The sequence below is a fragment of the Myxococcus llanfairpwllgwyngyllgogerychwyrndrobwllllantysiliogogogochensis genome, assembly GCF_006636215.1.
GTDB lineage: Bacteria > Myxococcota > Myxococcia > Myxococcales > Myxococcaceae > Myxococcus > Myxococcus llanfairpwllgwyngyllgogerychwyrndrobwllllantysiliogogogochensis.
Window position 1 is genome coordinate 1 of record NZ_VIFM01000033.1, and the last position, 57,198, is coordinate 57,198.

Annotated in this window: 49 protein-coding genes and 2 tRNA genes (1 of these 51 only partly in view); 17 read left to right on the plus strand and 34 right to left on the minus strand. The window is 68.9% G+C overall.

All coding sequences use genetic code 11. The annotated features are described in order from the left end of the window. The coding region (locus FJV41_RS10950; RefSeq protein WP_141642393.1) for a tRNA (cytidine(34)-2'-O)-methyltransferase at positions 1–360 on the minus strand (360 nt) is incomplete at its 3' end. A 17-nt stretch (positions 361–377) separates the two neighbouring features. Between FJV41_RS10950 and FJV41_RS10955 the strand changes: the two genes are divergently transcribed. Both FJV41_RS10955 and FJV41_RS10960 read left to right on the plus strand, forming a co-directional pair. After that, positions 378–755, plus strand: coding sequence for a DUF192 domain-containing protein (locus FJV41_RS10955; RefSeq protein ID WP_141642394.1), 378 nt, complete (start codon positions 378–380; stop codon positions 753–755). 90 nt (positions 756–845) lie between these two features. Further along, positions 846–1,610, plus strand: coding sequence for a Stp1/IreP family PP2C-type Ser/Thr phosphatase (locus tag FJV41_RS10960; RefSeq protein ID WP_141642395.1), 765 nt, complete (start codon positions 846–848; stop codon positions 1,608–1,610). A gap of 7 nt (positions 1,611–1,617) precedes the next feature. Here the strand turns inward: FJV41_RS10960 and FJV41_RS10965 are convergent, their stop codons facing one another. From FJV41_RS10965 to FJV41_RS10980, 4 genes are all read right to left on the minus strand, one after another. Then, the gene (locus FJV41_RS10965) at positions 1,618–3,636 is read right to left on the minus strand and encodes an amylo-alpha-1,6-glucosidase (RefSeq protein WP_141642396.1); all 2,019 of its coding nucleotides are present in this window, start codon (positions 3,634–3,636) and stop codon (positions 1,618–1,620) included. Beyond that, entirely contained in the window at positions 3,633–5,537 is a 1,905-nt protein-coding gene (treZ, locus tag FJV41_RS10970) for a malto-oligosyltrehalose trehalohydrolase (RefSeq protein WP_141642397.1), read from the minus strand. The genes FJV41_RS10965 and treZ overlap by 4 nt, the downstream gene beginning before the upstream one ends. Positions 5,538–5,840: 303 nt before the next feature. Continuing rightward, a complete protein-coding gene (locus FJV41_RS10975) occupies positions 5,841–6,872 on the minus strand; it encodes a nucleotidyltransferase family protein (RefSeq protein WP_141642398.1) in 1,032 nt (343 codons plus the stop codon). Positions 6,873–6,900: 28 nt separating this feature from the next. Beyond that, the gene (locus FJV41_RS10980) at positions 6,901–7,941 is read right to left on the minus strand and encodes an aminoglycoside phosphotransferase family protein (RefSeq protein ID WP_141642399.1); all 1,041 of its coding nucleotides are present in this window, start codon (positions 7,939–7,941) and stop codon (positions 6,901–6,903) included. A 373-nt stretch (positions 7,942–8,314) separates the two neighbouring features. On the opposite strand from FJV41_RS10980, the gene FJV41_RS10985 reads away from it, so the two are divergent. From FJV41_RS10985 to FJV41_RS11000, 4 genes are all read left to right on the plus strand, one after another. Continuing rightward, positions 8,315–9,682 carry a pyridoxal-phosphate dependent enzyme gene (locus FJV41_RS10985; RefSeq protein WP_141642400.1) on the plus strand — a complete coding sequence of 456 codons (1,368 nt, stop codon included), beginning with the start codon at positions 8,315–8,317 and terminating at the stop codon, positions 9,680–9,682. Between the two features lie 135 nt (positions 9,683–9,817). Next, positions 9,818–11,326 carry an AlkA N-terminal domain-containing protein gene (locus FJV41_RS10990; RefSeq protein WP_141642401.1) on the plus strand — a complete coding sequence of 503 codons (1,509 nt, stop codon included), beginning with the start codon at positions 9,818–9,820 and terminating at the stop codon, positions 11,324–11,326. Then, positions 11,319–11,855 carry a methylated-DNA--[protein]-cysteine S-methyltransferase gene (ogt, locus tag FJV41_RS10995; protein ID WP_181790550.1) on the plus strand — a complete coding sequence of 179 codons (537 nt, stop codon included), beginning with the start codon at positions 11,319–11,321 and terminating at the stop codon, positions 11,853–11,855. The genes FJV41_RS10990 and ogt overlap by 8 nt, the downstream gene beginning before the upstream one ends. Before the next feature lie 59 nt (positions 11,856–11,914). Next, entirely contained in the window at positions 11,915–12,730 is an 816-nt protein-coding gene (locus tag FJV41_RS11000; protein WP_141642402.1) for an isocitrate lyase/PEP mutase family protein, read from the plus strand. A gap of 162 nt (positions 12,731–12,892) precedes the next feature. Here the strand turns inward: FJV41_RS11000 and FJV41_RS11005 are convergent, their stop codons facing one another. Further along, on the minus strand, positions 12,893–13,351 hold the full coding sequence (locus tag FJV41_RS11005) for a MaoC family dehydratase (RefSeq protein ID WP_141642403.1): 459 nt from the start codon (positions 13,349–13,351) through the stop codon (positions 12,893–12,895). Between the two features lie 187 nt (positions 13,352–13,538). Here FJV41_RS11005 and FJV41_RS11010 point away from each other — a divergent pair, with 187 nt between their 5' ends. After that, entirely contained in the window at positions 13,539–13,802 is a 264-nt protein-coding gene (locus FJV41_RS11010) for a hypothetical protein (protein ID WP_141642404.1), read from the plus strand. Positions 13,803–14,024: 222 nt separating this feature from the next. Here the strand turns inward: FJV41_RS11010 and FJV41_RS11015 are convergent, their stop codons facing one another. The 4 genes from FJV41_RS11015 to FJV41_RS11030 form a co-directional block, all read right to left on the minus strand. Continuing rightward, positions 14,025–15,023, minus strand: a complete 999-nt coding sequence (locus FJV41_RS11015; RefSeq protein ID WP_141642405.1) for a hypothetical protein — start codon at positions 15,021–15,023, stop codon at positions 14,025–14,027. Positions 15,024–15,187: 164 nt separating this feature from the next. Continuing rightward, the gene (locus FJV41_RS11020; protein WP_141642406.1) at positions 15,188–16,783 is read right to left on the minus strand and encodes a caspase family protein; all 1,596 of its coding nucleotides are present in this window, start codon (positions 16,781–16,783) and stop codon (positions 15,188–15,190) included. Beyond that, positions 16,780–17,550 carry a hypothetical protein gene (locus tag FJV41_RS11025; protein WP_141642407.1) on the minus strand — a complete coding sequence of 257 codons (771 nt, stop codon included), beginning with the start codon at positions 17,548–17,550 and terminating at the stop codon, positions 16,780–16,782. The genes FJV41_RS11020 and FJV41_RS11025 overlap by 4 nt, the downstream gene beginning before the upstream one ends. Continuing rightward, positions 17,547–18,098: an RNA polymerase sigma factor gene (locus FJV41_RS11030; protein ID WP_181790552.1), complete on the minus strand. Its 552-nt coding sequence runs from the start codon at positions 18,096–18,098 to the stop codon at positions 17,547–17,549. Before FJV41_RS11030 ends, FJV41_RS11025 begins: the two co-directional genes overlap by 4 nt. Before the next feature lie 205 nt (positions 18,099–18,303). Between FJV41_RS11030 and FJV41_RS11035 the strand changes: the two genes are divergently transcribed. After that, the gene (locus FJV41_RS11035; RefSeq protein ID WP_141642408.1) at positions 18,304–19,311 is read left to right on the plus strand and encodes a hypothetical protein; all 1,008 of its coding nucleotides are present in this window, start codon (positions 18,304–18,306) and stop codon (positions 19,309–19,311) included. A 10-nt stretch (positions 19,312–19,321) separates the two neighbouring features. Here FJV41_RS11035 and FJV41_RS11040 read toward each other — a convergent pair whose 3' ends face one another. Then, complete coding sequence (locus tag FJV41_RS11040) at positions 19,322–19,975, minus strand: TetR/AcrR family transcriptional regulator (RefSeq protein ID WP_141642409.1); 654 nt, start codon at positions 19,973–19,975, stop codon at positions 19,322–19,324. 55 nt (positions 19,976–20,030) lie between these two features. On the opposite strand from FJV41_RS11040, the gene FJV41_RS11045 reads away from it, so the two are divergent. From FJV41_RS11045 to FJV41_RS11055, 3 genes are all read left to right on the plus strand, one after another. After that, positions 20,031–20,762 carry a nitroreductase family protein gene (locus tag FJV41_RS11045; RefSeq protein WP_141642410.1) on the plus strand — a complete coding sequence of 244 codons (732 nt, stop codon included), beginning with the start codon at positions 20,031–20,033 and terminating at the stop codon, positions 20,760–20,762. Positions 20,763–20,855: 93 nt separating this feature from the next. Beyond that, the gene (locus tag FJV41_RS11050; protein WP_141642411.1) at positions 20,856–22,046 is read left to right on the plus strand and encodes a hypothetical protein; all 1,191 of its coding nucleotides are present in this window, start codon (positions 20,856–20,858) and stop codon (positions 22,044–22,046) included. Between the two features lie 74 nt (positions 22,047–22,120). After that, positions 22,121–23,620: a tail fiber domain-containing protein gene (locus FJV41_RS11055; protein ID WP_141642412.1), complete on the plus strand. Its 1,500-nt coding sequence runs from the start codon at positions 22,121–22,123 to the stop codon at positions 23,618–23,620. 149 nt (positions 23,621–23,769) lie between these two features. On the opposite strand, the gene FJV41_RS11060 is transcribed toward FJV41_RS11055, so the two are convergent. The 3 genes from FJV41_RS11060 to FJV41_RS11070 form a co-directional block, all read right to left on the minus strand. Next, the gene (locus FJV41_RS11060; protein ID WP_141642413.1) at positions 23,770–25,647 is read right to left on the minus strand and encodes a metallophosphoesterase; all 1,878 of its coding nucleotides are present in this window, start codon (positions 25,645–25,647) and stop codon (positions 23,770–23,772) included. A 191-nt stretch (positions 25,648–25,838) separates the two neighbouring features. Then, positions 25,839–26,984: a cystathionine gamma-synthase gene (locus FJV41_RS11065; RefSeq protein WP_141642414.1), complete on the minus strand. Its 1,146-nt coding sequence runs from the start codon at positions 26,982–26,984 to the stop codon at positions 25,839–25,841. A 49-nt stretch (positions 26,985–27,033) separates the two neighbouring features. Then, positions 27,034–27,795, minus strand: coding sequence for a crotonase/enoyl-CoA hydratase family protein (locus FJV41_RS11070; protein ID WP_141642415.1), 762 nt, complete (start codon positions 27,793–27,795; stop codon positions 27,034–27,036). Between the two features lie 133 nt (positions 27,796–27,928). On the opposite strand from FJV41_RS11070, the gene FJV41_RS11075 reads away from it, so the two are divergent. Next, positions 27,929–28,930, plus strand: a complete 1,002-nt coding sequence (locus FJV41_RS11075; RefSeq protein ID WP_141642416.1) for a class I SAM-dependent methyltransferase — start codon at positions 27,929–27,931, stop codon at positions 28,928–28,930. A 34-nt stretch (positions 28,931–28,964) separates the two neighbouring features. Here the strand turns inward: FJV41_RS11075 and FJV41_RS11080 are convergent, their stop codons facing one another. After that, a complete protein-coding gene (locus tag FJV41_RS11080) occupies positions 28,965–30,155 on the minus strand; it encodes a DUF7107 domain-containing protein (RefSeq protein WP_141642417.1) in 1,191 nt (396 codons plus the stop codon). 235 nt (positions 30,156–30,390) lie between these two features. On the opposite strand from FJV41_RS11080, the gene FJV41_RS11085 reads away from it, so the two are divergent. Together FJV41_RS11085 and FJV41_RS11090 are read left to right on the plus strand one after the other, a co-directional pair. Continuing rightward, entirely contained in the window at positions 30,391–31,056 is a 666-nt protein-coding gene (locus FJV41_RS11085; protein WP_174458571.1) for an RNA polymerase sigma factor, read from the plus strand. After that, on the plus strand, positions 31,043–32,875 hold the full coding sequence (locus FJV41_RS11090; protein ID WP_141642418.1) for a FecR domain-containing protein: 1,833 nt from the start codon (positions 31,043–31,045) through the stop codon (positions 32,873–32,875). Before FJV41_RS11085 ends, FJV41_RS11090 begins: the two co-directional genes overlap by 14 nt. Positions 32,876–32,904: 29 nt before the next feature. Here FJV41_RS11090 and FJV41_RS11095 read toward each other — a convergent pair whose 3' ends face one another. Further along, positions 32,905–34,098, minus strand: coding sequence for a DTW domain-containing protein (locus FJV41_RS11095; protein WP_141642419.1), 1,194 nt, complete (start codon positions 34,096–34,098; stop codon positions 32,905–32,907). A gap of 146 nt (positions 34,099–34,244) precedes the next feature. Between FJV41_RS11095 and FJV41_RS11100 the strand changes: the two genes are divergently transcribed. Together FJV41_RS11100 and FJV41_RS11105 are read left to right on the plus strand one after the other, a co-directional pair. Further along, positions 34,245–35,009, plus strand: a complete 765-nt coding sequence (locus FJV41_RS11100) for a 16S rRNA (uracil(1498)-N(3))-methyltransferase (protein WP_141642420.1) — start codon at positions 34,245–34,247, stop codon at positions 35,007–35,009. A gap of 33 nt (positions 35,010–35,042) precedes the next feature. Further along, entirely contained in the window at positions 35,043–36,665 is a 1,623-nt protein-coding gene (locus FJV41_RS11105) for an aminopeptidase P family protein (RefSeq protein WP_141642421.1), read from the plus strand. A 114-nt stretch (positions 36,666–36,779) separates the two neighbouring features. On the opposite strand, the gene FJV41_RS11110 is transcribed toward FJV41_RS11105, so the two are convergent. From FJV41_RS11110 to FJV41_RS11195, 18 genes are all read right to left on the minus strand, one after another. Further along, on the minus strand, positions 36,780–37,949 hold the full coding sequence (locus FJV41_RS11110; protein ID WP_246137146.1) for a winged helix DNA-binding domain-containing protein: 1,170 nt from the start codon (positions 37,947–37,949) through the stop codon (positions 36,780–36,782). A 274-nt stretch (positions 37,950–38,223) separates the two neighbouring features. Continuing rightward, a complete protein-coding gene (locus tag FJV41_RS11115) occupies positions 38,224–38,781 on the minus strand; it encodes a DUF4123 domain-containing protein (protein WP_141642423.1) in 558 nt (185 codons plus the stop codon). Positions 38,782–38,795: 14 nt separating this feature from the next. Then, on the minus strand, positions 38,796–39,326 hold the full coding sequence (locus FJV41_RS11120; RefSeq protein WP_141642424.1) for a hypothetical protein: 531 nt from the start codon (positions 39,324–39,326) through the stop codon (positions 38,796–38,798). Positions 39,327–39,377: 51 nt separating this feature from the next. After that, on the minus strand, positions 39,378–40,808 hold the full coding sequence (locus tag FJV41_RS11125) for a DUF2914 domain-containing protein (protein ID WP_141642425.1): 1,431 nt from the start codon (positions 40,806–40,808) through the stop codon (positions 39,378–39,380). A gap of 78 nt (positions 40,809–40,886) precedes the next feature. Next, positions 40,887–41,207 (minus strand): Grx4 family monothiol glutaredoxin, encoded by a 321-nt coding sequence (gene grxD / locus FJV41_RS11130; RefSeq protein WP_141642426.1) that lies wholly within the window; start codon positions 41,205–41,207, stop codon positions 40,887–40,889. 16 nt (positions 41,208–41,223) lie between these two features. Then, on the minus strand, positions 41,224–41,481 hold the full coding sequence (locus tag FJV41_RS11135; protein WP_141642427.1) for a BolA family protein: 258 nt from the start codon (positions 41,479–41,481) through the stop codon (positions 41,224–41,226). Further along, positions 41,481–42,026: a YqgE/AlgH family protein gene (locus tag FJV41_RS11140; protein WP_141642428.1), complete on the minus strand. Its 546-nt coding sequence runs from the start codon at positions 42,024–42,026 to the stop codon at positions 41,481–41,483. Before FJV41_RS11140 ends, FJV41_RS11135 begins: the two co-directional genes overlap by 1 nt. 86 nt (positions 42,027–42,112) lie before the next feature. Next, the gene (locus FJV41_RS11145; protein WP_141642429.1) at positions 42,113–42,574 is read right to left on the minus strand and encodes a response regulator; all 462 of its coding nucleotides are present in this window, start codon (positions 42,572–42,574) and stop codon (positions 42,113–42,115) included. Between the two features lie 93 nt (positions 42,575–42,667). Beyond that, positions 42,668–43,480 (minus strand): ABC transporter permease subunit, encoded by an 813-nt coding sequence (locus FJV41_RS11150; protein ID WP_141642430.1) that lies wholly within the window; start codon positions 43,478–43,480, stop codon positions 42,668–42,670. Positions 43,481–43,673: 193 nt separating this feature from the next. Next, a complete protein-coding gene (locus tag FJV41_RS11155) occupies positions 43,674–44,558 on the minus strand; it encodes an ABC transporter permease subunit (protein WP_141642431.1) in 885 nt (294 codons plus the stop codon). A 572-nt stretch (positions 44,559–45,130) separates the two neighbouring features. Next, entirely contained in the window at positions 45,131–46,717 is a 1,587-nt protein-coding gene (locus FJV41_RS11160; RefSeq protein ID WP_246137147.1) for a peptide ABC transporter substrate-binding protein, read from the minus strand. A gap of 242 nt (positions 46,718–46,959) precedes the next feature. After that, the gene (gene lon / locus FJV41_RS11165) at positions 46,960–49,410 is read right to left on the minus strand and encodes an endopeptidase La (RefSeq protein ID WP_141642433.1); all 2,451 of its coding nucleotides are present in this window, start codon (positions 49,408–49,410) and stop codon (positions 46,960–46,962) included. 198 nt (positions 49,411–49,608) lie between these two features. After that, positions 49,609–51,678, minus strand: coding sequence for a prolyl oligopeptidase family serine peptidase (locus tag FJV41_RS11170; protein ID WP_141642434.1), 2,070 nt, complete (start codon positions 51,676–51,678; stop codon positions 49,609–49,611). 288 nt (positions 51,679–51,966) lie between these two features. Further along, a complete protein-coding gene (gene clpX / locus FJV41_RS11175) occupies positions 51,967–53,250 on the minus strand; it encodes an ATP-dependent Clp protease ATP-binding subunit ClpX (RefSeq protein ID WP_141642435.1) in 1,284 nt (427 codons plus the stop codon). 215 nt (positions 53,251–53,465) lie between these two features. Next, complete coding sequence (gene clpP, locus FJV41_RS11180) at positions 53,466–54,086, minus strand: ATP-dependent Clp endopeptidase proteolytic subunit ClpP (protein WP_141642436.1); 621 nt, start codon at positions 54,084–54,086, stop codon at positions 53,466–53,468. 51 nt (positions 54,087–54,137) lie between these two features. Beyond that, on the minus strand, positions 54,138–55,415 hold the full coding sequence (gene tig, locus FJV41_RS11185; RefSeq protein ID WP_141642437.1) for a trigger factor: 1,278 nt from the start codon (positions 55,413–55,415) through the stop codon (positions 54,138–54,140). 101 nt (positions 55,416–55,516) lie between these two features. Next, positions 55,517–55,598, minus strand: a tRNA-Leu gene (locus FJV41_RS11190). 115 nt (positions 55,599–55,713) lie between these two features. Next, a tRNA-Lys gene (locus FJV41_RS11195) sits at positions 55,714–55,786 on the minus strand. Positions 55,787–56,178: 392 nt separating this feature from the next. On the opposite strand from FJV41_RS11195, the gene bet reads away from it, so the two are divergent. Further along, positions 56,179–57,198 carry the 5' portion of a phage recombination protein Bet gene (bet, locus tag FJV41_RS11200; RefSeq protein ID WP_141642450.1) on the plus strand. The gene runs 72 nt beyond the window's last position, so only the first 1,020 of its 1,092 coding nucleotides appear in the window; it begins with the start codon at positions 56,179–56,181; its stop codon lies off the right edge, out of view.

Sequence of the window (57,198 nt, forward strand, 5' to 3'; positions counted from 1 at the left end):
CCCCTCCATCACCTCCGGCAACAGCCCCGTCACCTCCGAGCCGAACACCAGGTGGTCCCCCTCCTCGAACCGCGCCTCGTACAAGGTCTGCTCCGCCCGCGCCGAGAACAACCACCGCCGCGCGTCCGGATACGCCGCCACGTAGGCCTCATAAGTCGGGTACAGCCGTAGAAATACCTTGTCCCAGTAGTCCAACCCGGCCCGCTTGAGGTTCCGGTCATCGATGGAGAAGCCCAGGGGCTCCACCAGGATGAGCCGGCAGCCCGTCACCGCGCAGAGGCGGGCCACGTTGCCGGTGTTGGGGGGAATCTGGGGGGAGACCAGAACCAGATGCAGAGGACGCGCCAGGGGCTCGAGCATGGGGTAGAACGCGCTACATGCGCTGGAAGGTGACCAACGAGACGCGGCAGAAGCCGCTGGCGGACCGGGCGGAGAAGGCCACCTCCTTCGCCCAGCGCTTCAAGGGACTGATGGGGCGCCAGGAGCTCGCCATGGGCGACGGCCTCCACATCCAGCCCTGCAACTCCATCCACACGTTCTTCATGCGCATCCCCATTGACGTCGCCTTCCTGGACGCCCAGGGCCGCATCGTCAAGCAGATGATGGCGCTGCCGCCCTGGAGGGCCACCTCCGTGTACTTCCAGGCCCGTTCCGTGCTGGAACTGCCCGCGGGCGTCCTGGCCGCGAGCGGCACCCAGGAAGGGGACAGCTTGAGCTTCGAGCCTGCCTCCCCTGCCCCGGTGTCCCCTGTCTGACCGCACCAAGAGCACGTCTTTTGACCGTTTTCCGAGCGCTTTGTTAACGTGCGCCGCCAGTTTCTCGTCCCCTTAGAAGAGTCCCCGCGCATGCGCATCGAGGTAGCCGGCAGCACCCACGTCGGGATGAAGCGGAACCACAACGAGGACAACTTCCTCATGTTGCCCGATGAGCACCTCTTCATCGTCGCGGACGGGATGGGCGGGCACTCCTCTGGAGAGATCGCCAGTCGCATCGCCGTGGACGAGTTGGGTGAGTTCTACAAGATGACCTCCAAGGACCAGGACAGCACCTGGCCCTTCAAGATGGACAAACAGCGCAACTATGACGAGAACCGGTTGGCCACCGGCATCAAGCTCGCCAACGCGCGCATCTTCGAGAAGGCCAGCAGCGAGTCGAAGTACAAGGGCATGGGGACGACCATCGTCAGCGTGCACTTCGCCAGCGACGTCGCGTACGTCGGGCACGTGGGCGACAGCCGCGTGTACTGCTTCCGCGCTGGAGCCCTCAAGCAGATCACCGAGGACCACTCCCTGCTCAACGACTACCTCAAGGCGAAGAAGCTCTCGCCCGAGGAAGTCGAAAACTTCCCGCACAAGAACGTCATCGTCCGCGCCCTGGGCATGAAGGAGAACGTCCAGGTGGACGTCTCCCGCGTGGACCCCCAGCCCGGCGACGTCTTCCTGCTGTGCTCGGACGGCCTGAGCGGCATGGTGACCGACCCCCAGATGCAGGAAATCCTCGGCCGCACGCCCGAGTTGGACAAGGCGTGCTCGCAGCTCATCGACATGGCCAACGCCGCGGGCGGCAACGACAACGTCACCTGCGTGCTCGCCCGCTACCACCCCGCCTGACCCGACGTCAGGCGGTGCGCAGGAAGACCCGCAGCGCCTCGGCCACTCCCCAGGCCTGGGCGATGCACCCCCTGGGCCTGAAGGGGGGCGTGGCGTCGAAGATTTCGCTGACCTGACCGACGCCCGCCTGTCTCAGGTGGGTCTCCAGGCCCTCCATGACGTCACGCACGTGCGCGCGGGCCGGCTGAACCCTGAGCGCGGCGTCCACGTAGTGGCCAATCAGCCAGCTCCACACCGTGCCCTGGTGGTACGCCGCGTCACGCGCGCGCAGGTCTCCGTCATACGTGGCCTTGTAGTCGTCGTGGTCCGAGGCCAGCGAGCGCAGCCCCACCGGGGTGAGCAGCTCCGTCTCCACCTTGCGCAGCACGTCCGACCAGTGGTCCGGGTTCAACACCGGGTACTTGAGAGACAGGGCGAAAATCTGGTTGGGCCGCACGGCGGCGTCATTGCCGCCCCCTTGCGCGTCCACCACGTCGAACAGGCACCCCTCGGCCGGGTTCCAGAAGCGCCGGTTGAAGGAGTCCTGCGCCTGTTGCGCGGCCATCGCGTAGGGCGTCCCGTCCAGTCCCTGGAGCGCGGCCCACTCCGCCATCAGCCGCATGGCGTTGAACCACAGGGCGTTGAGCTCCACGGCCTTGCCGCGTCGGGGCGTCACCACCCAGCCGTCCACCTTCGCGTCCATCCAGGTGAGCTGGTAGCCCTCTTCGCCCTGCGTCAGCAGCCCATCCGTGGGGTCGATGCGGATGTTGTGGCGGGTGCCCTGCTGGTGCCTGCGGACGATGTCCTCGAACGTCGGGTAGAACTCCCGCAGCAGCTCCAGGTCCCCGGAGGCCGTCACGTAGCGGTCCACCGCGTGGAAGAACCAGAGCGTCGCGTCGGCCGTGTGGTAGAGCCCGTCGGCCTCTCCCTCCGGGAAGAGGTTGGGCAACAGCCCGTCCTTCACGTGGTGACGGAACGTGCGCAGAATCGCCGCCGCCTCACGGAAGCGCCCCGTGGACACCGTCAGGCCCTCCAGCGAAATCATCGTGTCGCGGCCCCAGTCGGTGAACCAGGGGTAGCCCGCGATGACGCTGCGGGCATCCTCGCCAATGGCCCGGGCCCACGCATCGTCGCGCGGACGCATGGGGTCGACGATGAACTGGTCGCCCGCGAGGACCAGGCGCGCCGCCGTGCCCGTCCTCGCCGCCACGGGCGCGCGCTCCAGCAGGCGCCACTCGCGCTCGCGCTCCATGTCGAAGCTCATGGACGGGTCCCGGTCCAACAGCGCCCAGTCATCCACCGTGGCACCGAGCGACAGGCGACCGCCTGGCCTCACCGTGCACTCGAAGTAGCCAGGGCTCGCCTGCGTCTCGATGTGGGGCATCCCCCGGGAGCGCTCCGTCCGGTAGAGCAGGGGTGAGGAAATCTCAGGCATCGCCACGAAGGGCACGGTGCCATCGCCGTACAGCCGCAGCCGCAGCGAAGGCGCGTCCTTCGCCGCCTGCATCTCGATGCGCTCTCCCTGGAGAATGACCTTCGGCTGGCAGTAGTCGTGCGGGAAGTCGTGCTCGTGCACTCGAAACACCGGGAAGGGCCGCAGCCGGAGCTTCACCGGAGGGCCGGACAGGTGCGCCCACTCGATGAAGAGCGTGTTCTCCCCGTGCACCAGCACCAGCCTGCGACGCAGACGGGAGGCGCCCAGGACGTAGTCCCATTCGGGAATGAGGCCGTCGAGCCGGAAGGAGCGCAGCAGCGAGGCGTCCCCCATCAGCGCGCCGTCCGCCCGCACCTCGCCGTCCAGGCGGCACGTCTGCCCCTCCACCCGGGCCGTCTCCACCAGGCGGGACAGCATGACGGTGCGGCCCCGCTCGGGCAGGGTGGGGATGAAGAGGCCGTGGTAGCGGCGCGCGTTCACCCCCGCCAGGGTGCCGGACGCATAGCCCCCCAGGCCGTTCGTCATCAGCCACTCCCGTCCGAGTACCTCGATGGCCGGCGCTCCCATCGGCCATGCGAACTTCAGCTCCGGCAGCCCGCGCACCCGGCTCATCCGACCTTCCGTGGGCCGAGCCCCTGGCCGCTCCTCCCGGTGCTCGTCATCCACAGGGCGGTCATCCCCGGTACGCGCCACGACGTCTCGACCCTCAGTGACTCCAGTGAGCAAGACCCTGCACCTCCGAATCGAACCTCTTCACTCGACAGTCCAAGACGCCACCCTTCATCCCGAGGTGGTGCGAGTAATGGTTCGGGGCACGGAGAGAGCTCCAGCTCGCCCCCCAGGTTGACGAGCAGCAGCCGGTCGCCTTCCTGTTCGCCGCCCGAGTAGCGCAGCACGAGCGCGAGCGGGGAGAGGACCGCGCCGGTGAGCTGGCCGCTGTCCTGCCGGGCAAGCACGGGGTCCTCGCGGCGCAGTCGGAGCAACTCCCGGTGCAGGGTGAGCGGCCCGGTGTGGCGCTCGCGCTCGCTCCAATCGAGCCGGGAGAGGGTGAACGCCTTCTCGTCCACGTGCTCCACGTAGCCCTCGTGCTCCAGCGCGTGACGGGCGCTCTCGAACTGGCCGAGGAACTGGTCCCGGCCCTTGCGCACCAGCGGCTGCAGCTCCGGCTTGTGGTCCACGAAGTAGAAGAAGGGGGAGTTCGCGAACCACTCCTGGCCCATGAAGAGCAGCGGCGTCTGGGGCAGCAGCAGCCACAGCGTGGTGAGCGCGCGCGCCAGTCGCTCGCCGCAGATGCGGTGCAGCCGCTGGCCCTGGAGCATGTTGGCGAGCTGGTCGTGGTTCTGGAGGTAGAAGACGCACGCGCTCGCGGGCACGCGCAGCAGCGGACTGCCTCGGGCCTTCTTCTGCCAGCGGTAGTACTGCCCCTGATAGAGCGAGTTGCGCAGCGCGCACGACAACAGCTCCTGCGCGGTGCCGCGATAGTCCTGGAGGTAGGCCTCCGCGCGTCCCGTGGCGGCGACACGGGCGGAGTGGTGGAAGTCATCCACCCAGAGGGCGTCCGTGCCCCAGCCGCCCCTCTCCACCGACCTCACGCACAGTTCGTCCTGGGGCTCGTTCTCGGCGATGACGAGCACACCGCGGCCGGCCGCGGCCTCGCGCACGGCGCGGGTCAGCTCCTGGACGATGTGGCACGGCCCGTCGTCGTACAGGGCCTGTGTCGCGTCCAGGCGGAGCCCGTCGAAGTGATACTCGGCGACCCAGGCGCAGGCGTTCTGGATGAAGAAGTCGCGGCTGGGGCCCGCGGCGGCGCCGTCGTCGAAGTTCGTCGGCTCGCCCCACTCGTTCTCATACTTGCGGGTGAAGTAGTCCGGTGAGTACTGGGCCAGGTAGTTCCCGTCGGGCCCCAGGTGGTTGTAGACGACGTCCACCAGCACGCCGAGCCCCAGCGCGTGCGCGGCCTCCACGAAGGCGCGCAGGTCCTCCGGCCGGCCGTACTGCCCGCTGGGCGCGAAGAGCTGCGCGCCGTCATAGCCCCAGTTGAAGCGCCCGGGGAACGTGTGCAGCGGCATCAACTCCAGGCAGGTGACGCCCAGCTCCTTGAGCAGCGGCAGCTTGGCGATGGCCGCCTTGTACGTCCCCTCGGGTGTGAAGGTGCCCAGGTGCAGCTCGTAGAGCACCTGCCCCCGGATGGAGGACACGCCCTTCCAGTCGCCGTCCGTCCACGAGTGCGAGTGCGCGTCGACGACCTCGCTGAAGCCATGCGGGCCCTCGGGCTGGAAGCGCGAGGCGGGGTCGGGGAACTCCTCGCTCGAATCCAGGCGGTACTTGTACAGCGCCCCCACGGCCACCGGATGCACGGCCTCGAAATAGCCCTGGGCATCCCCCACGAGCGGGAGCGGGCGGGAGCCGCCCTTCACCACGACCTCCACACTGCGCCTGCGTGGCGCCCACACGCGGAAGTGAGTGCTGTCTCCCCCCGCCGGCCTGGCCCCCAGAGAACCTCGCCACTTCATGCCCCGGACCTCCCCTTGTTCCCCGCCGGAAACCCCCAGCGCAGGCAGGCTGTCCGTGGCGAAAGGTAGGGCCCATTGTCCGAAACGGCGACCTTCGTGCGGACGACAGAGCTCGCTCGCACGCCGTGCGGTAACAGACCCTTCCCGCTCGGGGTTCGTGCGCGCGCGGACAGGAGTCGACAGGCCACACCGTGCGGCCCGCCCCACGCGCTCGTGGCGAGGGCACGCGCGAGCGGGCGGCGCACGGCACCCGCTGGCCGCGCACACGGTCAGCTCATCCGAGGGCCTTGAGGCTCGTGCGAGTCAGCGCCCCGAAAGCGGCGCGGGAATCCGATGCTCCCGCCACGCGAGCAACTCCGTGAGCGACTCACCCGCCGTAATCACGGTCTGCTCGAAGACGGCGGCGTTCTGGAGGCGAGCCCCCGCGTCCACCTTCACTCCAGCGCCCAGCGACACGGACTCGCCGACGACGGCGCCCTCCGCCACCGTGACGCCCCGGCCAAAGTACGCGGGGCCCTCCACCTTCGCGCCACACACCTGCGCGTCGGGATGCGCCCACGAGGACCCCGGCCCTCGCACCGTGCCAGCGAGCGGCGAGTCCGCCCCCAGCCACTCCAACCGCACGCGGCCGGCGAGCACGTCCCGCACCGTGGCCAGATACCGCGACGGCGTGCCCAAATCGGACCAGTAGCCATCCACGCGCACGCCTCGCACCACCTGCCCCTGGGACATGGCGCGCGCGTAGACCTCGCGGTTGATGTCCTCGGGTCCTTGCGCGCTCATGAAGTCGAAGACGCGCGGGGACATGACGTGCACGCCCGTGAAGTGCCACGGCGTCAGGCCCTCGCCTCCAGGCCCATGCCCCGCGATTCTCCGCACGCGCCCCGACGCATCCAGCTCCACCGACGCGTACTTCTCTCCCTCCGGCATGGGCAGCAACACCATCGTCGCCAGCGCACCGGACGCCTGGTGCACGGCCACCACCGGCCGCAGGTCCACCGGGTAGAGGATGTCGCCGTTGTAGACGATGAAGTCTCCGTCGGAGAGGAAGTCGCGCAGGCCCCGGATGCCGCCGCCGGTGCCCTGGATGACGGGCTCGCGCACCACGTGCAGCGCCAGCTTCGCGCGCGCGCACTCCTCGCGAGCCACCTCCTCCATCGTGTCCGGCAGGTGGTGGGTGTTGATGCCCACCGCCGTGACACCCGCGGCCTTCAGCACCGCCAGGTGGTAGCGCAGGAGCGGCTGACCCAGGAACGGGAGCGCCGGCTTGGGCCAGCGCTCCGTCAACGGACGCAGGCGGGTTCCCAGACCCGCGCAGAGCACCATCGCCTTCATTGTCGACTCCCCTCCCCCGCCAATGGGCTCAGGCCGCCAGCTCCGGGACGTACTTCGCCACCAGCTCCTGCAGCCCTCGCAGCTCCGGCCGCTGACGGAACGCCTCGCGCACGTAGCGCAGCGACGCGGGGATGGAGACGAGGAAGCCCGGGTTGCCCTTCACGCGGTTGATGTACTCGAAGCGGCCCGCGTCCTTCAGCTTGCGCTGCACGGTGAGCAGGTCGAAGAACGCCTTGAACTCCACCGCGTTGATGCGCTCGCCGCTCGCCTCCTGGAACGTGGCGATGTAGCGGTCCAGCATCGCGTCCACGAAGGCCCGGTCCAGCTCCACGTAGCTGTCGCGCAGGAGCGCCACCAGGTCGTACTGCCTGGGACCCTGGAGCGCGTCCTGGAAGTCGATGACCACCAGCTCGCCCTCCTTCACCATGATGTTGCGGCTCTGGTAGTCGCGGTGCGTGAAGCCCCGGGGCGCGGCGGCCAGCTGCTTCGCGATGTCCCGGAACGTCGCGTCCAACTGCGCGCGCTCGGCGTCCGTGGGCAGCTTGCCGCTCCACGCCTCCAGGCCCCACTCGCGGAAGTGGTGCAGCTCCCAGTCGTACAGGTCCTCGTCGAACGAGCGCGTGAAGGCCAGGCAGTCCGGGTCCTGGTGCTTCTCCGCCTGCACCCGCAGCCGCGCCAGCAGGTCCACCGCGCGCGTGTAGAGCGCCTCGTTGTGCTTGCCACCTTCCAGCGCGGACTCGAAGGTGATGTCGCTCAGGTCTTCAATCACCATCATCCCCGCCGGCTCGTCGTAGCGGAGGATGGCGGGCACGCGCACACCGAGCTTGTTCAGGTAGCGGTGCACGTTGACGAAGGGCAGCTCCTTCGGAGGCTCACCCTTGGTGGCCTCCTCGCTCTTCTTCGTCGCGTCCAGCGGCATCACCATCACCACCCAGCTCTCCGGGGGCGCGCCGACGCGGTAGTACGAGCGATTGCTCGCGTCTCCCTTCAACTTCTTGATGGGAGCATGGGGCACGGGACGGCCAGTGGCCTGTCCCACCTGGTCGCGCAGGGCGGCCTCGAGTTCCATATCGACGGGGTTCTCCAAGGGGGTTGGGAGAAGAGGCTTGCGAGTATGGGAGGGGCGACTTTCCGCGTCAAAGGCCCGGCGCGGCGATTGCCCCCTGGCCCCTCGGGCTGTCACGTAAGCGACGGCGAAACCTTGAGCCCCCAATTCCCGTCGCGACGCGTCGCGCGCCCGGCCGCCCCCTGACGAAGCAGGCCCGTCCCTGCTGGCAGGTCGCCAGGAGACACCCCGGGTCCTGCTGCTCCAGGGGTGCGGGGAAGTGCCCGGGATGGGGCACTGTTACTTCTCGACCGGGGAGATGGACTCCCGCTGTCGACCGGGCCCCTCCGGCGGCATATAAGACGCGCCGCGAACCCCCTTTTTTCTGGAAGCCCCGATGGACATCCACGACACCATTCTCTCCGCCATTGGCAACACGCCCCTGGTCAAGCTCAACAAGCTCGTCGGACCGAACGATGCGACTGTTCTGGTCAAGTGCGAGTTCATGAACCCGGGCGCGTCCATCAAGGACCGCATGGCGCTGTACATCATCGAGAAGGCCGAGCGGGAGGGGAAGCTCAAGCCCGGCGGGACCATCGTGGAGAACACGTCCGGCAACACCGGCATGGGCGTGGCGCTGGCGGCCGCGGTGAAGGGCTACAAGTGCATCTTCACGATGCCGGACAAGATGTCGCTGGAGAAGATCAACCGCCTGAAGGCGCTGGGCGCGCAGGTGGTGGTGACGCCGACGAACGTCGCGGCCGAGGACCCCCGCAGCTATTACGAGACGGCCAAGCGGCTGCACCGTGAGACGCCGGGCGCGTTCATGCTGAACCAGTACCACAACCCCGACAACATCGAGGCGCACTACCAGCTCACCGGTCCGGAGATCTTCGAGCAGACCGGCGGCAAGATGGACTACTTCATCTCGGGCCTGGGCACCGGCGGGACGATGAGCGGCGCGGGCAAGTTCCTCAAGGAGAAGATCCCCGGCCTGAAGAACGTGGGCGTGGACCCCGAGGGCTCCGTCTACGAGGGCTACTTCAAGACGGGCAAGCTGACCGAGCCGCACGTCTACAAGGTGGAAGGTATCGGCGAGGACATGCTGTGCGGCGCCATGGACTTCAAGGTCGTGGACGACGTGCGCCAGGTGGATGACCGCCAGTGCTTCGCGGCGGCGCGGCGGCTGGCGCGCGAGGAGGGCATCTTCGCGGGTGGCTCCTCCGGCGCGGCCGTGCACGTGGCCGTGCAGCTGGCGAAGGAAGTGGGCAAGGGCAAGACGATTGTCGTCGTGCTCCCCGACTCCGGCAGCAGCTACATCAGCAAGTTCCACTCCGATGAGTGGATGCGCGACAACGGCTTCGCCGAGGACAAGAGCACCGGCACCGTGCGCGACATCATCGGGAGCAAGCAGCGCGACGTGAAGACGGCGCGCAAGGGCGACCGGGTGGACCAGGTCGTGGAGACGATGCGCGGTCACGGCATCAGCCAGATGCCCGTGGTGTCCGAGGACGGCCGCGCGGTGGGCATGGTGCACGAGTACGACCTGCTCAACGCGCTGGTCGCCGGGAAGGCGAAGTTCGCCGACACCATCGACGCCATCGTCTCGCCGCTGCAGGGCGCGCTGTCGCCGGACACGAGCATCGCCCGCCTGCGGGAAATCTTCGCGCAGGACAACGTGGCCGTCGTGAAGGAGGGCGAGAAGGTCATCGCCATCGTCACGAAGATCGACCTCATCGACTTCCTGCACCGCACGGCGGCCTAGTCGGCCCCCAGGCAGTCGCGTCTTGAAGAGGGCCTCTCACCGGTGGTGGGAGGCCCTTTTCGCGTCTGGAGGGTGCGTGCCATCGATGTCCGAAAACCGCGAGCGCGCACGACGCCCCGATGACACTGTCTGGGCATGGACCTGCTCGATTCCGACGCCTGCTACCGCGTGATCCAGACGCGGGATGCCCGCTTCGACGGCCGCCTCTTCGTCGCGGTGACGTCGACCGGCATCTACTGCCGGCCCATCTGCCCCGCGCGCACGCCGAAGCGGGAGAACTGCCGCTTCTTCGCCTCCGCCGCCGCGTCCCAGGAAGAGGGCTTCCGGCCGTGTCTGCGCTGCCGGCCGGAGACGGCCCCGGACCTCGCCTCCTGGCGGGGCACCTCCAACACCGTGTCGCGCGCGCTGGCCCTCATCGCGGAGGGCGCGCTGGACGGAGGCGAAGCGGGCGTGGACGCGCTGGCGGAGCGGCTGGGCGTGGGCGGACGACAGCTCCGCCGCCTCTTCAAGCAACACCTGGGCGCCACGCCGGTGGCCGTCGCGCAGACGCGGCGCGTGCTCTTCGCCAAGCAGCTCATCCAGGAGACGCGGATGCCGCTGGCCGAGGTCGCGCTCGCCGCGGGCTTCGGCAGCATCCGGCGCTTCAACGAGACGTTCCAGGACCTCTACCAGCGGCCCCCCAGCGCCCTGCGCCGCAAGCAGGCGGTGGAGACGACCTCCAGCGCGGCGGCGGAAGCGGGCGTCACGCTGCGGCTGCGCTACCGGCCGCCGTACGACTGGGCTGCGATGCTCGCCTATCTGTCCGCGCGAGCCATCCAGGGCGTCGAGCAGGTGTCCGACTCGCGCTACCTGCGCACGGTGTCCCAGGACGGCGCGGTGGGCACGGTGGAGGTGTCCCACGAGCCCGCGAGGAACAACCTCGTGGCGAGGATTCGCTTCCCGCGCGTCCAGTCGCTCCCCGCCATCGTCGCGCGCGTGCGCAGGGTGTTCGACGTGGGCGCGGACATCGAGGTGATTGGCGCGCACCTCTCCAGGGACCCCTTCCTGGCGCCCCTCGTGGCGCTGCGCCCCGGGCTGCGGGCCCCTGGCGCATGGGACGGGTTCGAGCTGGCGGTCCGCGCGATTCTGGGCCAGCAGGTGACGGTGGTGGCCGCGCGCAGGCTCGCGGGCCAGTTGGTGGGACTGTGCGCTGACGCCCCCGTGGACGGACTTGCTCCGGGGCTGTCGCGGGCCTTCCCTTCACCGGAGCGCGTCGTGGCGACGGACCTGGGAGCGCTGGGGATGCCCTCCGCGCGCAAGGCGTCGCTGAAGGCCCTGGCGGAAGCGGCGCTTGCGGACCCGCTGTTGTTCCAGCCGTTCGGCACGGTGGAGGAAGGCGTCGCCCGGCTGCGCTCCATCCGGGGCGTGGGCGAGTGGACCGCGCAGTACATCGCCCTGCGCGCGCTGCGCGAGACGGACGCGTTCCCCGCCAGCGACGTGGCGCTCTTGCGGAGCGCGGCGACGGACGCGGGCGCGCGTCCCACACCCGAGGACCTGCTTCAACGCGCGGAACCCTGGAGGCCCTGGCGGGCCTATGCCGCGCAACACCTGTGGGCCGCGGACCCGGGCCTGCTTCCACGACTCCAAGAGGTGCGTCATGGCTGAGACTCTCCGCTTCCTCATCGACAAGACGGATACACCCATCGGCGAGCTGGTCATCATCGCGGACCGCGACGGACACCTGCGCGCCGTCGACTGGACGGAACACGAAGGCCGCATGCGCCAGTTGCTGCGCCTGCACTACGGCGCCGGAGGCTTCGAGCTGGACCCCGCGCGAAATCCGGGCGGACTCACGGAGACGATGCGGACGTATTTCTCCGGGCGACTCGACGCCATCGACGCACTGTCCGTCCGCACCGAAGGCACGCCCTTCCAGCGCGACGTGTGGGCGGCGCTGCGCGACATTCCCTGCGGCGCGACGGTGTCCTATTCGGAGGTCGCGAAGCGCATCGGCCGTCCCGCGGCCGTACGCGCCGTGGGCATGGCGAACGGCGCCAATCCGGTGGGCATTGTCGTGCCGTGTCATCGCGTGGTGGGTGCCAACGGCTCCCTCACCGGCTACGGAGGTGGCATCGAGCGCAAGCGCTGGTTACTCGACCACGAGTCGCGAGTGCGACGGGCCTCCACGGCCTGAAGCGCCCTGCGTATCATCCGGCCCCGCTCCACACCCCTGTCGAAAGAGGACCTCTGCCCATGCCTGTCGCTCCGCCGAACTCCGCCCGGGACTTCCGTCAGTTGCACGAAGCGGGCTTGTTGCTGCTGGTCAATGCGTGGGACGCCGGAAGCGCCCGCGTCATGGAGAGCCTGGGGGCCAAGGCCCTCGCCACGACGAGCGCGGGCGTGGCCTGGGCCCAGGGATACCCGGACGGGGACCTGCTGCCGGTGAGTCGACTCCTGGACACCGTCGCCGCCATCACCCGCATCGTGAAGGTGCCGCTGACGGTGGACATCGAAGGGGGCTACTCGGAGGACCCGAACGCGGTGGGCGAAGTGGCCGCGGGGGTGCTGGAAGCGGGCGGCGTCGGCATCAACCTGGAGGATGGCTCGGGCTCGGTGGACCTGCTGTGCGCCAAGATTGAAGCCGTGAAGCGCGCCGCCGCTCGGAAGGGCGCGGACCTGTTCGTGAACGCGCGCACGGATGTGTTCCTGCGAGGCATTGGCCCGGCGGAGCGTCGCGTCGAGGAGACGCTGGCCCGGGCCCGTCGCTATCGCGCCGCGGGCGCGGATGGACTCTTCGTTCCGGGCCTGAAGACGCCGGTGGACATCAAGGCCATCGTCACGGAGGCGGGCCTGCCCTTGAACCTGATGGCGATTGGGGGCCTGCCTCCCGCGTCGGAGCTCGCCTCGCTCGGCGTGCGTCGCGTCAGCGCGGGCGCGGGCATGGCCCAGTCCATCTTCGGCCGCATCGCGGCGCTCAGCGCGGACTTCCTGCGGGACGGCTCCTCCGCGCCTCCGCCCGAGGCGGGCATCACCTATCCCGCGCTCAACGCCCTGATGGCCCAGCGCTGAGCCGACGTCGCGCGGGCGGACAACAAGACGACGCGGTGTCGCTCGCCCACGCGGAGGGGCACACCGACGTCGGGTCCAGCCAGCACCTGGCAGGTGAAGCGTGGCCGCGCCGATGAATGGCGCGGCCCGTGCCGTCGGTGGTTGCCGAAAGATGGCTCGCGGCTACTTCGCCGCGCCGCCCTCCGGCCGTCGGGCGAACAGCGCGTTGGCGACCTCCGTCATCACCACTTCGCCATTCTGGTTGCGGACCTCGAAGCGGAACTTGATGGCGCCCCGGTCCGGCTTGCTGCGCGACGGCGTGGTGGAGAGGACCTCGAAGCGCGCGGTGAGCGCGTCCCCGGGGCGCACCGGCCGCAGCCAGCGCAGCTCGTCGAGCCCCGGTGAGCCCAGACTCGCGGACTTGCCCAGCAGGCTCTCCACCGCGAGCTTGTGGCAGATCGAGGCCGTGTGCCATCCACTGGCGATGATGCCGCCGAAGATGCCCTCCCGGCCTCCCTCGTCACTCAGGTGGAAGGGCTGCGGGTCGAACTGCTTCGCGAAGGCGATGATCTCCTCCCGGGAGACCACGTAGGGCCCGGCCTCAATCGCCTCACCAGGTTGGAAGTCGTCGAAGTAACGCATGGGACTCCTCGGATATGGGTGACTCGTGCTGCGTGGCCCCCTGGCACATTGCATAGGCCGCTCGCCGGGTCAGGGCAACGCATTGCAGCGCCCATCCGCCCCCGAACCATCTATCCTCGACTTTCTGGACTGGTTGTTTTCATGACAGACTGACGTGGCCTCGTCAGGCACTGCCAAGGAGACACGCATGTTCGCGAAGCTGCTCAAGAGCCAGTGGTCCATGGTGCTGTGCATGTTGCTCGTGGTGGGACTCGCCGCCCTGTCCATGGGTGAGCCTCAGGCCGCGCTCGTCGAAGGGGAAGGAGACGCGACGTGTGACATGGAAGTGAGCACGCCGCCGGAGGGCATGCTGCTCGCCGACAGCGAGCACGCCAACGCGGCCTGTCGCCCCGGCTGCGTGGGCCCGTGCTGGTTCTGCCTGCTGGGTGTCTGTGAAAACCGCTGTATGTAGACAGTCCTCGAAGCGTTGAGCCACCCAGCATGGATGGACGCGGCCAATCTCTGCTCAGAAGTGCCCCATGAATCCGTCGCCTGGGATTCATGGGCTCGCGGAGTCAGGGGTCGCGGTCCTCGTCACCAAAGGCTGTGACACTCGGAAGTCTTCCGTGCCGCCATCGGGTGACTCGTCGCGAAGGGGGCAGCGCACTCGGCCTGCCCCCTCGCGGTCCTCACGTCAGGGTGCGGTCACCGGGCAGGGCCACCACGCGGGCGGAGATGCCCGGTCATCCCAGGCGCCATCCCAGTAGTCTCGCAGCGTGTACGCCACCGTGTTCGCGGCGGTGCAGAAGCGCTCCGGATGGGGGTTCACGAGCAGCACCTGTTCGAGGCGCGACACGGGACGGATGTACGTGCCGCAGCGCTGGGTGCTCCCCGGCGGCGGCGGCCCCATGGTGGAGGCGCGCACCGAGTCCACGAGGACGCTCGCGTTGGGCAGCTCACAGGCCATCTGCTGGAGGGCCTGGCTCGCCTTCAGGACGACGTTCACGTCCACCTTGCGCGTCGTCACGAAGCACTCCTCGGAGGTAGGCGTGTAGCGCATCGTCACCACGGAGTACCCCTGGGGAATCTCCGGGCAGTTCGGGAAGTCCAGGTGGAAGAGCGGGTGGAGCGCGCCCTCGCGAAACATGATGAAGGAGCTCTCCGTCTGTTCTCCGTCGAAGCCCTCCTGAAACCCGACGACGATGTCAGGGCTGGAAAGAGCCTCGGTCGGGACTCGGTCCAGCTTGCCGTTGCCGTTGCCGTCCACGTAGGCCATCACATAGGCCATGCCCAGCCGGGAGCCTTCCTCCCCCATCAGGGCTCCAGGCTCCGGCAGGCGATTGAGGGGCATGCTGAAGGAGTTGGGGAACCGGCCGTTCACCTTCACGTCCACCCCGGGATGGTGGAACGACGACCTGGGGCTCAGCCGCGCGCACTTGGAGATGCCCTCCGGGTACGTTTGCTGGACCAGGCAGTCCACGACGACCTTGGGCCAGGTGTTCCAGAGCAGCGCCGCTCGCAGCCGGTCGGAGTTGGAGTTGCCCAGATCGAATGAAGCGCTGGATTGAAGCGTCCCCTCCAGCGTGAGCAGCGGCTCATCCCCCGCCTCGTCCCCCAGGACACCGCCGCACCCCGCCAATGCCAGTGAAAGCAGGCCCCACTTCCAGAAACCGCGCTCCAGCCTCGTCGTCATATGGCCTTCCTCTCGGTGCATGGGAGCAATCCCATGTCGCGTGACAGACACCGGCCAGGAGACACGCGCGCCTTGCTTCGAATGCGCTCGGGCCACCTGAACGATGCGAGAAAGGAGACGCGCGGACAGCGAGGCGTGGGACATCCCTTCCACGCGCTTCCGTGTCACAGCCCCCAGGTGCAACCCAGTAGCAGGTGTGGCGCGAGTTGCGTGCGGAGCTTTTCATCCTCGCGCATCAACGCGACATGGCCGCCCAGCCGGGCGAAGAGGCCCGTGCGCGCCCCCACCGGCACCTCCGCGGAGAGCGAGGCGAACGCGGCTGCTCCCGCGCCCGTGCGTGTCCGCCGCGCGGGCAGCCCCAGCTCCCGGCGTCGCTCCGCATCCGGGCTCGTCGCGCGTTGAACCAGGCCCAGCACGCCGAGGCCCGCATGGGCTCCGGCCCAGACACGTCCCACGGAGCCCGCCACGCCCAGGCCACTCCACAGCCCCAACTCCAACTGCTCCAAGTCCTGCGCGGTAGTTGAGCCCCGGGTGGCTCCCAGCGTGAGTCCGCCAAGGAAGGACACGCCCAGGCCTCCCGTGCCCTCGCGCGCGAGCAGCACGCCCACCTGCGGCCCCCATCCACCCAACTGCGTCGAGGAGCGGCCCGCGCCCAGCGCCGCTTGAAGTCGCCAGGAGCTGGCCTCCAGGAGTTCGCCCTTGCGCTGGTGCAGGGCCAGGGTGCGCACCTCCAGGGACTCGGGATTCAAGCGCTGCCTCTCGCCCCAGGGCAGGTACACCTTGCCGTAGAGCACCTGTGAGCCACGCCGCACCTGCACGCGGTAGCGCCCCGAAGGCAGGGCGATGCTCACCGGGTCCTCCGCCCGCGGCTCCACCTCCGCCATCACCTGCAACGTGCGCTCGTCCACGAGCACGACGCTGTCCCCCACCAAGGGAGGAAGTTCGAGGTGCGCGTGGGCTCGCGAGAGCGTGGTGAGGAACAGGTCCCCTTCTCCCGCGAGCTGGCTGGACAGCTCCGGGTGCTGCACCGCCGCCGTGGAGCCATGGGAGCCCGCGAGCGTGCGGTGGTAGACGTGGCCATACGCTTCCGTGAGGGTGACGCGGCCGTCGGCGTCCACATCCGCCGCGCCCCGCAGGCCCGAAATCAGGTGGTGCGTGAAGAACGAGCCCCGGAGGCTGTCCGACTCCTGCGCGACCTCGTGTGCGCCGGCGGAGGCGATGAACACGCGGCCCTCCGGCCCCACCTGTCGGAGGAAGGAGACATCGAAGGCGGGCGCGGACTTGAGGCCCTTGGACCGGCCGCGCACGAGCGCGCCACTGTGACAGGCATCCAGCATGGCGATGGTGACGGTGGCCGGGACTTCGGCGAGCAGCCGTTGCAGCTCCGCGAGCGGGAGCGCCTCCCCACCCATGCGCAGCGCGGCCTCGTCTCCGTGGCCTGAGTAGAAGAAGAACAGCAGCGTGCGCTCCCCGGCGCGTCGAGCCTCCTCGATGCGGCCTCGCATCCGCGCCAGTCCCAGCCGGAGATTGGAGACCGACTCACCGCGCAGGAGGATGCGGCGGTCCTCGGGCACACCGCCAAGCTGGCCGAAGACCGCGTCCATGCGTTCGGCGTCCTGCTGCGCCCAGCGCAGGGGCTCATCCGTGTCCCGGCCCAGGTTGTGTCCCACGCTGATGGAGAACCGGTTCTCCGCGCTCGCGACAGAGGCGGCGAGGAGGACGAGCAGGCCTCCGAGCGCGCGCGCGGCCCTGGCGCTCAAGGCAGCTCCTTGGGCAGCGCGCGCACGGCATGTCGGGTGCCGGGCAGCGGCGTGAGTGACGGTGGGAAGTCTGACTCTCGCGCCGCCTGTTCCAGCCAGCGATGGATGGCCTCTGGCGACGGTGCATCACGGGCGTCGGCCGCGAGCACCACCACCAGCGCCTCCTGCTCGGGGGCGTCATCCAGCTCCAGGCTCCCGGGCAACACCCACCGCCCCGGCAGCATGGACAACGTGCCACCCGTGGCCGGAAAACCCTGGAGCGGAGTGACGCGGCCACGCTCACTCACCGCCAGCACATAGAGCGCGCCCCCCTCCACGTCCTCCACCTCCACGCGAACCCTGTCGCCGGAACGCAGCACCGCGCCAGGCCCCTGCTCGAAGACGACCTCGCCTCGCTTGACGAGCACCCGCGCGGTGAGGCCACCGCGCACGCGCACCCGCTCCACCTCCTGGAGCGAATGTAGCCGTGGCAGCACCGCCGCCAGCACCACGCCGAGCACCAGCACGGGCTGGCTCCAGCGCCAGAGCATCCGCCAGCGGCTCGGACGAGGGGCCTCCAGACGCGCGCGCACCGGCCCGAAGGGACGCACGAGGGCGAAGGCCGCCTTCTCCGCCCGTCGCTCGCGCAGGTGCGCGGCCAGCGCGGGCGAGGCCCTGGCCGCCTCCTCCACGTGACGAGCCTCTTCCGGAGAGAGCTCGTCACACAGGTAGCGCTCCACCAGGAGGTCCGGCACGCCCGGGAAGTGAGGAATGGATGAGGTGCTCATGCGGAGGCCGCTCCCTTTCGCGGCTCAGGACGGGGGGCGACTTCCAGCAGCCGCCGTGCGGTGTCGAAGAAGGCCTGGAGCTTGCGCTGCACCGTTTTGCGCGAGACGTCGAGCAGCGTGGCGATCTGCTCCTGCTCCAACTCGTCGATGAAGCGGTGGGCCACGATGCGCTGGACGTCCTCCGGACAGTGGGCGAGGACGCGTCTCACCAGGTCCGCATCCACCAGGAGCCGCTCCAGCGTGGCCTCTGGGGAAGCGTGGGCGTCCGGAAGCGGAGCCAGTCGCGTCAGCGCGCTGGTGACCTCCGTGCGGCGGCGACGCAGCACCGAGAAGCACTGTCGGTCCGCCACGGTGAGCAACCACGACAAGGCAGAGCCGGCGGCGCGGAGCTGCGTCAGGTTCGCGTGGGCGCGCAGGAACACCTCCTGCGTCGAGTCCCAGGCCAGCGCGTCGTCGCCAAGCAAGCGCAGGCAACGCCGGTGCACGGCCTCACCGTAGCGACGGTAGTAGCCCTCGGTCTGCTCGACCTCATTCACTGGCTCGCGCACGCAAGGACCTCACCCTGGGCCGACACCTGCCCCCACAGTCAGTCTCGCCCGGCGCGGGCGTCGGGGGAGGCTCGACCCACGAAGCGAGACGCATGACCCTCATTCCGTGGGACATTTCCCGAGCCCATTCTTCTCGGCTTGACGGGAAGCAGACGGCTCGTTCCAGGCGGGCGGGCCTCACCGGCCACCCTCGGCGGAATCCTCCATGACCCGGTATGCCAATACGCAGGTGATGTGCGCCGTCTGCGCCAGCGTGAGCGAGCAGCGCACCCTCCAGTGTGTCACGAGCTTCGAACGCCCCGACCTCGATGGCCGCCCCTCCGAGATGGCGCGGTCGACCATGGACACCTGGGTCGAGAGGTGTCCCTCCTGTGGCTACTGCGCGGCGAGCCTCGCGAAGGCCCACCCCAGTGCCCGGGAGGTGGTCCCGTCGGAGGCGTACCGCGCGCGACTTCACCATCCGGAGGCGCCGGTTCTGCTCAACCAGTTCCTGTGCCTGGCGCTCCTCCATGACGCGGAGGGGCTCGCGCGAGACTCCGCCGCGGTCCGAACGCATGCCGCATGGGTGGCGGATGATGCGGGCCTGGAAGCGCTCGCCCGACGCTGTCGCTCCGAAGCGGCCGACCTGCTCCTGAATGCGCCCCCGCTCAAACATTGGGAAGACCGCGAGGACCCTGATTGGCGAGGCTGGCGTGGCGTCCGATTGGTGGATGTGTTGCGCCGCTCGGGCCGTGGCGAAGAAGCGCTGCGTGAGGTGGACCGCGTCCGCCAGGTGGGAGCGTCCTCGCTCGTGAAGCAACTGCTGGCGTTCGAGAGTGCCGCCATCGCACGGGGCGACACGGGCCGGCACACCGTCGACGAAGGACTGGGGCTTCCCCTCCCCCTGGAGCGCCGGCCCACCGATGACCCGCTCCTCCAATATCTGGTCGACAACTACCGCCGACTCTTGACGGACACGGAGGAGAAGGCCGCGCGGATGGAGACCTTCAACACCGAAGAGGGGCCACGCTGGGCCACGGACCAACCGGAGATTCTCGCGCTGCTCACCGAGGGGAAGGCGGGGCTGGGCCGTGCCCTGGAGCGCAGACTCCTCGCGGACCATCCGGACAAGGTCGTCATCAACCGCTGTTCGAAGTGTGGTGCCCTCGCGCGGACGGCCAAGGCCCGCCAGTGCCGCGTGTGCCCACACACCTGGAGAGAGACACCTCGCTGAGGCGGGCCCGTCATGCTCCCCGCGCGCGCGTCCGTGAGCGCGCCGGGGCCGCCCGGCGAAGGTAGCGGTCGAGCAGGCACACCACCTCACTGGCGAAGTCAGGCCGGTCCAGCAGCTCCGGTCTCGAAGTGGCCGCCTCGTGAATCACCGCGTGCAGCGTCACCCGGACGAAGAAGGCCGCGAGCGGCAGGTCCGTCACATTGCGCACGAACGGCGCCAGCACCTCCCTCCAGAACCGGTCCACCTGCGCATCCGGCACCTCCGAGGGAGCCCGGGCCGAGCGCGGCAGCTCCTCGGAGAAGATTCGGTGCAGCTCCGGCGCCACGCGGTGCTCGGCGATGGCCCCCTCCACCACGAGCTCGAGCACGCGCGGAAGCGTCTTCTGCGCCCGCAGCGCGGAGATGGCCCCCTGCATCCCCTCCCGTGACTTCGCGACATGTCGCCGCTGGAGTTCCACCACGATGGCTTCCTTGTTGGGGAAGTACTGGTAGAGCGAGGCGATGTTCACCCCGGCCCGCTCCGCCACGCGGTTGGTGGTGAAGCCCTCCCAGCCCTCGCGGACCAGAATGTAAGTCGCCGCTTGCAGAATCGCGTCGACCGTCGCGACGGAGCGGTCCTGCTTCGGCTGTTTGCGGGGAGAGGTCCTGGGCTTTCGCGCGGCCATCGCTGGGTCCTGAATGCAAGTTGTGAATCCAAGCTCCAACTTACATTCTTGACACATGACAGACCAGACCCATACCGAGCCTCGCTGGAGCCACTTCTGCGAGGTCAACGAGCACCGCCGCGCCATCCGCGATTTCGATGGAGCCCCCCTCCTGGACGAAGACGTGCGCGCGGTGTTGCAGGCCGCGCTGCTGGCGCCGTCGAGCGGCAACCTCCAGCCCTATGAGCTGCACTGGCTGCGGGACACGGACCTGAAGCAGCGAGTGGCGGAGGCCTGCCACGCCCAACGCGCGGCCCGGTCCGCGTCGACGCTGGTCGTCGTCGCCGCCAGCAGGCGCATCGGCCTCAGGACAGCGGCGCGGCAGCTTCAGCACGTCGAGCACGCCACGGACCTGGATGCCCGGTCCAGGACCTACCACCTGGGACAGGTCCGCAAGTTCACGCGCTTCCTGAAGCTGGCCCCGCTGCTGCTCTGGACGCCGATGCGCGCCCTGCTGTCGCTGCTGAATCCCGTGCACTCGCTCCTGCCCATTGGCACGTCGGGCATGCGCAACTGGGCGGCGCGCAGCGGCATCTACGCGGCTCAGACGCTCATGCTGGCCGCGTCCGCGCGCGGCCTGGACTCGTGCCCCATGGAAGGCTTCGACGCCCCCAAGGTCGCCAAGGCGCTGGGGCTGCCGCGCGGCACGGTGATTCCGATTGTCATCGCCCTGGGCCATCGCAGCGCGGACGCACGCCTGGAGCCGCGCTGGCGCAGGGCGCTCACGGACGCGGTCATCGAGCACTGAAGCTGTCCCACCGCGTCCTCCGCGAGCAGGCGGGGCACCGGGCCTCGCCCCTCCGTCGCTCCTAGCTTCAAGAAGAGACGCTGGAGGTGCGTCATGCCCAATCCCCACACCCTGTTGAGCAGCCCGGAGCTGATTGCCCGGCACATCATCGAATACGGCGCCACGGTGGACGAGCAGCCACTGGAGGCGACGGCCCTTCCCAGAGGCCCCCTGCCCGCCGAGGTGGCCCTGGGGCTGACCTGGCCCACGGGCCTGGAGCCGCGTCCCCGACGACTGCCGACCACACCCGACCCCGGCGCCGCGCTTCCGCAGGCCGACTACCTGGTCGTCACGTGGACGGTCGCCGAAGTGGAGGCCCTGGCGGACACCCTCACCCCGGGCGTGCGGCGCACCGCCTGGTACCCGTACGACAGGAACTTCCAGAGCCATTACCAGCCGCTCATCCGCAAGTCGGCGCCCGCCCAGCGCGTGCAGCGCCTGGGAAGCTGGTTCCTCACCGACATCGGTGGCCGGAGCGTGCTGTGCTTCAAGTCGGAGCTGCACCTCAACCAGGACGGCGTGCGCACCGGCGTCGGCACCGCGACGCTGCCGGTGAAGGACCTGTTCCACCAACTGCTGCGAGAGGTGAAGCCTCGCATGGCCATCACCGTGGGAACCGCCGGAGCGACGTTCGCGGACCACGAGCTGGGCGACGTCATCGTCACCCGCGCCGCCCGCTTCCGACTCTCCCAGGAGTTCCGCAACGAACCCTTCAACGACAAGACCTATCGCTGCGAGATGGACGTCCCCACCCGCTTCTTCGACGACGCGGAGCGGCTGATGGCCCAGCACGCGCCACAGCTCGGCGAGCCGGACTTCGGGCCGCCCACCAAGCGCTACGCCTTCGACGGACCCTTGCTCCAGGGCCCCCGCAACTCCCCCGACATCAAGCTCGATGGCAGGGACCTGCCCGCCTTCCACCCCATCCTCACCACGGACTTCTTCGAGTTCGGCACCTCGCGAAACGGCCTGGAAGCCGTTGGCGCGGGTGTGGAGATGGGGGACGCGGTGCTCGGCATGGTGGCGGAGGAGCTGGGTAACACCGCACCCCTGTGGCTCGTCATCCGCAACGCCTCCGACCCTCAAATCAACGGAGACCTGCCGGATGCGCCCAGCCGGCTCGACATGCAGGCGCACTGGGCCGTCTGGTACTACGAGGCCTACGGGTACTGGACCAGCGTCAGCAGCGCGCTCGCCACCTGGGCGGTCATCGCCGGGCAGACAGCCCCCGGGGTACGACACTGAAGGCAGTCCATCTCCCGAGATGACCTGGCGCGTAGGGCGGTAAGCTCCCCGCCCTATCTGCCTGGAGGCATCGAATGAAGGTCGGGACGTGGCTGGCCGCGCTGGGAGTCGTCTTCGCCGGCCTGGGCTGTGGTGGGTCCGATGGTGTGAACGGCGCGCAGGGCGGCCAGGGACTCCAGGGGCCCCAAGGCGCGGCGGGGCCTCAAGGCGTCGCGGGACCCCAGGGCGTCGCGGGGCCTCAAGGTCCCATTGGCCCCGTGGGCCCATCCTGGCAGGTGGGGACAGGGTTGGAGCTGAAGGACGATGTCCTGAGCCTCCGGTACGGAGACGAAGCCACCGCCCCCGTGCCGAGCAGCGACCCGCGCCTCACCGATGCGCGCCAGCCCCTGCCGGGCAGCACCAACTACATCCAGAATGGCGTCCTCGCCCAGGACGCCTCCTTCTCGCTGTCGGGCACGGGCACCACGCGCGGGCGGATGACGACGCGCTCCGACCTGCTCGTCGATGCGGCGACGGCCATCGCCACGCCCACGTCCCTCCTGAAGCTCCAGAACACGACGTCGGACGGCGTGAGCTGGACCGCGTTCCCCCTCTTCACCGTGGACTCCGCCGGTGGGCTGCTGGTGCGAGGCGAGCAGGGCCAGGGCAAGCTCCCCATGACGGGCAAGGGAGCCCGCCTCATGTGGGCGCCCCACAAGGGGGCCTTCCGCGCGGGCAACGCCGACACCCAGTGGGATGAGAGCGGCGTCGGGTTGTTCTCCTGGGCGGGCGGCACCCTCTCCACCGCCAGCGGCAGAGCATCATTCGCCATGGGTGAGAGCTGCATCGCGAGCGGCGAGACCTCGACGTGCCTGGGCAAGTCCAGCAGTGCCAATGGGGCCAGCAGCGTGGCCCTGGGCCTTTCGAACAGCTCAAGCGGCCTTGGGGCCTTCTCCGGGGGACTCTTGAACGTCGCCTTCGGCCAGGGCGCCGTGGCCCTGGGCTCGGGCGTCACGGCGAACGCCGACTACAGCATCGCCCTCGGTCAAGCGGCGTCGACGAACGGCTACACTGGCTCGTTCATCTGGGGAGACCAGTCGACGGTCGCCGTCATCAACAACACCGCCAAAAACCAGTTCATGGTGCGCGCCGCGGGTGGCATCCGCCTGCGCGTCACCGCGGACGCCAGCGCGGGCTGCGACCTGGCGCCGGGCGGCGGCGACTTCACCTGTACGTCGGACCGGAACCAGAAGGAGGGCTTCCGGAACGTCGACGGCGAGCAACTGCTGGCGAAGGTCTCCGAGCTGCCCATCTCGACCTGGCGCTACAAGCAGGAGCAGTCCGATGTGCGGCATCTGGGCCCCATGGCACAGGACTTCCGGGCGGCCTTCGGCCTGGGCGCGGACGACACGAGCATCGGCATGCTCGATATTGGCGGCGTGAATCTGGCCGCCATCAAGGCGCTGGAGGTCCGCACGCGGGAGCTGCGCGAGAAGACCGCCGAGGTCGACACCCTCAAGGCCGAGCTGGCCGAGCTGAAGCGCGGTCTGTCGCGCCTGGAAGCCGCCGTCCACGCACAGGCCGCGCGCCCGTAGCCATCCGGACTTGCGCCACGGCACGCGGCCCTGGAGCCGTCCGCACCGTGGCACCCAGGCTCCACCACCGCTGGAGCGACGAAGGGCCTCCCGACTCCATGGAGGGAGCACGGGAGGCCCTGTTCAACCCCGGTGTCGCGATGCCGGGACTACTCGGACTCGGGGGCTTCGGTCCGCGCGGGAGGCTCGGGCGCGTCGGCCACGTCCTCCAGCCGGTCCGCTGGAGGCAGCGGAGGCCGAACCCTCAGGCTCTCCGGCATGTGGGCCGGGTCATCCACGGGTCCAGGCACCGTCTCCATCGGCTCCAGCTTCTGGGCCTGGGACGACGTGCGCACCGCCGGCAGCGACTTCGTCACGGTGAGGGTGTCGCGCACAGTCCCCGTGGAGGTGATGAGCCGCGCCGTCAGCGTGCCGCCGTCCACCACCACATCCATGAAGCCATACACCTGGTTGTCGCGCAGGGCCGTCCACGAGGGCTGGCTGCCCGCGAAGGGGCGCAGTGTCGCGCCGCCGCTGCCCACCACGACATAGGGAATGCCACGCGTGCCCGACGGAGCCACGGCGTCTCCCTTCATCGGCTTGCTGCGCTCGTAGTTGTGGTCATGCCCGGTGAGCACCAGGTCCACGCCATACTTCTCGAAGAGCGGGCCGTACGTGCGGCGCATGGTGAGCTGCGAGCCGTGCTCTCCGCTGGACCAGGGCGGGTGGTGGAAGAAGACGACCTTCCACGGCAGCGCACTGGCCGCCAGGTCCTGCTCGGCCCACGTCTTCTGCGCCGCCGCCGAGCACCGGTCCGACGACGCCATTCCGATGGCGCAGTTGGAGTCGAGCGCGGTGAAGTGCACGTTGCCCCAGTCGAACGAGTAGTAGCGCTCGCTCTTCGCCGGGTTGTTGGTGGGCAGGTAGAAGTTGTCCAGGTAGGGCTGCCCCTGGTTCGTCACGTACTCGTGATTGCCCAGCGAGGGGAACACCGGCACCTCGCGCAGCAAGGCCCCCATGGGCTTGAACATCCGGTCCTGGAACTCCTGCTCGGTACCGGAGGAGTAGGCGTTGTCCCCCAGCGCGACGAGGAACTCTCCGCGCCACTCCGGCTTGTTCATCATCGCCATCACCTTCGACTGCGCGGAGCCGCCCGTGCCGAAGTCACCCATCGTGGTGAAGCGCACGCGCCGCGTCCCCGGCGCCGAGGCCGTGCGGAACGTCCGCAGCCCCGTGACGGAGCCACACGCCTCCACGCTGTAGCCATACGCGCGGCCCGGCTGCAGGCCCTCCAGCTTCACCGCGTGACGCCAGCCCGCGACGGTGGCCGTCGCCGTGCGCGCCAGCAACGTGCCCTCGCCGAAGCGGACGAAGGGCGTGCAGGACACGCCGGAGCGAAACACGACGATGGCGCTCGTGGGCCCCACGCTCTGGAGGTACGGCAGGCGCGGCAACACCGGCCCGGAGTCCGCGGTGGACGCGGGCGGCACGGTCTGCTCACCACACGCGCGCGTCTCCGCGATGGAGGCCCAGTCATTCACCGTGTTGCCATTCACGGTGATGCGCACGTAGCGGGCCTTGCGCGCGCTGAACGCATACGTCTGCGCCTGGTTGTTCAATGCGCTGTCGGCCGCATACGCCTGCGTGAAGGTGGCGCCGTCCTCGGACGTGGAGAGGACGAAGTGGTTCTGTCGCTCGTTCCCCCGGTGCCACGCGACGGTGGTCCCCACCAGCGTCTGGGACGCGCCCAGGTCCATGATGAGGAACGCGCCCTTGCCCGGACCACTCCAGCGCGTGTCCAGGTTGTCGTCCTGCGAGTTGGCCGCGACGCTGCCATCACCGTCGTCACCGCTGGCCGTCACGGAGGCGGTGGTGAGCATGCGGCAGTCGGGCGCCGTCAAGGCGGCCTCGGAGACCTGCGACTCCGTCGTGGGGACTTCGGGTGGAACAACGTCCTGGTCGGCGGACGCGGGGGGCTCGTCGCAGCCAGCAACGGCCGCGAGCAGCACGCCCAGGAAGCATGTGGAGAGATTGCGTCGGTCGCTCATGATGGGAGCCCAAACGGAACCCATCTGGCGACATTCCATTTGTGGACACTCGCCCTTCCCCCCAGGCGGCAGGGCAGCCGAGCGCGAGCCACGGCTGGCAGGGCATGGACAGACGAAGGGCCTCCGCGCGTCCCAGATGCGAGGGAGCGGGGAGGCCCTTGGAAGCCCGCCAGGCGCGGGGGCTGACGCGGTTACTTCACCGCGTCGAGCGCCTGGGACAGGTCATCGATGAGGTCGCGCGAGTCCTCGATGCCGACGGACAGGCGGATGAAGCCATCGGCGATGCCGAGCTTCTCGCGCGTCTCCTTGGGCACGGAGGCGTGGGTCATGATGGCCGGGTGCTCGATGAGGGACTCGACGCCGCCGAGCGACTCCGCGCAGGCGAAGACCTTCACCGTCTTGAGGAAGCGGCGCGCCGCCTCCAGGCCGCCGTGGATGTCGAACGTCAGCATGCCGCCGAAGCCCGTCATCTGCTGGCGCGCGAGCGCGTGCTGCGGATGCGTCTCCAGGCCCGGGTAGGTGACCTTCTTCACCTTGGGGTGCGTGGCCAGGAACTGGGACACCTTCATCGCGTTGTGCGCGTGGCGGTCCATGCGGACATGGAGCGTCTTCACGCCGCGCAGCACGAGGAAGCTGTCGAAGGCGCCGGACACGCCGCCCACCGCGTTCTGGAGGAAGTACATCCGCTCGGCCACGTCCTCGCGGCTGGTGCAGACGAAGCCGCCCACCACGTCGCTGTGTCCGTTGAGGTACTTGGTGGTGGAGTGCGCCACCACGTCGAAGCCGAGGTCCAGCGGGCGCTGGAAGTACGGCGTCATGAAGGTGTTGTCGGCGACGGCGAGGATGTTGTGCTTCTTGGCGACCTCGGCGATGCGCGCCAGGTCGATGAGCTTGAGCATCGGATTGGTGGGGGTCTCCACCCACACCATCTTCGTCTTCGGCGTAATCGCCGCCTCGAAGGCTCTCGGGTCGGACAGGTCGACGAAGGAGAAGTTCAGGCCGCAGCGCTTGTAGACCTTGTCGAAGAGGCGGAAGGTGCCTCCGTAGACGTCGTCGGAGACGATGACGTGGTCACCGTGATCCAACATGTGCATCAGCATGTCCGTGCCCGCGAGGCCGGAGGCGAAGGCGGCGCCGTACTTCGCGCCCTCGAGCGCGGCCAGACAGTCCTGGAGCGCCTTGCGGGTGGGGTTCTGCGTCCGGCTGTACTCGTAGCCCTTGTGCTCCCCGGGCCCGTCCTGGACGTAGGTGGAGGTCAGGTAGACGGGGGTCATGATGGCGCCCGTCGTGGGGTCCGGCTCCTGACCGGCATGGATGGCGAGAGTGTCGAAGCGCATGGGCGGGGGAGTAACACAGCCCCCTGGGCCGTGCATCAGCCCCGCTGCCCTACTCGAACGTCCCGTGCCGCCCCGCCCCCTTCGCGAAGCGGGTGGCCCCGGCGATGGACTCCGATTCCAGCACCTTCACGCCCCCCACGAACTCCTGACGCAGCGCTTCTTCCAGGCCCAGGCCCCCCTGGGCGTAGGCCGAAGCCCGGTCCGCGTTCATGCAAGCCTGCGGAAACGCGGCCACTTCCCGGGCGAGCGCTTCGGCCGCCTCGCGTGCCTGCCCGCGGGGCACCACGCGGTTGACCAGTCCCATGGCCAGCGCCTCCTGAGCCGACACGGGGCGTCCGGTGAGGATGAGGTCCATGGCCCGGGACAGGCCGATGAGCCGGGGCAAACGCACGGTGCCGCCGTCGATGAGCGGCACGCCCCAGCGCCGGCAGAAGACGCCCAGCACCGCGTCCTCCTCCGCCACGCGCAAGTCGCACCACAGCGCCAGCTCCAGGCCACCCGCCACGGCGTGGCCTGAAATCGCCGCGATGACGGGCTTGCCCAGCACCATGCGCGACGGACCCATGGGGCCGTCCCCGTCGACTTGAAGGCGCGGCATGCGGCCCTCGGAGACGGCCTTGAGGTCCGCGCCCGCGCAGAAGGTGCCACCGTCGCCGTACAGCACCCCCACGCGCGCGTCGGAATCGGCGTCGAAGGAGCGAAAGGCCTCCGCGAGCTCCTGGGCGGTGGCGCCATCCACCGCGTTGCGCACCTCGGGCCGCTGGAGGATGACGGTGGTGATGGGGCCGCTCTTCTCGACGCGCACACTCATGGCGCCGAGTCTTCCCTCCCCCAGCACTCGCCGCAATGCCCGCGCGGGGGGCGTGCGCTTCGTCACCTGCCCGCCCGAAGCGGCCTCTCCGAGCTTGTCGTCCGTCCGCGAGTCAGGGATGAGTGGGGCCGAGATGGCTGACCCACAAGATACCCACGGCAACGGCGGCAACGAGACACCCGGGACGACCGAGGCGGCCATGTTCGCCAACCGGCTGCGCAAGGGCGCGAAGCACTTTCGCAAGTGGGCCCAGGCCCGGGGGCTGACGTCGTTCCGCGTCTATGACCGGGACATCCCCGAGTACCCCTTCGCGGTGGATATCTACGGCGACTGCGTCCACGTCACCGAGTACCCGCGCCGACGCGCGCTCAAGTCCGGCACGGCGGAGACGCAGCGCACGGAGGTGCTCGCGGCGGTGACGGAGGTGCTGGAGGTTCCCGCCGAGCGCGTCTTCGTCAAGACGCACACGCCCCAGCCCTGGGGTCGCGCGCAGTACGGCCGCGTGGGCCAGGGCAGTGGACGGCTCGTGGTGGAGGAGCGGGGCCTGAAGTTCTGGGTCAACCTGGGCGACTACCTGGACACCGGCCTCTTCATGGACCATCGCGACACCCGGCAGCGCGTGCGCGAGGAGGCCAGGGGCAAGCGCTTCCTCAACCTCTTCGCGTACACGGGCGCGTTCACCGTGTACGCCGCCGCGGGTGGCGCCGCGAGCACGGTGACGGTGGACCTGTCCAACTCGTACCTGGACTGGGCCGAGGACAACCTGGACCTGAATGGACTGGCGAGCTCGCGCCACGAACTCATCCGCGCGGACGCGAAGGCGTGGGTGGAGGCCCAGGCCCGGGGCCCCGAGCGCTTTGACCTCATCGTCTGCGACCCGCCCTCCTTCTCCACCTCGAAGAAGATGACGGGCTCGTTCAACGTGCAGAGAGACCACCCGCGCCTGCTGGACGCACTCCGGACACTGTTGTCACCCGGAGGCGTCCTCTACTTCTCCAACAACTTCCTCGGCTTCCAGCTCGACGCCAAGGCGACGCGCGGCTGGAAGTCCGTGGAGGAGCTCACACCGGCCTCCATCCCCGAGGACTTCCAGCGCAAGGACATCCACCGCTGCTGGCGGATGGTGGCGCCCTGAGGACGGACCTCAGCGCGCCACCCGTCATGACGGACTACAGCCAGCAGACGTTTTCCTGGCAGCGCTCTCCCGCGGGGCACTCGCAGTTGGCCACGCAGGCCTTGCCGCTCCCTCGGTTGACGGGCTTGCACGCGCCCTCCGTGCAGGCCTCTCCCGCCGGGCACTCGCAGTTGGCGCGGCACACGGTGGTGGTGCCCGCATCCTGCGGCGTCGGAGGCGGAGGCGCGCGGCAGTAGTTGTTCGTGCACACCTGACCTGAAGGACAGTCGCAGTTGGCGGCGCAGGCATTGCCCGGGCCCGCGTCGGGCGGAGGAGGCGGCGGCGCGGGAGGACGGCAGTAGCCGCTGGTGCAGACCTGGCCGGAGGGGCAGTCACAGTTCGCCAGGCACGTCTGACCCGGTTCCGGCTCCGTGGAGCGGCACTGGCCGTTCGTGCAGACCTGGCCCGAGGGACACTCGCAGTTGGCGCGGCACTCACCGCCGTGGGGAATGGGCAGGCAGTAGCCAATCTGGCAGGACTGGTCCGCGGGGCACTGCGTGGTGGACTCGCACTGCGCACGGCACTGGCCGTCCACGCAGTCCTTGCCACCCGAGCAATCCGCCGCCGTGCGGCACGCGTTCGGGTCCGGCGGACGCGGGCGGCACACGCCGAAGACACACGCCTCGGTGCTGGAGCACTGCCCATCCGTCGCGCAGCCGCGGTGACACTGGTTGTTGATGCAGTAGTTCCCCGTGCCGCAGTCCGCGTTCACCTGGCACACGGGCCCCGGACCCGCATCCATCGGAGGATGCCCCCCGTCGGGAGGACCCGCGTCGGGACGACCGCCGCCATCCGGGCGAGGGCCACCGTCGGGCTTCGGGCCGGAATCGGGAGTGCCGCCGTCACGCGGCGGCCGCGAGCTACTCGGGGTGCAGAAGCCGTCCTCGCACCTGCCACCGGAGGAGCACTCGGCGGTGCGGGTGCAGGGCTGATTGCAGACGGAGTTGATGCAGATCTCCGTGCCGGGGCATTCGAGCGTGGAGGTACACCGATCCGCGTTGGGCCCCAGGTCGCGACAGTAGCCCGCGCGGCAGTACTGGTCGGCGTCACAGTCGGCGTTGGTGGCGCAGTAGCAGAGTTCCTCGTCGTCCAGCCAACTGTCATCGTTCTCGTGGATGATGCAGCCAGAGAATGCGAACAACACGAGGAGCGGCGCCAGCAGGCCGCGTGCGGGGTGGTGCCTCATGAGCGGGGACTCCATGCTTCGGGGAACCGGTCCGGCCACCGGGTGGGTTGTCCGGTTTCACCCGCGTTCGACTCCAAGGCGCTGACGGCTGATCAAAAATCTTTTTTGATCGGGTCACGTCGCTGCGGCGACCCAGGGGCACGGAGGTAGTGTGCTGGCCTGGACCTTTCACATGGACGGTGGGGCGCTCCTACAGGGGGGGACCTCATGGCGCGTCCCGGAGGGAGAGCGTCCGGTGATCTTCCGCGAAGCCCAGGCATTGGCGCCGGCCGCCTCGCCCGAGGAGCGCCCTGGACAGGGCCCTTCCTCACCTCCCACGTCGGATGAGCCCCAGCTCCAGTCGCTGGTGCGCCGGCTCCAGGAAGGAGACACCACGGCCTTCGAGCACCTCTACGAGCTGACCCGGGTGGACGCCGCGCGCACCTTGCGGCACCTGGTGGGCAATCGCGTGGACGTGGAGGACCTGCTCCAGGAGGTGTACCTGCGGCTCTTGACGGCGGTGAAGGGCTTCCGGGGCGAGTCGCGCTTCCGGACGTTCTTCTACCGGGTGTGCTCGAACGTGGCGCTGTCGCATCTGCGCTGGAAGCGGCGCAGGCCCGAGGACTCGGTCGCGGAGCCGCCCGAGCAAGAGTCTCCAGACGAGGACCCGGAGCGTGCCGCGTCGCGGCGGCAGGCCGCTCGGCTGGTGGAGGCGGCGCTGGAGAAGCTCAAGCCGAAGAAGCGAATCGTCTTCGTGTACTACGAGCTGTGCGGAATGAGCCCGGACGAAATCGCCGAGGCCGTGGGAAGCTCTCCCAACACCGTCCGCAGCCGCCTGCACCACGCGCGATTGGAGTTCAACGAGGCCATGCAGCGACTGCTCGCCACCCGCCGCCCTGGAGGCCCTCATGGCGCACCCTGAGGCACGGGCGCTGTGGGCGCTGGCGGCGAACGAGCTGAGCGCCGAGGAGACGGCGAGCACGCGCACGCACCTGTCGAGCTGCGCGACGTGCACCGCCGAGTGGGAGCAGGTGCGGGCCAGCCGCGCCGTGCTGCACGAAGCCAGGAGCGTGGAGCCCCAGGTGAACTGGGACGCGGTGGGCGCGAAGCTGCGTGCCGAGGCCGCCGCGCGACTGGAGGCGAAGTCCTGGCGGTCCCGATGGCCGTGGAGCACCGCGACGGCGCGACGCTCCGGGAGCGAGGAACACGCGCGACAGGAGGGGAAGTCCACCGCGACCTTGTCGCCCGTGAGAACGGTGAGCGCGCGACGGGCAGACAAGTCATTCCGACCGACGTGGCCCTGGGCGCTCGCGCTCGCGGGAACCTGCGCCGTGGTGTTCGCGCTCTGGATGGGCCGTCCAACAGGGCCGTCCGTGAGTCCCCGTCCTCCTGAAGTGGTGCTCGCGGAGCAAGCGGCTCCGCCTCCCGAGGCGACGGTGGCGATGGGCACGCCCACGTCCCCCGCCGAGCAGGATTCGACCCGAGCGGAGAGCACGACGGGCGCGGTGATGCGCGAGCGCGGCGGCGCGGAGCGAGAGCTGCGGGCCGGGATGCGTTTGCGCTCGGGGGCGGCGGTGAAGACTCCGGCGCGAGCCTCCGCGATGTTGCGCCTGCCGGACGCGAGCCGGGTGAGGTTGTCGTCGGACTCGGAGGTGGAGCTGTCCCGCGCGGAGGCCAGCGACGTGCACCTCACGGTGCGCCAGGGCCGGGTGTCCGTGAAGGCCTCGCATGCGGAGCGCCGTGGCTTCCTCGTGGACGTCGCGGGCCTGCGAGTGTCGGTGGTGGGCACGGTGTTCACCGTGGAGCGCACGGCCCTGGGGGCATCGGTGGCGGTCTCCGAAGGTCGAGTCCGCGTGGAGCTGCAGGGCCAGCCCGCGCGGATGGTGGGCGCGGGCGAGCGTGTGGAGTTGTCCGAGCAGGGGGGCGCGCTGAAGCAGGAACCGCTGTCCGAACCGGACCGTGATGCGCTCGACTCGATGGACCTTCCCACCGAGTCGTCCACGCAGGAGCCAGGCCCGACGGTGCCGACAGGTGCGAGCACACCCGAGGCAGCTCCGAGCGTGGTGCCAGCGGTGGCCCATGCCCCCCAGACGCCGAGCACCGTGAAGCCGGCCCTCGCAACGGAGCCCTCCCACAAGGTGGAGCGCAAGTCGAAGGTGGTGGCCGCATCCATGAAGTCTCGACAGGAGAAGGCTCCGCTTCCGCCAGAGGCATCGGAGGTCAAGGAGAAGTCCCCCGTGGAGCCCACGTCACCGCCGCCGACCGCGGTGGCCGCGTCGACGCCCCCGCCGGCCCCCACTCCTCGGAATCCCGCGGACCCCACGCAGGAGTTCGCGCCCTACCCCGCGCCGTCGGTGACGGAGAAGCTGCCTCCTGCCCAACTGGCAACCAAGGCTTCCGAGCCGAAGCCGCCGGTGCAGGTGGCGGAGCGTCCTCAGCCCAAGAAGAAGGAGGGACTCATTCCGATGTCCCTGCTGTCGAAGGACGCTGACGAGCGGTTCCTGGGCTACGCGCGAATCCAGATGGGGCCACGGACGTGTGAGAACTTCCTCGCGGGCCTGGAGGAAATCGCGGACAAGAGCCCGCGCACGGACCACCGCGAGCAGGCGCGCTATCTGCGCGCACGCTGCTTCGAGGAGCGACTCCAGGGGCAGGACGCGAAGATGGAGTATCGCCAGTACCTGAACGACTTCCCGCGCGGCCGGTACGCGCGAGAGGCCGGCACCGCGCTGCTGCCCTGAACCCCGCGAGCACCCCGGTGCCCGACGCGTCAGCCTTCGGTGCCCGTGCGCTGCTGCTTCACCCGCTTCATCGGCTCCTGGGCGAGGCCACGCTCCACCAGCACGCGCAGCACGGACTCCAGCGCGCGGATGCGCGTGCCCGCGCGCCCGGGTGCCCACGAGGGCACGTCCGGACCGGCCAGCAGCTCCATCGCGTGCTCCACACCGCCGGCCTTGCCCTCCAACGCACGCGCCGTGGCCAGCCGCACGTTCCTCGCGGGCCTGCGCTGCACACCGCCGCTCCACAGCAGGTCCAGCGCGAACGTCGTCCACACCGCCAGCTCGTCATCGGGACGCAGGAAGCGCTCGAACCGCTCGAGCGCCTGCACCCGAGGCTCGCCCGCGCGCAGCACCTCTTCCGACAGCTCCACGTGCAACGTCGTGCTGCGAGCCAGCGGCTGCTCGGGCGCGATGATGGCCTCGAAGCGCTCGCCCGTGGCCGGACGACACGCCACCACGTGCACCAGCTCCGGCGGGATGTCCGCACCCGTCGGGTGCGCATTCGCCTCGCCGTAGAAGACGACGAGGTTCTCGAAGTCCTCCGCCAGCGAGCGCAGTTCCTGCGGCGGACGCCACGGACCAAAGTGGATGCGGCGCCGGTTCGGCGACGTCCGCGTCGACTGTCGCCCCAACTGCGTGTCCACCATGTACTCGAACGCCTTCAACATCGTGTCGAAGCGCTCCGGCTCACCTTCCAGCAGCCCGAGGATCTCCACCACCGCCTCGATGGTGGAGACGCAGTGGTCCGCGGGCTCCGCGCGGATGCGGTAGTTGCTCGGCCGGCGAGGCACGAAGCCGATGCGCGGCAGCCCGGCGAGCAGCGGGTTCCGGGCGACGACCTTCTTCGCCTGTGGCCAGGTGCCATCCACCACGATGAGCGTCTTCGGCGGATGCGCGCGCGCCTGCTCCACGGAGATGGCGTCCTCACCAGGGAAGAGGACCGCGACGGACCCGGGGTCCGCGGCCAGCTCCTCCAGCCGGGTGTGGCCGGTGAAGTCGACGCCGTGGTGAAGCTCGGAGTTGGCCAGCGCCAGGTGCGCCATGCGCGCGGTGCCAATGGCCACGCGGCGCTCACGCGGGTGCTGGAGGAAGACGACGCGGGTGCGAGTGTCCAACCGAGGCGGCAGTTGCGAGCAGTAGCAGGTGCTCTCGGGGCGATGGCAGCGAAGACAAAGGTTACGCACAGCCCGGCTTTACGGCACGGCCCGGGGCCGGGCAAGCACTGCTGGTGGAAGGGCGCCCCACCTGTCAGGGAGCCGGGCGCTCCAGGGCCACCCCGGAGGGAAGAAGGGCCCCACGGCGCCCCCTGGCCGGGGTACAGAAGCTCCCCGTGAACCTGCTGCTGCTCTTCGACGAGGACTTCCTTCCGGACGGCACCGCGCGCCTCACCGGCCGCCGCGCCCAGCATGCGCGCGAGGTGCTCCGCGCCGAGCCCGGCGAATCCCTGCGTGTCGGCCGCCTGGGCGGACTCATCGGCACCGGCGAAGTGCTGGAGAACAGCCCCGGCGTCCTCCACCTGCGCGTGGACCTCACCGAGCCGCCTCCGCCGCGCGCCCGCATCGACCTGCTGCTCGCCATCCCCCGGCCCAAGGCGCTCAAGAAGGTCCTCCCCGCCGTGGCCTCGCTGGGCGTGGACCGCATCGTCCTGGTCAACGCGGCCCGGGTGGAGAAGAGCTACTTCGACTCCAAGGTGCTCGACGGCGCCTTCGTGAGAGAGCTGCTCCTCCAGGGCCTGGAGCAGGCCCGCGACACGTACCTGCCGGAGGTCCTCATCCGCGAGCGCTTCCGCCCCTTCGTCGAGGACGAGCTCGACACCATCTTCCCGCCCGACGCCGTCCGCCTGCTCCCCCACCCGCCCGCGAGCCAGCCGCTGCGCGCCGTGTCAGCAGCCCCCGGCCAGCGCTCCGTCCTGGCCATCGGCCCCGACGGGGGTTGGGTGTCGTTCGAGGCCCAACTGTTGGAGTCCCACGGCTTTCGGCCGTTCTCCCTGGGGCCTCGCATCCTCAGGGTGGAGACGGCGGTTCCCGTGCTCGTCGGGCAAGTAGCCCTTCTCGCGGAAGACACTGCTCCGCGTCAGGATGCATCTCGGGCTTGAGGAGCGCGGGGCGCTGTTGAAGAGTGCCTCGCCATGGCCACGTCCATCCCTTCGTCCCCGGTCGCTTCCGACAGCTCGCAGCCCGCGGTCGGTGAGCAGCAGCCCCTCGTCACGTCCGAGCCGCAGGCGCCAGCGAAGCCCGCCAGCCACGACTCGGTGCCGCCGCCCGCGCTGCTGGACTTCATGCTTCAGCAGTGGAAGCCCTCCGCGCAGAAGCTGCCTCCGCGCATCAAGTACGCGGACGCCTTCAAGGCCCGTCGCAAGGCGCTGTCACAGGCGTTCCCCGGCGAGACGCTGGTCATCCCCACGGGCCATGAGAAGGTGCGCGCCAACGACACCTACTTCCGCTTCCGCCCCGGCACGGACTTCTACTACCTGACGGGCAACCTGGAGCCGGACTGCGTGCTGGTGCTGGAGCCGAAGGACGGCGGTGGCCACACGGACATCCTCTTCGTGGAGCCCAACCCGGGCCGCGCCAACGCGACGTTCTTCACGGACCGCGTGAAGGGCGAGCTGTGGGTGGGCCCGCGCCTGGGCGTGCCGGAGAGCCGCGCGCGACATGACGTGGACGAGGCGCGCGGCCTGGACACGCTGGCGGACTACCTGACGGGCCTCAAGGGCGCGGCGACGAAGCCCTCGCGCGTTCTGCGCGGCCACTCGGCCAAGGTGGACGGCGCGGTGACGGAGGGCGGCGAGCGCGACAAGGCGCTGGCCACCACGCTGTCGGAGATGCGGCTCATCAAGGACTCGCAGGAGCTGCGCGAGCTCCAGATTTCCATCGACGCCACGCAGCGCGGCTTCGAGGACGTCATCCGCAGCCTGAAGGTCGCCAAGAGCGAGCGCTACGTGGAGGGCGTGTTCAACCTCCGCGCCCGCGTGGAAGGCAACGACGTGGGCTACAACACCATCGCCGCCAGCGGCTCGCATGCGTGCGTGCTGCACTGGACGCGCAATGACGGCCCGCTGGTTCCCGGGGACCTGCTGCTGCTGGACGCGGGCGTGGAGGGCCACACGCTCTACACGGCGGACATCACCCGCACGCTGCCCATCTCCGGGCGCTTCACACCGGAGCAGAAGGCCATCTACGACCTCGTGTATGCCTCGCAGGAGGCGGCCTTCGCCGCGGTGAAGCCGGGCAACGACTTCATGGAGCCCAACCGCGCCGCCATGCGCGTGCTGGCCGAGGGGCTGCAGAAGCTGGGCATCCTCGAGAGCGCGGCCGAGGCGCTCAAGGACGAGCACCAGTTCTACAAGCGCTACTCGTTGCACAACGTCAGCCACATGCTCGGCCTGGACGTGCACGACTGCGCGCAGGCGCGGCAGGAGGCCTACAAGTACGGCAAGCTCCAGGCGGGCATGGTCCTCACGGTGGAGCCGGGCCTGTACTTCCAGAAGGATGACCTCACGGTGCCCGCGCGCTACCGAGGCATCGGCGTGCGCATCGAGGACGACCTCGTCGTCACCGCCCGGGGTTGCAAGGTGCTCTCCGCCAACATCCCGCGCACGGTGAAGGACATCGAGGCGTGGATGGGCGGCCTGTGGAATGCCGACAAGGCCCCGGCCGCGAAGGCGAAGAAGTCCGCCGCGAAGAAGCCCCAGGCCCGCGTCGCGAAGAAGGCCCCCGCGAAGAAGGCGAAGGCCGGCAAGCGCAAGTAGCACGCGGCGACGGAGTCGGGCCCGACGGTCCGACTCTCGGCGCCCGACGCGGGGCTCGGAGTCACAAGCTCCGAGCCCACCTTGTGGCGCGAAGCCCGACGCCCCCCGTTCGCGTCAGGACACCGGCGCGAAGTGGACGTCGTGGGACGGGCTGTCAGGAGCCGCGAAGGCGAGCAGCCGCGCCCCCTCCTCCGTCAGCGCCGCGCGGTCCTCGCGCGCAATCCGTTCGAAGGGTTCGATGCGCAGCGTGACGCGCTCCTTCTCACGCTCCAGCTTCCACATCCCTCGCACGAAGCCATCCACCAGCACCGTCGGGCGGATGATGCCGTTGATGGTGAAGACACGCTTGCGGTAGGGCTCGGAGATGATGCGTGAGCGCTCCGCATGCGACAGCAGCAGGTTGTCGAACTCCGCCACCAAGCGCACCGGAGCCGGCGTGTCCCCTTCCGGCCGAGGCGCGTCCGGCACATCGAACAGCTCGACCCCCTGCTCGTCGCGGAACGTTCGCAGCCGAGGACGAAGCTGCTCGACGGTGTCCGCCAATCGAATCAGCCCGGACCAGGCCTGCATGTCCTTCACGCTCGCGGGACCGAAGGCGCCCAGGTAGCGCAGCACCACGTCCTCCAGGGGCAGCGCGGGGCCTGGCGGCTCACCGAACCACGACTTCGACGTGGCGAACTCCACCTCTCCGCCCACGCCCCACGTCCCGAAGGGAGGCACGGTGACGAGCGGCTCGGCCACCCGCACCACGAAGCTCAGCGCACGAGCATCCCGCTCCGGCCAGCGCGCCTGGAGGCGACGCCCCAACTCCACGGTGCTCAAGGGCTCCTTGGCGAGCAGCTTCCGTCCCTCGGCGACCACCAGGTCCAGGTCCAACCCCACCAGCTCCCGCGGATAGACGCTCTGTTTCATCATCCGGTCCAGGACTGCCTGGAGCGTGGGCCGCAGGCGCTGGAAGTCGCGCGCCGTGACGAGGTGCTGCGTGGACCGCATCATCGTCGCCCGAACGACGGTGCGCGCCTGGTAGCACCGCGTCAGGTCGTCGAGCTGGAAGTCCTTCATCCGCGTCCAGAGAGCCAGATAGGGCGCGTTGCCGGCCTGCGCTTGAAGCCCCACCAGGTGCTCAATCACCTCCGGGAGCGAGCTGGCCGTCCGGCGCAGCAGATACTGCCGCTGGAGCAGGGCCCGGTTGAGCTCCCGCGTCGTCAGCACCGGAGCCAGTCCACCCTTCCCGCTCCGACGCGGGGTGGTGGCGGATGACGGGCTCTTGCTTCGAGGCGACAAGGCGACCTCCTTCACATTCCGGGGTGCGGCAACCACGCGCTGGCGACGTCCCGGGTTCTTCGCACCGCCCACCCTGGAGCGCGTCTCTTCGGCCGGAATGAAGGGGAAAGGCAAGAACATCAAGGGGATGGGAATCATGGGGCCTGGGGTCCTGGGCGGGTCCGGAAGCTCGACGGCTTCGTAAGACGCACCATGCCCCTCGGGCGTGACAGCTATATGTCAGGTATCTGGGCAGGCGCCCCGCCGCCCGCGCGCGACGAAGAAACACGGCAGCTCAGGCGGCGACGGTGTCGGCCAGGAGCGGCACGCGCTGGAGCAGGAGTTCCCCGTCGCGCAGCGAGAAGCGCAGCAGCGACGAACCCTCCTCGTCCTCCATCAGGAACGAGCGGACGGGACCGAAGACGAACTGGAGCTCCTCGGCGTTGCACGTGGGCAGGTACGTCCGGAGCACTCGAGGGTCGTAGTAGCGGAAGTAGAGGCGCTTGCCCCGCTCGTCCTGGACCTTGAGGAAGCGTCGGAAGTGACGGCGCAGCAACTCCGGCGCGACGGGCGCCTCGACGTAGAGCCCCCACGCGCGGCCCCACCCCGTACCGAGCAGCTCTCCCAGGAGGGGCGCATCGGGCCGCAGCCGGACCAGGTAGGGAGCCACCTCGGCCAGCTCGGCGGGGATGCGCCCTTCGTAGAGACACGAAGCGGCGGGCTCCCAGCGAATCAGCGAGTACACGCGCGGCTCACGGGCCGCGTCGAGCAGGGCGTAGCGCTCCAGCGGAGGCGAGCCCTCTTCCGGAGCCGCCCAGAGCAACGCTGACAAGTGTCTGGCGCGCGGTGACATCCTCGTTCTCCCCTTCAGGCGGCGCGCTTCTGGGGCCCTTGCAGGGCCTTCTTCGCGCACTCCTCGCAGAAGGGCGTGCCGTCGGCGGCCGCCTGTCGCAAGGCGCGCACCTGCGCGGCGATGTCCTGCTCGGGCGCGGGAGGCGGGGGCGCGGGACGCTCCACCGGAGCCTCGCGCTCGATGACCACCGGCTCGGTGAACGGAGGCGGCACGTGACGTACGAGCGGCACCTCGCGCACCGTCAGCTCGCCATCGAGCAGGGCCCGCTCCAACCGCTGCTTGAGCCGCTGCTCGAAGTGCGTGCGCTCCAACGTGGACAGGCCCATGGGACACATGCCGCCCAGCGCCTCGTAGAGCGAGTACACCGTCGCCCGCGAACCCGCGAGCCACCGGTCCAGGTGCCAGATGGCCAGCCCGCCCGCCACCGGCGCGAAGCCCTCGCCGTCCTCGAACGTCATGTCGACGGCGCGCGCAATCTCGTAATCGAGTTGCGTTCCCGGCAGCAGCCAGGACCGCGCATGGGAGGACTTGCGGCGAGGAAGCATGAGCTCAGTATCTCACAGGGCTTCGCGCGAAGTGACTGCACCCGCGCGCGACTAGGGCGTGGGCGAGGGTGCGACTTCCACGGGGATGGGGGCTTCGTCGGTCGGAGCCGACGCAGGCGGTGCCGTCTCACCCGGAACCTTGTCGGTCGGCTTGCGCGTCTTCGCCCACTCCTCGGCGGAGAGGGGGATGATCTCCTTGAGCGTGGAGTACTCGACCTTGAGGTCGCGCGGCTCGGTGCGAGTGTCCAGACCGGCGGTGAAGGACAGGCGGTTGATTTCGTGCCCGGCCTCCGTCTCCAGCACCACGCGCCAGTTGCCGGGCTTCAGGTTGGACGTGGTGGCGTAGAAGCGGTAGCCGCCGTCCGTCCCGTTGCTGCTGACGTTGGCGATGAAGCCGTTGCCGCTGGTCGTCCAGCCCTTCTCCGGGTGGTCGTAGTACCAGCGCACGCGCACCTTGTAGGGCGCGAAGTGCTTCGGGGCGAAGATGCGGAAGAAGTAGTACGGCTTGTCGCCGGGCCGAATCACGAAGTCCGGGCCAAACCACGTCCACGGCTTGTACCAGAGCGAGTCGTCCACCGAGGTGAGCTGGTACAGGCCCGGACTGACGCGCTTCACCTCGTGGAAGATGCCCGAGTACTGCACGGCCAGGGGAATCGGCGGGATGACGCCCACCAGGTAGCAGATCAGCAGCGCCGCCTGCACGCCGAAGCCCGGCAGGGCCACCTTGCGCACCACGTACTCGACATCCGGGCGCAGGCGCTCCATCAGCCGCATCAGCCCGAACACACTCGCGCAGCCCAGGGACACGGCCAGCAGGAACACCCAGAAGCCCATCCGGCCGATGAGCACGGGCAGGAGGAAGGCGAAGTACATCGTCACGCAGAGGCTGAGCAGCGACACGCGGACGATGGGGCCCAGTTGCCGGAAGCGCGGCAGCTCGTTGGCCACCAGCAGGCCGAAGAGGCCCACGATGAAGAGGTACGGCGTGAAGCCCGACGTGCTCTTGAACAAGAGCAGCATGAAGACGCTGAGGAGGCTTCCGAAGAAGAAGTGGATGGCGTCTTCGCGCCAGCGCCACACCTTCGACAGCACCCCCGGGGGCGGCGTGCCCTCCGGAAAGCGCTGCTCCAACAGGATGAGGGTCGCCAGGATGAGCAGGTAGGCGAAGCTCTGCACCATCGTCAGCGTGTCGTCGATGCGGCTGAGCGAGACGATGTCGTAGAGGAAGCCGCCGAAGAAGAAGGCGGCCATCTCCCACTTCTCGTGCCGGGTGCGGAACGCCTGCACCTTCTCCATCAGCGTGGGCGTCTTCGCCGTGGCCACCAGGTCATCGGGGTCAACCACCGCGGGCGCGACGCCCGGTGGGGCATCCGTCAACACGACAGCGGCGTTGGTGGCGGCGTTGGAGACCGGCGGGGCACCCGACGGGTCTGCGGTCTCTTCGGTCTTCTCGGACGGGTTGGGCTGAGTGGCGGTGACCACGGTGTTTCCTCGCGGGAGCGGCCACCCATTCTACCCGCAGGAGGGGAGCAAATCTCCCCTCCCCCCCTCCAGCCCGGGTCAGGCCGGGGGCTTGCCAGCGACCAGGTCGGTCAACTCGCCGCGCTCCGCGATTTCGGCCAGGATGTCCACGCCGCCAACGAACTGCCCGCGGATGAAGATCTGCGGGATGGTGGGCCAGTTCGTGTAGTCCTTGATGCCCTGGCGAATCGCGGGGTCGGACAGCACGTCCACCGTGAAGACCTCACCGTGGGGCTGGAGTATCTGCAGCGCCCGCGCGGAGAAGCCGCACTGGGGGAACAGGGCATTGCCCTTCATGAAGAGGACGATGGGGTGCGACTGGGTCAGCTCGTCGAACCGGGCCTTGAGCTCTGGGTTCATGGATGGGTCTCCTTCGTTAGCGGTTCCCGAGCTTCTTCCACTGCTCGGGCGAGTAGGTCTTAAGGGCCAGGGCATGCAGTTCGCCCGACTTCAGCCATTGCTGGAGCGGCGCGTACACGAGCTGGTGTTGCTGAACCATCGCCTTACCGGCGAAGTCGGGGCTGATGACACGGGCCTCGAAGTGGTCGCCCGTCCCCGTGGTGTCCTGGACCTCCACCTCGGAGCCCGGCAGGGCCTCCAGGATTCGGCTGCGGACGAAGTCTGCGTCAAGCATCAGTTCATTCCCCTTCCCATCACCAGCATGGCTGGGTCCACGCCCATGCCACGCAATGTCGTCTCCCACAACTTGCCAGGCTCCATATCCAGCACCGCGTCCGCGCTGGCCTCGGTGAAGAGCCAGGAGCCGGCGGCAATCTCGCTCTCCAGTTGCCGGGGTCCCCAGCCCGCATAGCCCAGGCAGAAGCGCAGGCGGGGCGCCCCGCGCTCCAGCAGCGGCCCCAGGGCATCCAGCGTCACGCTGAGGAACAGCCCGGGCAGCACCGAGTGCTTCTCCAGGACACCTCCGTCGTCGTGCAGCACGAAGCCCCGTTGAGGCTCCACGGGGCCGCCGACGAAGACGGGCTGGCTGGTGCGCTCCGTGTGGATGTCCAGGTTCTGCCCGCGCGCCAGCTCGCCCAGGGTCAGCGGTGCGCCCCGGTTGACGACGAGCCCCATGGAGCCGGACTCCCCATGCTCAATCATCAGGATGACGGAGCGGTAGAAGTTGGGGTCCCCGAGCTGAGGCATGGCCAGCAGGAAGCCGGGAGCGAGGTTCTTCACGAGCCGAGCATCAACCGTTCGAGCGGGCGGCGCAACCGGAACCGCCCCCGTCGGGGCTCGCTCCGAGCACGCCGCCGCCCTGGCTTTCAGTGCCAGCTGGTGTGCTTGGACTGCAGCGCCTCGGAGAGTCGCTCCGGGTTGAGCGGCTTGCCGATGAAGAGGTCCGCGCCCAGGCCCTTGCACTTGCGCGCCATGGCCGCGTCGCTCATCGCGCTCACGCCGATGAGGACCGCTTGCGGGAAGCGCTCGCGCAGTCGGGACATCAGCGTGGCGCCGCTGCGACCGGGGAGGAACACATCGACGATGGCGGCATCCATGCGCTTGTTGCGCACGGCGAACTCAGCCTCCTCGGCGCTGCCCACGGGCATGGGCTCGTAGCCCCAGCCCGCCAGCATCTCCACCAGGATTTCGCGGTGGGATGGATCATCCTCCACGACAAGGACCGAGCTGCGCACGGTCTCCACCTTCAACTCGTCGCTGCGTTCCGTGCGCTCCTTCGCGTCGTGGCCGAGCACGGGGATGGTCTCTTCAGTGGTAGGCAGGGACATGAGGGCACCGGTTGGGCAAAAGGTTTCCGTGTGATGGGAACCCACATTTCCACGGTGGGAATTCCTCACACCCACCGGTGCCCCGGTGCCTGCTCAGGTGGCCTTGCGAGGGCTCGCCGAGAGTGCCTGTGAGGCGAGCGAAGCGCCGAGCACCAGGAGGACGAGCAGCGCCCAGGCGGGCAGGACGACGCGAGCGCCGCCCTCGTAGATGAGGGCCGCGTAACTGGTACCCAGGTAGCGCCCGAGCGACATGGGCTCCATTCGCGCGATGCCGAAGAAGCTCACGGTGGACTCGGTGAGGATGGCGGTGGGCAGGCGGCTGAGGAACACGGCCAGGGCGAAGGGGCGCAGGGCGGGCCAGAGGTGGACGCGCAACACGTGCGTGCCGCCACCGCCGAGTGCTCGGGCCGCGGCGACGAACTCCTGTCCTTCCAGTGTGGCCAGGCGATTGCGGAACATGCGAGCGGGGCCAGCCCAGCCGACGAGCGCGAGTGACGCCACCATCAACCCGAAGGGGCCCAGGCCTCCGCTGTGTCCCGCGTCCGCGAGGGACTGGCCCGCGAGTTGGAGCACCATGACGACGAGCACGTCGGGCAGGGCGAAGACGGCGTCCACGCCGCGCAGCAGGGCCTGCTCCCACGCGCCACCGACGAGTCGTGCCACGGCCGCGACGAGGAGGCCGATGAGCGTGGAGAGCCCGCCCGCGCACAGGCCCACGGCGAGGGACACCCAGAGCCCACCGAAGGCCAGCTCGCAGACGGTGCGGTCCGGCCGCGTCGGGTCCACGCCCAGCGGACAGGTGCTGGCGAGCCAGTCAGGGAACAGGCGCCCGGCCACGAGGCTCAGCGCGCCGAGGCCCACGAGGAGGATGAGCCCGAAGGTGGCGCGAGCGGGAACGCGTCTCATGCGAGCACCTCGAGTGGGTCCGGCGACCTCGGGCTCACGACACCGTGCATACGGCGAGCCCCGCGTGGGCGCGGCATCAGCGAGTCACACGACCACGGTCTCACGAAGCCGCGCGCGGGGCGAGCGTGACACGTGCGCGGAATCTGCGCATCGCACAACCCCGCTCCGTAGCAGGTGGATGCAGGAACAGGCCTCATGCGCGGGCCTCTCGTGAGCGAGGGTCCACCGCGTACCGCGTGAGTTCTACCGCGAGGCTGACGACGACGAGCAGCGAGGCAAAGGTGGTGGTGGCCACCACGACAACGGCCACCTGTTTGTTGAGGACGGCGAGGACGTAGAGCTGACCGAAGTACGGCAGTCCCAGCACACGCTCGGCGGCGAACGAGCCGGCGAGCAGGGCCGTGGCCACCGGCCCCACCGCGTCCAGCAAGGCGGGCAGCACGTTGGGCAACACGTGACGGCGAAGCACCGTGCCGGGCGCGAGCCCCTTGCCCAGCGCGGTGCGCACGTAGTCGCGCGACAGCTCCGTCTCCAGCGAGTCACCCACCAGGGTGCCCAGGAAGATGCCGGGCCAGATGGACGTGACGAGCGCGGCGCAAAGCTCCGGCAACATGTTGCCGCGCTCCACCACGGCGGGAGCGAGCAGGAGCGCGGGGATGAAGACAGGGGTGCCGAAGGCCAGCGCGGGCACGACATCGCCCAGCGCGGCCCAGCGGCCCCGACGCCAGCGCGTGCGCACCATCGCGAAGCCGAGCGCCCACGTCAGCGCCAGGGGCAGCGCGAGTAGTCCGACGCCAACACTGCCGGACAGCTTGCGCGCCAGCTCGTCGCCGGTGACTCCTTGCGCGCTCGTGCCCAGTCGCTCGCCGCGCCAGAGCTTCTGCCACGGCCGAAGGAAGCCCAGCGGCTCGCCGATACCCAGGTCCCGTCGATACGAAGCGGCAAGCTCCGGTGACACCTGTCGCTTCGCTTCGCTCTCCGTGGTGAGCGGAAGCATCGCCATGAGGAAGTACGAGGCCACCGCCACGAGCGGTACCAGCACGAGCTGTCGCGCCAGCTTCTGGAGCACCGACCTCATGGCGTGACCTCGGCGCGCTGCGACTCCACCGGGAGCAGACACGACGGGGGCAGCGCCATATGCCACAAGCACTCTGCCTTCATGGCGTGACCTCGGCGCGCTGCGACTCCACCGGGAGCAGACACAACGGGGCCAGCGCCATGTGCCACAAGCACCCTGCCTTCATGGCGTGACCTCGGCGCGCTGCGACTCCACCGGGAGCAGACACGACCGGGCCAACGCCATGTGCCACAAGCGCCCTGCCTTCATGGCGTGACGTCGGCACGCTGCGACTCCACCAGGAGCAGCAGCCATGGTGGGGCCAGCGCCACACACCACAAGCACCGCCATCAGGGCGCCGCCTCGGCTCACTTCGGCTCCGCCGGGAGCAGCCACAACGTGGCCAGCGCCGTGCGCCACACGCATCGCCATCAGGGCGCCTCCTCGGCCCACTTCGGCTCCACTGGGAGCAGCCGCAACGTGGCCAGCGCCGTGCGCCACACGCATCGCCTTCATGGCGTGACCTCGGCTCGCCACGGTTCCACCGGGAGCCGCCATGATGGTGCCCGCGCCGCGCGCCGCACGCATCGCCGTCATGGCGCCACCTCGGCCTGCTTCGGTTCCGGAGCGGACCGGCGCAGCGTGCGCAGCGCCAGGAAGTTGAACGGGTCCACGTCCAGACCGCGCAGCGTGTCCCGAGCACGGAAGTAGCGGTCAGGGTGGTAGAGCGGCGCAATCACCGCCTGCTCCCCCACCAGCACCTCCTGCGCCTGGGTGTACAGCGCATGGGCGCGGGCCTCATCCGCCTCACCATCCGCCGCCTCCAGGAGTCGCTCGAAGCGGCCCATCGGCTCCCCACCCGCCTGCGTCTCCCAGCCCGTCTGATGGTTGCCCTCGCGCTCGAAGAGCGTGAAGAACGTATTCGGGTGCGCGTAGTCCCCGCCCAATCGGCGCAGATACAGGTCATACGCGCGAGGCCCCTGCGCCGTGCGCCGAGCCACCTCCGCCATGAAATCCGAGCGCGCTTCCAGCACCACCTGCACACCCATGCGAGCCAGCTGCGCGGCCACGCGCTCCGCGATGGCGACCTCCGGCACGAAGTTGTCCCCAGCGCGATACACGAGCCGCAACGGCCGCTCCAACCCGGGCACCCCAGCCAGCTCCTGCTTCGCGCGCTCGGGCTCGTAGTGCGGCAGTCGCGCCGCCTCCTCCGTCGAAGCCGCACCCGGAAGCTCCGGAGGCAGCAACACATGCGACGGACGCGATGCCGGCAGCAACCCCGCCACCAGCGCCTCCCGGTCCAACGCCCGTGACAGCGCGCGACGCACCTCGGGCCTGTCCAGCGGGGCGCGCTCCGTGTTGAAGGCCAGGTAGTACGTCGACAGCAAAGGCTCGCGCTGCAGGTCCTCGGGCCGCTTCACGCGCAGGGCCGCGGCACTGTCCACGAAGACGAAGTCCACGCGGCCCCGCTCATACAGCGCCGGGCCAATCTCCGACTTCATCAAGGTGATGACGGGCACGGGTGCCTCACCGGGCACCATCGGCGGCGGAAACGCGGAGCGCGGGTTGTACACCAGCCGCACCCGCTCGCCCGCGCGGTCCCAGCTCTCCACGCGATACGGCCCCAACGCCAGCGGACGTCCATCACGAGGCCGGTCGAAGTAGTCACGGACCTCCTCATCCGCCCTGCCCTCCAGGTCCGCGGCCGGCGCCGGATAGAAGATGTAGACGTTGGCCACACGGGCCAGGAAGTAGCTGCGCGGATGCACCAGCGTCACCCGCAGCGTGTGCGCGTCCACGGCCTCCACGCCCACGCGCTCCATCGCCGCGCGGACTTCCGCCTCGGGCGCCATCCGCTCCTGGAGCGCCAGCACCTCCGATGCGCCATCCAGGTCCGCCATCTCCCCGCGCTCCCGCCCGCGCAGCGCACGTCGCCAGCCGACGACGAAGTCCCGCGCGGTGAGCAGCGAGCCATCGGACCAGCGCACATCCCGACGCAGGTGGAAGACGTAGACCTCGCGGCCCTTCTCGTCGCGAGTGCGCTCCCAGCGCTCCGCCAGCCCCGGCCGCACCGAGTGGTCCGCTCCGAGAACCGTGAGCCCCCGCTGCGTGGCCAGCATCACCGGATAGTTGGCCCAGCTCTCGGGGTCCGAGTGACTCCAGTCCAGCGTGGTGGGCATCGCGGGCACCACCACCTTGACGCCCGCGTCGGGCTGAAAGCCGCACGGCCCGCAGGCCCCGGTCACCCAGGCCAGCAAGAGACACCACCAGGCGAGTCGCGCGCGAGGAGCCACCGGAGCACGTTGTACCCCGAAGCGCCGCTCCCCCGAAAAGGAGAAGCCAGGAGACCGGCGACTCCTGGTCGGCCGGCATCCTGGCTTCGGTACCTCACGGAGGAAACTCCTCCGCTGTCACCCCGGCACTAGGCCGGGGCGGGGGCCGGCGTGGACGGAAGGTCCGGCGGCGCGGCCTTCAGGCTGTCGGAGAACGGCTTGCGGCCGAACTCCTCCGGCTTCTCCAACACCAGCGCCTCGCGCAGCACGTCGTCCACGAACTCCACCGGGACGATGCGCAGCTGCTTGCGAATCTTCAGCGGGATGTCCTTCAGGTCCTTCTTGTTCGCCTTCGGGATGAGGACCGTCTTGATGCCCGCCCGGTGCGCGGCCAGCGTCTTCTCCTTCAGGCCGCCGATGGGGAGCACCCGTCCACGCAGGGTGATTTCACCCGTCATCGCGACGTCGCGACGGATGAGGACCCGCGTGAGCGCGCTCACCAACGCCGTGCAGATGGTGACACCCGCCGAGGGACCGTCCTTCGGAATGGCGCCTTCCGGCAGGTGGACGTGGATGTCGTAGTTCTCGAACACCTTGCGGTCGATACCGAAGCGCTCGGCGCGGCTGCGCACGTACGACATGGCCGCCTGGGCGGACTCCTGCATCACCTCACCCAGCTTGCCGGTGATGATGAGCTTGCCCTTGCCCGGCATCACGGTGGCCTCGGTGGTGAGAATCTCACCGCCCAGCTCCGTCCACGCAAGGCCGGTGACGATGCCCACCTGGTCCTCCTGCTCCGCCACGCCGTACCGGTAGCGCGGGGTGCCCAGGAACTTCATCGCCATCTTGCGGTCCACCGCCATGTCCCGCTTGCCGTTCTTCAGCACGTCGCGGGCAATCTTCCGGTACACGCCGCCAATCTCACGCTCGAGCGAGCGCACACCGGACTCACGCGTGTAGCGGTGGATGATGGTCTTCAGCGCCTCTCGGCTGATGTCCACCTTGATGTCCGCCAGCCCGTTGGCCTCCTGCTCCTTCGGGATGAGGTAGCGCCGGGCGATGGAGAGCTTCTCCGGCTCGGTGTACCCCGCGATGCGAATCACCTCCATGCGGTCCTGCAGAGGACCGGGGATGTTGTGCATCGTGTTCGCGGTGCAGATGAACATCACCTTCGACAAGTCGTAGTCGAGGTCCAGGTAGTGGTCGTTGAAGTTGTGGTTCTGCTCGGGGTCCAGCACCTCCAGGAGCGCCGCGCTCGGGTCGCCTCGGAAGTCCGTGGACATCTTGTCGATTTCGTCGAGCAGGAAGACGGGGTTGTTGCTGCCCGCCTTCTTCAGCGACTGGATGAGCTTGCCCGGCATCGCGCCGATGTACGTGCGCCGATGGCCGCGAATCTCGGCCTCGTCCCGCACGCCGCCCAAGGACAGGCGCACGAACTTGCGACCCGTGGCCCGAGCAATCGAGCGCGCCAGCGACGTCTTGCCCACGCCCGGAGGACCCACGAAGCACAGCACGGGGCCCTTGAGCTTCTTCACCAGCTGCTGCACGGCCAGGTACTCGAGGATGCGCTCCTTCGGCTTCTTCAAGCCGTAGTGGTCCTCGTTGAGCACCGTCTCCGCTTCCGTCACGTCGAGCCTGTCTTGCGTCTCGTCGTACCAGGGGAGGCTGATGATCCAGTCGATGTAGTTGCGGACGACGGTGGCCTCGGCGCTCATCGGGCTCATCATCCGGAGCTTCTTCAGCTCCTTCTTGACCTTGAGCGTGGCCTCCTTGCTCATCCGCTTGTTCTTCAGCTTCTCTTCAATCTCCTGAATCTCGTTCTTGAACTCGTCGCGCTCACCCAGCTCCTTCTGAATGGCCTGCATCTGCTCATTCAGGTAGTACTCCTTCTGGGTCTTCTCCATCTGCTTCTTGACGCGGGTGCGGATCTTCTTCTCCACCTGGAGAATCTCGATCTCCCCCTGCATCAGCTCGTACAGCTTCTCCAGCCGCTTGGCCGGGGACTCCGTCTCGAGCAGCGCCTGCTTGTCGTTCAGCTTCAGCGACAGGTGCGCGACGATGGTGTCAGCGAGCCGCGCCGGGTCGTCGATGCTGGCGACCTGCATCAGCATCTCTGGCGGGATGCGCTTGTTGAGTTTGACGAAGGCCTCGAACACGGAGTGGACGCTGCGAACCAGCGCCTCCAGCTCCACGCTCTTCTCCGTCTGCTCTTCGACTTCCTCGACCTCCACCATGAAGAAGGCGTCGTTGGGGTGGAACTTCTTCACCTTGGCCCGGCGCACGCCTTCCACCAGCACCTTCACCGTGCCGTCAGGCAGGGGAAGCAGCTGGATGACATGGCCCATGGTGCCGAAGTGGAAGATGTCGTCAGGAGAGGGGTCATTCGTCTTGGCCTTCTTCTGGGCGGCCAGCAGGATGACGGCCTTGTCGTCCGGCCCCTTGTGAGCCATCGCGTCCTTCAACGCCGCGATGGACTTCTCCCGGCCGACGAACAGCGGAACCACCATGTGCGGGAACACGATGATGTCCCGAAGGGGCAAGAGCGGGACGGTGAGTCCCCGCTTCTGGGCTTCCTTCTTGTCGTCACGTCCGAAGAACATGTATCCGCCACCTGCTGGCCTACCGGGAGGGTAGGCCCCTGAAGAGTTGCCCGGTTGCTCGCCCGACGAGCGCTTACCCGGGGTGAAGCATGTCTATAACACGTCGGTTTCAGGCGCCGTTCCCCGCCTCAAGATTGGGGAACGACTTGCTGCCTTCAAGGGAACACCCGGAGCCGACTCGGGTGTCCGCCTGGGGTGTCAGCGGCCCTGCGCTGACTGCCCACCCTGGAGCCCTCCCACCTCCAACGCCTGGAACAAGAACGCGTACTGGTCCGCGCTGGATTCAATGCTCTTGGCCACCTGGTCCGCGCCACCATGTCCCGCGTTCATTTCGATGCGGAGCAGGGCGGGTGACAAGCCGCCAGGTGCGTTCTGCACCGCCGCGATGAACTTGCGAGCGTGCATGGGGTCCACCCTGTCATCGTGGTCCGCGGACATCATCAAGAGCGCGGGGTAGCGCACGTCCGAACGGACGTGGTGGTAGGGCGAGTAGGCGTGAAGCGTCCGGAAGTCCTCGGCCTTCTCCGCCGTCCCGTACTCGGGAATCCACGTCCGCCCGCTTCCGAAGAGGTGGTAGCGCACCATGTCCAGCAAGGGCACCTGGCACACCACCGCGCCGTACAGCTCCGGGCGCTGAGTCATGGCCGCCCCCACCAGCAGGCCGCCGTTGCTGCCGCCCTGGATGGCCAGGCGGCGGGGCTGGGTGTACTTCTCGCGGATGAGGTACTCGGCGGCGGCGTGGAAGTCGTCGAAGACGTTCTGCTTGTTCGCCTGGCGACCGGCCTCATGCCACGACGTCCCGTACTCGCCGCCCCCGCGCAGGTTGGCCACCGCATACACGCCTCCCGCGTCCAGCCAGGGCAGGATGCTGGCTCGGAAGCTGGCCTCCATGTTCACGTTGAAGCCGCCATACCCGTACAGCAGCGTGGGGGCGTCACCGTCCCGCTTCAGGCCCTTTCGGTACACCAGGAACATGGGCACGCGGGTGCCGTCCTTGGAGGGGTAGAAGACCTGGTCCACGGTGTAGGCCGTCGGGTCCATGGGCAGCTCCACCTGGGCCCACAGCTCTGACTTCCCGCTCTGGACGGACGTCTTGTAGACGCGCCGGGGCGTGGTGAAGGACGTGAAGACGAAATAGGCCTCATCCTCGTCCTCCAGGCCGGACAGGTTGGAGGCCGCGCCCACGCCCGGCAGCTCCACCTCGCGCACGGGCTTGCCCCGCAGCGTCGTCACGCGGATGACGGTGGTGGCGTCCTTCATGTACTCCAGCGCCAGGTGCCCCCCGACGATGTTCATCGTCTGGAGCGAGGCCACCGGGTCCTCGGGGACGATTTCCTTCCACGAGGCACGTGCGGGGTGCGCCGGGTCCACCTCGAACACGCGCTGGCGCGGAGCGCCCTCGTCGGTGTTGACGTAGAAGCGGCCCTTCCAGGCCAGGGCGGTGTAGCGGGCGCCCTGCCCCTTCACCAGCAGACGGAAGTCCTTCTCCCCGGGCCGCTTCCAGTAGATGTCGTTCTCGTTCCAGCCCCGGAGCACGTAGACGAAGAGGAACTGGCCGTCGCGGCTCAAGTCGCCCTGGAGGAAGGTGCTCGGGTCACCCGTGTGCGGGTGCACCAGCGCGTCCTTCGCGGGGTCCTCGCCGAGCGCGTGGAAGCGCAGCGTGGTGTATCCCGGCCGCGCGTCCACGGGGATGGAGGCGTCGGTGGGCAGCCACTCGTAATAGAAGCCCTTGCTGTCCGGCGTCCACCGGGGCTGGGCGTACTTGGCCCCTTCGATGACATCCGCCTTCGACCACTGGCCCGAGTCCACGTCCACCACGTGCAGCACGGCCTCGTCGGCCGCGTTGGGCTTTTGCGCGAAGACGAGCTTCTTGCCGTCCCACGAAGGTGCCCACGTGCCCAGCGACACGGAGCCGTCCTGGCTCCAGCCGTTCGGGTCCAGGAGGACTTTCTCCGCGCCCTTCTCACCGTCGCGCCAGTAGAGGACCGCCTTCTCCTTGTCCTTGTGGGTGCGCATGTAGAAGTAGCGGCCCGCGCGCCGGCTGGGCATGGAGATGGAGTCCACGTAGAACAGCTCGCGGAAGCGGCGCACCAGCGCGTCGCGGCCGGGCACCTTCGCCAGGGCCTCGCGCGCGACGGCATCCTGCGCCTTCATCCACGCCTGGACTTCGGGTGCCTTCTCGTCTTCCAGCCAGCGGTAGGCGTCCGACACCGGCACGCCGTGCACCGTGTCCACCACCGCGTCCACCCGTGTCGCCGGGTATGCCATGCGCGAGTGTTCCTCCTGGGCCCGCGCCCCCACCGGAGGCGCTTCCCGTTCCGCCGGCTTCGAGCCAGCGCAGGCAGAGAGCATCAACCACAAGGCGGGCAGGGGCAGCCGTCTCATGGAGCCAGCACATACAGAAAGCCCCACGCCCGTCCCACAAAAACCGTGGGCCGCCTGGAAGGCCGGCCCTGCTCCAGAATGGATGGGGCGCGTCGGGCCTGCTGCCTGGCCCTTGACGCGCCCCGTCACATCTCAAGGGGCCGCCCCTGGAAGAGGCGGCCCGGCGCCGCGCTAGGCGGATTCCTTCTTCGGCTCCGCGGGCTCTTTCTCCGCCGCGGAATGGAGGATGACGGGCTCGCTCTTCTTGAGGATGACCTCCTCGGAAATGAGCACCTCGCGCACCGTCTTGCGGGACGGGATTTCATACATCACGTCCAGCATGGCCGACTCGAGGATGGAGCGCAGGCCGCGGGCACCGGCCTTGCGGCGGATGGCCTCGCTGGCGATGGCCTTGAGCGCGCCGTCGGTGAACTTCAGCGCCACGCCGTCCAGCTCGAAGAGCTTCTTGTACTGCTTGGTGAGCGCGTTCTTCGGCTGGTTGAGGATGTTGATGAGCGCGGGCTCATCCAGCTCCTCCAGCGCGGTGATGATGGGCAGACGGCCGATGAACTCCGGAATCATGCCGAACTTGAGCAGGTCCTCCGGCTCCACGTGCTTGAGCAGCTCCGTGAGGTTGCGCTGCTTCTTGGACTGGATGTCCGCGCCGAAGCCCAGGCTGCGACCACCCAGGCGCCGCTCGATGACCTGGTCCAACCCGCCGAAGGCGCCACCGCAGATGAAGAGGATGTTGGTGGTGTCCACCTGCAGGAACTCCTGCTGGGGGTGCTTGCGGCCACCCTTGGGCGGAACGTTGGCCACCGTACCTTCGATGATCTTCAGCAGGGCCTGCTGAACGCCCTCGCCGCTGACGTCGCGGGTGATGGAGGGGTTCTCCGACTTGCGGGCAATCTTGTCGATTTCGTCGATGTAGACGATGCCGCGCTGCGCCCGCTCGATGTCGTGGTCGGCCGCCTGGAGCAGGTTGACGATGATGTTCTCGACGTCCTCGCCCACGTAGCCGGCCTCGGTGAGGCACGTGGCGTCCGCAATCGTGAAGGGGACGTTGAGGATGCGCGCCAGCGTCTGCGCCAGGAGCGTCTTGCCGCTGCCCGTGGGGCCCAGGAGGAGGATGTTGCTCTTCTGGAGCTCCACGTCCTCGAGCGCGACCTTGGACTCGATGCGCTTGTAGTGGTTGTGAACGGCCACCGACAGCGTCTTCTTCGCCCGCTCCTGGCCAATGACGTACTCATCCAGCACGGCCTTGATTTCAGAGGGCCGGGGGATGCGCAGCTTGGTGTCCTTGGTCTCCTCGCGGTCGATCTCCTCCGCGATGATGTCGTTGCACAGCCCGATGCACTCGTCGCAGATGTAGACCGTTGGCCCCGCGATGAGCTTCTTCACTTCCTTCTGCGACTTGCCGCAGAAAGAGCAGCAGAGGGTCTGGTTGTCTCGCTTCTCCACGTTCTTGCCCGCCATGAAATCCCTCGCTGCGCCTGTAAAGCCGCCACCCTGCCTCGCGCCACCCGACCCGGCCTCAAAGCAATCTAGTCAGCCCCCATCAGGGACGTCCACGCGCCTTCCCGGTACTTAACAGGGAGAGTGGGTCGGCGCAGAAAGCAGAAAGCCGGAGGCGCGGGGACGAATTCCCGCGGCTCCGGCCACCGGCCGAGGCGTCAAGCCCCGGCGAACGGCTACTTCTTCTCGTCCTTGCCCAGCCCCACGACCTTTCGGGGGTTCTGGATTTCATCCACGATTCCGTAGGCTTTCGCCTCCGTGGCGCCCATGAAGTAGTCGCGATCCGTGTCCTTCTCGACGCGCTCGATGGTCTGCCCGGTGTGCTTGACGATGATCTCGTTGAGCTTCGCCTTCATCCGCAGGATTTCCCGGGCCTGGATTTCGATATCCGTGGCCTGGCCCCGCACCCCGCCCAGCGGCTGGTGGATCATGATGCGGCTGGAGGGCAGCGAGTAGCGCTTGCCCTTCGTCCCGGCGAGCAGGAGCACGGCCCCCATCGACGCCGCCTGCCCCACGCAGATGGTGGAGACCGGCGGCTTGACGTACTGCATCGTGTCGTAGATGGCCATGCCCGCCGTCACGGAGCCGCCCGGCGAGTTGATGTAGATGTTGATGTCCTTGTCCGGGTCTTCGGACTCGAGGAACAGCAACTGGGCGACGATGACGTTGGCCACGTCATCGTCGATTTCGGTGCCCAGCATGATGATGCGGTCCTTCAGGAGCCGACTGTAGATGTCGTACGAGCGCTCACCGCGGTGCGTCTGCTCGATGACGTAGGGAACGGGCATGAAGGGCATGTCGACCTCGAGTAGCGGGCTGAAGCGCTGAAGACGGCTCGGAAGAGAACCTCAGGAATACTTCGCCCGGCCCTTCAGGAATTCAATCGTCTTTTCCTCGCGCAGTCGCAGAGACAACCCGAGGCGCTCGTCCGGACCCTTGAAGTACTTCTTCACGGCGGCCACCGGCTGGCCCGCCTCGACGGCGAGCTGCTCGATGCGCGCTTCCACGTCCGCCTCGGACGCCTGCACGCCCTCCTTGAGGGCGATGGACTCCAGGAGCAGCGTGCCCTTCACTTCCTGGAGGGCCTTCTCGCGCATCTCCTCGCGCAGCCGGTTGAAGTCCAGGTTCAGACGGCTGGGGTCCACGCCCGAGCGCTGCAGCTGCTGCAGGGCGCCACGCAGCATGGAGTCCATGGCGCGCTCCACCATGGCGCGGGGGACCTCGAACGGGTTGCGCTCCACGAGCACCTTCACCAGGGCCTCGCGCTCGTCGTTGTCCGCTTGCGAACGGCGCGCCTTCTCCATGTCGGTGCGCAGCTTGCCGCGCAGCTCCTCCATCGTCTGCGCGATGCCCGTCTCCTTGGCGAACTCGTCGTTGAGCTCGGGGCTGATCTCCTTCTTCAGCGCCTTGAGGGTGACGTGGAAGCGGCCCGTCTTCCCCTTCACCTCTTCCACCCGGTAGTCCGCGGGGAAGGCGTAGTCGATGTCCTTGGACTCGCCCACCTTCACGCCTTCCAGGGCGGCGATCTTCGACTCCACCAACTCACCGGGCTGCACCTGGACGGTGATGCCCTCGGCCTTGCTGCCGGTGAACGGCTGGCCGTCCACGGTGGCGTCATAGTCCACGGTGGCGTAGTCGCCGGAGGCCGCCGAGTCGCGGTCGGCGACGGGCTCCAGCCGGCTCAGCGACTGGCGCATGCGGTCCAGCTGCTCGTTGACCTGCTCGTCGGTGACGGCGGCGTCCGACTTCGTCAGGGGCAGCTCCGCGTACTCCTTCGCCTCGACCTTGGGCTTGACCTCCACCCGGGCCTCGAAGGTGAACGGAGCGTCGGCCTTGAGGCCCGCGTTGGTCACCTGCGGGCTGGCGACGACCTCCACGTTGTGCTCGCGCACGGCGTCCAGGTAGGCGGTCTGCACCACGCGCTGGATGACCTCGTCCTCGACCTGGTCCTTGAAGCGCTGCTCCAGGATGCGCCGGGGAACCTTGCCCTGGCGGAAGCCGGGCAGCTTCACCTGCTTACTCAGCGCGGAATAAGCGCGGTTCAGCTCTTCCGCCACGCGGGCGGACTCGACCTCGATGGAGAGCTTCTTCTCAACGGGAGAGAGCTCCTCGACCTGGACCTTCATACGGGCCTCGCTCGCCGCCGCCTCGGACAGTCGTCCCGAGCGGCGCCGGTTAAGTGGGACGTGCGCCTTTAGGGGATAGGCACGAACGGGTCAACGCGAAATGGGCGAGGAGGGACTCGAACCCTCACACCTTGCGGTACCAGATCCTAAGTCTGGCGCGTCTACCAGTTTCGCCACCCGCCCGGATGCGCCGCGTGCCGTGTTCCGTACATACCGCGAAACGTCCGCTGGACATCAGCATGCGGCGGCTGCTCGGAAAAACAAACGGGGCCTCTCCATTGCTGGAGAGACCCCGTAATGAGAGCGGAGGGAATCGAACCCACAACCTATGGATTAAGAGTCCATTGCTCTGCCAATTGAGCTACGCTCCCGGCACTGCGCTTGGCCCGTCGGCTGCGTGACGTCCAAGTGGCGGCGGTAACTATAGAAGGCCGGCCGCGCTGTCAAAAAGTATTTTCGTCCCCCCTGCATTACCACGCTGAGCGATCACCTCTCGGAGACGCCGAGTCCGGGTGACGCCGCGCCGCCCGCCCCACGGGCTGGCGCCACCGTGGGTCCTCGCGCGGATGAAACAGACTCCCAGCACCTCTGTTGAACGGGGCCACGTCGGGCCTTCCATCCCAGTCCACCGGGACGGCGGGCACGCACGGCCCCCCATTCGGGATTCGCACGGGTGCACCGCCGAGGCACAGGCGGGCGGACGGAGGTCGTCCGCCCTTTTCGCGCAGGACGTATGCAGGAGACGACAGTGACGGAAGCCAACATGTCCCCGAAGGTGGAAGAAACGGGCTCGGCCCTCGGCAACTGGAGCCGGGAGCGCATGGAGCTGATTCGACGCACCATCTGCCCGCGGGGAATCAGCGAGGACGAGTTCGCCCTCTTCATCGAGCAGTGCAAGCGCAGCGGGTTGGACCCCCTCCTCAAGGAGGCCTTCTGCGTGGCCCGCCGGCAGAACATCGGCAACCGGGAGCGCCCCAACTGGGTGAACAAGTACGAGTTCCAGCCCTCCGAGGCCGGCATGCTCGCCCGAGCGGAGCGCTTTCCGGACTTCAAGGGCATCCAGGCGAGCGCGGTGTTCGCCGAGGACGATATCGTCGTGGACCAGGGCAAGGGCGAAGTCGTGCACCGCTTCAATCCGGCCAAGCGCAAGGGTGCGCTGGTGGGAGGCTGGTCTCGCGTGGTGCGCGACGGAAAGCTGCCCGTCGTGGTGTGGCTGGACTTCAGCGGGTACGTCCAGCAGACGCCGCTGTGGGCCAAGATTCCCACGACGATGATTGAAAAGTGCGCCCGGGTGGCGGCGCTGCGCAAGGCGTATCCCGAGGCCTTCGGGGGCTTGTACGTCCGCGAGGAGATGCCGGCGGACGACTTCGAGCCGGTGGCCACAAGCCATGCGGAGCCCCCGGGCGCCTACGAGGTGCTGGGCGCGCGTCCCGGCCCGGTGAAGGCGTCCTTCCCCACCCTGCCCGCCGCCGCGCCCGCCAGGGAGGAGAAGCCACAGAGGCTGGACGTCGACGTGCCGCTGGCGCCTCTTCCCCCCAAGGAGTCGGCGAAGGCCGTGGAGGTGGATGCCGCTGAAGCACCCCACTCCCCCGAGCCGTCCGCCCCGCGCGCCAGCCTCAAGGCCAGCGCCGTGGTGGTGGCGTTCGGTCCGTACAAGGGGAAGACAGCCTCGGAGCTCTCCGACGAGGAGCTGAGCGAGAGCATCGAGTTGGCGAACGAGAAGCTGATGGAGCAGCCCCGTGCGCGCTGGGCCAAGGCGATGCGAGACAACCTGCTCGCGCTG

Coding starts and splice junctions, on each gene's coding strand:
- FJV41_RS10985 (WP_141642400.1), top strand. CDS start 8,315: ATGGACATCCACGACACCATTCTCTCCGCCATTGGCAACACGCCCCTG.
- FJV41_RS11135 (WP_141642427.1), bottom strand. CDS start 41,481: ATGCTTGACGCAGACTTCGTCCGCAGCCGAATCCTGGAGGCCCTGCCG.
- FJV41_RS11105 (WP_141642421.1), top strand. CDS start 35,043: ATGGCCACGTCCATCCCTTCGTCCCCGGTCGCTTCCGACAGCTCGCAG.
- FJV41_RS11150 (WP_141642430.1), bottom strand. CDS start 43,480: ATGAGACGCGTTCCCGCTCGCGCCACCTTCGGGCTCATCCTCCTCGTG.
- FJV41_RS10990 (WP_141642401.1), top strand. CDS start 9,818: ATGGACCTGCTCGATTCCGACGCCTGCTACCGCGTGATCCAGACGCGG.
- FJV41_RS11025 (WP_141642407.1), bottom strand. CDS start 17,550: ATGAGCACCTCATCCATTCCTCACTTCCCGGGCGTGCCGGACCTCCTG.
- FJV41_RS10980 (WP_141642399.1), bottom strand. CDS start 7,941: ATGGAACTCGAGGCCGCCCTGCGCGACCAGGTGGGACAGGCCACTGGC.
- FJV41_RS11160 (WP_246137147.1), bottom strand. CDS start 46,717: ATGCCCACCACGCTGGACTGGAGTCACTCGGACCCCGAGAGCTGGGCC.
- FJV41_RS11035 (WP_141642408.1), top strand. CDS start 18,304: ATGACCCGGTATGCCAATACGCAGGTGATGTGCGCCGTCTGCGCCAGC.
- FJV41_RS11075 (WP_141642416.1), top strand. CDS start 27,929: ATGGCTGACCCACAAGATACCCACGGCAACGGCGGCAACGAGACACCC.
- FJV41_RS10955 (WP_141642394.1), top strand. CDS start 378: ATGCGCTGGAAGGTGACCAACGAGACGCGGCAGAAGCCGCTGGCGGAC.
- FJV41_RS11005 (WP_141642403.1), bottom strand. CDS start 13,351: ATGCGTTACTTCGACGACTTCCAACCTGGTGAGGCGATTGAGGCCGGG.
- FJV41_RS11120 (WP_141642424.1), bottom strand. CDS start 39,326: ATGCTTCCTCGCCGCAAGTCCTCCCATGCGCGGTCCTGGCTGCTGCCG.
- FJV41_RS11065 (WP_141642414.1), bottom strand. CDS start 26,984: ATGCGCTTCGACACTCTCGCCATCCATGCCGGTCAGGAGCCGGACCCC.
- lon (WP_141642433.1), bottom strand. CDS start 49,410: ATGTTCTTCGGACGTGACGACAAGAAGGAAGCCCAGAAGCGGGGACTC.
- FJV41_RS11080 (WP_141642417.1), bottom strand. CDS start 30,155: ATGAGGCACCACCCCGCACGCGGCCTGCTGGCGCCGCTCCTCGTGTTG.
- FJV41_RS11015 (WP_141642405.1), bottom strand. CDS start 15,023: ATGACGACGAGGCTGGAGCGCGGTTTCTGGAAGTGGGGCCTGCTTTCA.
- FJV41_RS11070 (WP_141642415.1), bottom strand. CDS start 27,795: ATGAGTGTGCGCGTCGAGAAGAGCGGCCCCATCACCACCGTCATCCTC.
- FJV41_RS10960 (WP_141642395.1), top strand. CDS start 846: ATGCGCATCGAGGTAGCCGGCAGCACCCACGTCGGGATGAAGCGGAAC.
- FJV41_RS11170 (WP_141642434.1), bottom strand. CDS start 51,678: ATGGCATACCCGGCGACACGGGTGGACGCGGTGGTGGACACGGTGCAC.
- FJV41_RS11090 (WP_141642418.1), top strand. CDS start 31,043: ATGGCGCACCCTGAGGCACGGGCGCTGTGGGCGCTGGCGGCGAACGAG.
- FJV41_RS10975 (WP_141642398.1), bottom strand. CDS start 6,872: ATGAAGGCGATGGTGCTCTGCGCGGGTCTGGGAACCCGCCTGCGTCCG.
- clpX (WP_141642435.1), bottom strand. CDS start 53,250: ATGGCGGGCAAGAACGTGGAGAAGCGAGACAACCAGACCCTCTGCTGC.
- ogt (WP_181790550.1), top strand. CDS start 11,319: ATGGCTGAGACTCTCCGCTTCCTCATCGACAAGACGGATACACCCATC.
- FJV41_RS11155 (WP_141642431.1), bottom strand. CDS start 44,558: ATGAGGTCGGTGCTCCAGAAGCTGGCGCGACAGCTCGTGCTGGTACCG.
- grxD (WP_141642426.1), bottom strand. CDS start 41,207: ATGAACCCAGAGCTCAAGGCCCGGTTCGACGAGCTGACCCAGTCGCAC.
- clpP (WP_141642436.1), bottom strand. CDS start 54,086: ATGCCCTTCATGCCCGTTCCCTACGTCATCGAGCAGACGCACCGCGGT.
- FJV41_RS11115 (WP_141642423.1), bottom strand. CDS start 38,781: ATGTCACCGCGCGCCAGACACTTGTCAGCGTTGCTCTGGGCGGCTCCG.
- tig (WP_141642437.1), bottom strand. CDS start 55,415: ATGAAGGTCCAGGTCGAGGAGCTCTCTCCCGTTGAGAAGAAGCTCTCC.
- FJV41_RS11010 (WP_141642404.1), top strand. CDS start 13,539: ATGTTCGCGAAGCTGCTCAAGAGCCAGTGGTCCATGGTGCTGTGCATG.
- FJV41_RS11060 (WP_141642413.1), bottom strand. CDS start 25,647: ATGAGCGACCGACGCAATCTCTCCACATGCTTCCTGGGCGTGCTGCTC.
- FJV41_RS11145 (WP_141642429.1), bottom strand. CDS start 42,574: ATGTCCCTGCCTACCACTGAAGAGACCATCCCCGTGCTCGGCCACGAC.
- FJV41_RS11045 (WP_141642410.1), top strand. CDS start 20,031: ATGACAGACCAGACCCATACCGAGCCTCGCTGGAGCCACTTCTGCGAG.
- FJV41_RS11040 (WP_141642409.1), bottom strand. CDS start 19,975: ATGGCCGCGCGAAAGCCCAGGACCTCTCCCCGCAAACAGCCGAAGCAG.
- FJV41_RS10965 (WP_141642396.1), bottom strand. CDS start 3,636: ATGAGCCGGGTGCGCGGGCTGCCGGAGCTGAAGTTCGCATGGCCGATG.
- FJV41_RS11000 (WP_141642402.1), top strand. CDS start 11,915: ATGCCTGTCGCTCCGCCGAACTCCGCCCGGGACTTCCGTCAGTTGCAC.
- FJV41_RS11050 (WP_141642411.1), top strand. CDS start 20,856: ATGCCCAATCCCCACACCCTGTTGAGCAGCCCGGAGCTGATTGCCCGG.
- FJV41_RS11055 (WP_141642412.1), top strand. CDS start 22,121: ATGAAGGTCGGGACGTGGCTGGCCGCGCTGGGAGTCGTCTTCGCCGGC.
- treZ (WP_141642397.1), bottom strand. CDS start 5,537: ATGAAGTGGCGAGGTTCTCTGGGGGCCAGGCCGGCGGGGGGAGACAGC.